Annotated in this window: 58 protein-coding genes; 26 read left to right on the top strand and 32 right to left on the bottom strand. The window is 64.5% G+C overall.

The window, feature by feature from the left end; genetic code table 11:
- The first annotated feature begins 583 nt into the window (after window positions 1–583).
- Entirely contained in the window at window positions 584–1,099 is a 516-nt protein-coding gene (locus tag ACODT0_RS37745; protein WP_261212828.1) for a fasciclin domain-containing protein, read from the top strand.
- Between the two features lie 138 nt (window positions 1,100–1,237).
- Here ACODT0_RS37745 and ACODT0_RS37740 read toward each other — a convergent pair whose 3' ends face one another.
- The 3 genes from ACODT0_RS37740 to ACODT0_RS37730 all read right to left on the bottom strand — a co-directional run bounded on the left by ACODT0_RS37740 (window position 1,238) and on the right by ACODT0_RS37730 (window position 2,642).
- On the bottom strand, window positions 1,238–1,510 hold the full coding sequence (locus ACODT0_RS37740) for a hypothetical protein (protein ID WP_216087378.1): 273 nt from the start codon (window positions 1,508–1,510) through the stop codon (window positions 1,238–1,240).
- 112 nt (window positions 1,511–1,622) lie between these two features.
- The gene (locus tag ACODT0_RS37735) at window positions 1,623–1,901 is read right to left on the bottom strand and encodes a hypothetical protein (protein ID WP_479668664.1); all 279 of its coding nucleotides are present in this window, start codon (window positions 1,899–1,901) and stop codon (window positions 1,623–1,625) included.
- Window positions 1,902–2,018: 117 nt separating this feature from the next.
- Window positions 2,019–2,642 carry a cysteine hydrolase family protein gene (locus ACODT0_RS37730; RefSeq protein WP_479668665.1) on the bottom strand — a complete coding sequence of 208 codons (624 nt, stop codon included), beginning with the start codon at window positions 2,640–2,642 and terminating at the stop codon, window positions 2,019–2,021.
- A gap of 150 nt (window positions 2,643–2,792) precedes the next feature.
- On the opposite strand from ACODT0_RS37730, the gene ACODT0_RS37725 reads away from it, so the two are divergent.
- The 3 genes from ACODT0_RS37725 (at window position 2,793) to ACODT0_RS37715 (ending at window position 4,872) form a co-directional block, all read left to right on the top strand.
- Entirely contained in the window at window positions 2,793–3,350 is a 558-nt protein-coding gene (locus tag ACODT0_RS37725; protein ID WP_479668666.1) for a DUF421 domain-containing protein, read from the top strand.
- Window positions 3,351–3,452: 102 nt separating this feature from the next.
- Window positions 3,453–4,217, top strand: a complete 765-nt coding sequence (gene budC / locus ACODT0_RS37720; protein ID WP_479668667.1) for a meso-2,3-butanediol dehydrogenase — start codon at window positions 3,453–3,455, stop codon at window positions 4,215–4,217.
- 40 nt (window positions 4,218–4,257) lie between these two features.
- The gene (locus tag ACODT0_RS37715) at window positions 4,258–4,872 is read left to right on the top strand and encodes a UdgX family uracil-DNA binding protein (RefSeq protein ID WP_057591441.1); all 615 of its coding nucleotides are present in this window, start codon (window positions 4,258–4,260) and stop codon (window positions 4,870–4,872) included.
- 274 nt (window positions 4,873–5,146) lie between these two features.
- On the opposite strand, the gene ACODT0_RS37710 is transcribed toward ACODT0_RS37715, so the two are convergent.
- The 7 genes from ACODT0_RS37710 to ACODT0_RS37680 all read right to left on the bottom strand — a co-directional run bounded on the left by ACODT0_RS37710 (window position 5,147) and on the right by ACODT0_RS37680 (window position 10,600).
- Window positions 5,147–5,281 (bottom strand): DUF4142 domain-containing protein, encoded by a 135-nt coding sequence (locus ACODT0_RS37710; RefSeq protein WP_172705510.1) that lies wholly within the window; start codon window positions 5,279–5,281, stop codon window positions 5,147–5,149.
- Window positions 5,282–5,368: 87 nt separating this feature from the next.
- The gene (locus tag ACODT0_RS37705) at window positions 5,369–5,533 is read right to left on the bottom strand and encodes a hypothetical protein (RefSeq protein ID WP_479668668.1); all 165 of its coding nucleotides are present in this window, start codon (window positions 5,531–5,533) and stop codon (window positions 5,369–5,371) included.
- Between the two features lie 54 nt (window positions 5,534–5,587).
- Window positions 5,588–6,769, bottom strand: a complete 1,182-nt coding sequence (gene clsB / locus ACODT0_RS37700; protein ID WP_479668669.1) for a cardiolipin synthase ClsB — start codon at window positions 6,767–6,769, stop codon at window positions 5,588–5,590.
- Window positions 6,766–6,918, bottom strand: coding sequence for a hypothetical protein (locus ACODT0_RS37695; protein WP_172705509.1), 153 nt, complete (start codon window positions 6,916–6,918; stop codon window positions 6,766–6,768). The genes clsB and ACODT0_RS37695 overlap by 4 nt, the downstream gene beginning before the upstream one ends.
- A gap of 115 nt (window positions 6,919–7,033) precedes the next feature.
- Window positions 7,034–7,816, bottom strand: a complete 783-nt coding sequence (locus ACODT0_RS37690) for a MauE/DoxX family redox-associated membrane protein (protein ID WP_479668670.1) — start codon at window positions 7,814–7,816, stop codon at window positions 7,034–7,036.
- 15 nt (window positions 7,817–7,831) lie between these two features.
- Window positions 7,832–10,213: a phosphoketolase family protein gene (locus ACODT0_RS37685; RefSeq protein ID WP_479668671.1), complete on the bottom strand. Its 2,382-nt coding sequence runs from the start codon at window positions 10,211–10,213 to the stop codon at window positions 7,832–7,834.
- Window positions 10,214–10,237: 24 nt separating this feature from the next.
- Complete coding sequence (locus ACODT0_RS37680) at window positions 10,238–10,600, bottom strand: PRC-barrel domain-containing protein (RefSeq protein WP_479668672.1); 363 nt, start codon at window positions 10,598–10,600, stop codon at window positions 10,238–10,240.
- A gap of 336 nt (window positions 10,601–10,936) precedes the next feature.
- Between ACODT0_RS37680 and ACODT0_RS37675 the strand changes: the two genes are divergently transcribed.
- Window positions 10,937–11,425 carry a hemerythrin domain-containing protein gene (locus ACODT0_RS37675; protein WP_057591445.1) on the top strand — a complete coding sequence of 163 codons (489 nt, stop codon included), beginning with the start codon at window positions 10,937–10,939 and terminating at the stop codon, window positions 11,423–11,425.
- A 58-nt stretch (window positions 11,426–11,483) separates the two neighbouring features.
- Here ACODT0_RS37675 and ACODT0_RS37670 read toward each other — a convergent pair whose 3' ends face one another.
- From ACODT0_RS37670 to ACODT0_RS37655, 4 genes are all read right to left on the bottom strand, one after another.
- The gene (locus ACODT0_RS37670; RefSeq protein WP_261212662.1) at window positions 11,484–11,696 is read right to left on the bottom strand and encodes a hypothetical protein; all 213 of its coding nucleotides are present in this window, start codon (window positions 11,694–11,696) and stop codon (window positions 11,484–11,486) included.
- A gap of 122 nt (window positions 11,697–11,818) precedes the next feature.
- Window positions 11,819–14,098, bottom strand: a complete 2,280-nt coding sequence (locus ACODT0_RS37665; RefSeq protein WP_489043649.1) for a xanthine dehydrogenase family protein molybdopterin-binding subunit — start codon at window positions 14,096–14,098, stop codon at window positions 11,819–11,821.
- Window positions 14,095–15,135: an FAD binding domain-containing protein gene (locus ACODT0_RS37660; protein ID WP_479668674.1), complete on the bottom strand. Its 1,041-nt coding sequence runs from the start codon at window positions 15,133–15,135 to the stop codon at window positions 14,095–14,097. Before ACODT0_RS37660 ends, ACODT0_RS37665 begins: the two co-directional genes overlap by 4 nt.
- Window positions 15,132–15,656: a (2Fe-2S)-binding protein gene (locus ACODT0_RS37655; RefSeq protein ID WP_479668675.1), complete on the bottom strand. Its 525-nt coding sequence runs from the start codon at window positions 15,654–15,656 to the stop codon at window positions 15,132–15,134. Before ACODT0_RS37655 ends, ACODT0_RS37660 begins: the two co-directional genes overlap by 4 nt.
- Window positions 15,657–15,925: 269 nt before the next feature.
- On the opposite strand from ACODT0_RS37655, the gene ACODT0_RS37650 reads away from it, so the two are divergent.
- From ACODT0_RS37650 to ACODT0_RS37630, 5 genes are all read left to right on the top strand, one after another.
- Window positions 15,926–16,393 carry a PA2169 family four-helix-bundle protein gene (locus tag ACODT0_RS37650; protein ID WP_261212667.1) on the top strand — a complete coding sequence of 156 codons (468 nt, stop codon included), beginning with the start codon at window positions 15,926–15,928 and terminating at the stop codon, window positions 16,391–16,393.
- Between the two features lie 2 nt (window positions 16,394–16,395).
- Window positions 16,396–16,608, top strand: a complete 213-nt coding sequence (locus ACODT0_RS37645) for a hypothetical protein (protein ID WP_479668677.1) — start codon at window positions 16,396–16,398, stop codon at window positions 16,606–16,608.
- A 67-nt stretch (window positions 16,609–16,675) separates the two neighbouring features.
- The gene (locus ACODT0_RS37640; protein ID WP_057591450.1) at window positions 16,676–16,900 is read left to right on the top strand and encodes a hypothetical protein; all 225 of its coding nucleotides are present in this window, start codon (window positions 16,676–16,678) and stop codon (window positions 16,898–16,900) included.
- Window positions 16,901–17,008: 108 nt separating this feature from the next.
- Entirely contained in the window at window positions 17,009–17,266 is a 258-nt protein-coding gene (locus tag ACODT0_RS37635; RefSeq protein WP_057591451.1) for a hypothetical protein, read from the top strand.
- Window positions 17,267–17,271: 5 nt separating this feature from the next.
- Window positions 17,272–19,566 (top strand): FdhF/YdeP family oxidoreductase, encoded by a 2,295-nt coding sequence (locus tag ACODT0_RS37630; RefSeq protein ID WP_479668678.1) that lies wholly within the window; start codon window positions 17,272–17,274, stop codon window positions 19,564–19,566.
- A 16-nt stretch (window positions 19,567–19,582) separates the two neighbouring features.
- Here ACODT0_RS37630 and ACODT0_RS37625 read toward each other — a convergent pair whose 3' ends face one another.
- Window positions 19,583–19,774 (bottom strand): aminoglycoside phosphotransferase, encoded by a 192-nt coding sequence (locus ACODT0_RS37625; protein WP_489043648.1) that lies wholly within the window; start codon window positions 19,772–19,774, stop codon window positions 19,583–19,585.
- Between the two features lie 2 nt (window positions 19,775–19,776).
- Window positions 19,777–20,190 (bottom strand): DUF2934 domain-containing protein, encoded by a 414-nt coding sequence (locus ACODT0_RS37620; protein ID WP_479668680.1) that lies wholly within the window; start codon window positions 20,188–20,190, stop codon window positions 19,777–19,779.
- A 301-nt stretch (window positions 20,191–20,491) separates the two neighbouring features.
- Here ACODT0_RS37620 and ACODT0_RS37615 point away from each other — a divergent pair, with 301 nt between their 5' ends.
- The gene (locus tag ACODT0_RS37615) at window positions 20,492–20,974 is read left to right on the top strand and encodes a low affinity iron permease family protein (RefSeq protein ID WP_479669636.1); all 483 of its coding nucleotides are present in this window, start codon (window positions 20,492–20,494) and stop codon (window positions 20,972–20,974) included.
- A 423-nt stretch (window positions 20,975–21,397) separates the two neighbouring features.
- On the opposite strand, the gene ACODT0_RS37610 is transcribed toward ACODT0_RS37615, so the two are convergent.
- The 6 genes from ACODT0_RS37610 to ACODT0_RS37585 form a co-directional block, all read right to left on the bottom strand.
- Entirely contained in the window at window positions 21,398–21,874 is a 477-nt protein-coding gene (locus ACODT0_RS37610) for a hypothetical protein (protein WP_489043647.1), read from the bottom strand.
- A 29-nt stretch (window positions 21,875–21,903) separates the two neighbouring features.
- Complete coding sequence (locus ACODT0_RS37605) at window positions 21,904–22,281, bottom strand: hypothetical protein (protein ID WP_489043646.1); 378 nt, start codon at window positions 22,279–22,281, stop codon at window positions 21,904–21,906.
- A gap of 144 nt (window positions 22,282–22,425) precedes the next feature.
- On the bottom strand, window positions 22,426–22,635 hold the full coding sequence (locus ACODT0_RS37600) for a DUF3606 domain-containing protein (RefSeq protein ID WP_413764920.1): 210 nt from the start codon (window positions 22,633–22,635) through the stop codon (window positions 22,426–22,428).
- 50 nt (window positions 22,636–22,685) lie between these two features.
- A complete protein-coding gene (locus tag ACODT0_RS37595) occupies window positions 22,686–22,973 on the bottom strand; it encodes a hypothetical protein (protein WP_057591459.1) in 288 nt (95 codons plus the stop codon).
- A gap of 237 nt (window positions 22,974–23,210) precedes the next feature.
- Window positions 23,211–23,657 carry a response regulator gene (locus tag ACODT0_RS37590; protein ID WP_489043645.1) on the bottom strand — a complete coding sequence of 149 codons (447 nt, stop codon included), beginning with the start codon at window positions 23,655–23,657 and terminating at the stop codon, window positions 23,211–23,213.
- A gap of 16 nt (window positions 23,658–23,673) precedes the next feature.
- Complete coding sequence (locus tag ACODT0_RS37585; protein WP_489043644.1) at window positions 23,674–25,050, bottom strand: RAD55 family ATPase; 1,377 nt, start codon at window positions 25,048–25,050, stop codon at window positions 23,674–23,676.
- A gap of 213 nt (window positions 25,051–25,263) precedes the next feature.
- Here ACODT0_RS37585 and ACODT0_RS37580 point away from each other — a divergent pair, with 213 nt between their 5' ends.
- Window positions 25,264–25,593, top strand: coding sequence for a hypothetical protein (locus ACODT0_RS37580; protein WP_413764923.1), 330 nt, complete (start codon window positions 25,264–25,266; stop codon window positions 25,591–25,593).
- 33 nt (window positions 25,594–25,626) lie between these two features.
- On the opposite strand, the gene ACODT0_RS37575 is transcribed toward ACODT0_RS37580, so the two are convergent.
- Genes ACODT0_RS37575 through ACODT0_RS37565 form a run of 3 tightly spaced genes read right to left on the bottom strand, consistent with a single transcriptional unit; the run spans window position 25,627 to window position 26,952 of the window.
- Window positions 25,627–25,980, bottom strand: coding sequence for a hypothetical protein (locus tag ACODT0_RS37575; RefSeq protein ID WP_489043643.1), 354 nt, complete (start codon window positions 25,978–25,980; stop codon window positions 25,627–25,629).
- Between the two features lie 7 nt (window positions 25,981–25,987).
- On the bottom strand, window positions 25,988–26,206 hold the full coding sequence (locus ACODT0_RS37570; RefSeq protein ID WP_261212681.1) for a hypothetical protein: 219 nt from the start codon (window positions 26,204–26,206) through the stop codon (window positions 25,988–25,990).
- Window positions 26,203–26,952 carry a Crp/Fnr family transcriptional regulator gene (locus ACODT0_RS37565; protein ID WP_489043642.1) on the bottom strand — a complete coding sequence of 250 codons (750 nt, stop codon included), beginning with the start codon at window positions 26,950–26,952 and terminating at the stop codon, window positions 26,203–26,205. Before ACODT0_RS37565 ends, ACODT0_RS37570 begins: the two co-directional genes overlap by 4 nt.
- Before the next feature lie 184 nt (window positions 26,953–27,136).
- Between ACODT0_RS37565 and ACODT0_RS37560 the strand changes: the two genes are divergently transcribed.
- From ACODT0_RS37560 to ACODT0_RS37550, 3 genes are all read left to right on the top strand, one after another.
- On the top strand, window positions 27,137–29,560 hold the full coding sequence (locus ACODT0_RS37560) for a catalase (RefSeq protein WP_489043641.1): 2,424 nt from the start codon (window positions 27,137–27,139) through the stop codon (window positions 29,558–29,560).
- A 71-nt stretch (window positions 29,561–29,631) separates the two neighbouring features.
- Entirely contained in the window at window positions 29,632–30,321 is a 690-nt protein-coding gene (locus tag ACODT0_RS37555; RefSeq protein WP_261212683.1) for a glycosyltransferase family 2 protein, read from the top strand.
- 578 nt (window positions 30,322–30,899) lie between these two features.
- Window positions 30,900–31,772 carry an SDR family oxidoreductase gene (locus tag ACODT0_RS37550; protein WP_489043640.1) on the top strand — a complete coding sequence of 291 codons (873 nt, stop codon included), beginning with the start codon at window positions 30,900–30,902 and terminating at the stop codon, window positions 31,770–31,772.
- Window positions 31,773–32,017: 245 nt separating this feature from the next.
- Here the strand turns inward: ACODT0_RS37550 and ACODT0_RS37545 are convergent, their stop codons facing one another.
- The 4 genes from ACODT0_RS37545 to imuA form a co-directional block, all read right to left on the bottom strand.
- A complete protein-coding gene (locus ACODT0_RS37545; RefSeq protein ID WP_261212685.1) occupies window positions 32,018–32,386 on the bottom strand; it encodes an H-NS histone family protein in 369 nt (122 codons plus the stop codon).
- Window positions 32,387–32,908: 522 nt separating this feature from the next.
- Window positions 32,909–36,028, bottom strand: a complete 3,120-nt coding sequence (locus ACODT0_RS37540) for an error-prone DNA polymerase (protein WP_489043639.1) — start codon at window positions 36,026–36,028, stop codon at window positions 32,909–32,911.
- 9 nt (window positions 36,029–36,037) lie between these two features.
- Window positions 36,038–37,405, bottom strand: a complete 1,368-nt coding sequence (locus ACODT0_RS37535; protein WP_479668690.1) for a Y-family DNA polymerase — start codon at window positions 37,403–37,405, stop codon at window positions 36,038–36,040.
- Complete coding sequence (imuA, locus tag ACODT0_RS37530; protein WP_479668691.1) at window positions 37,347–38,189, bottom strand: translesion DNA synthesis-associated protein ImuA; 843 nt, start codon at window positions 38,187–38,189, stop codon at window positions 37,347–37,349. The genes ACODT0_RS37535 and imuA overlap by 59 nt, the downstream gene beginning before the upstream one ends.
- A 463-nt stretch (window positions 38,190–38,652) precedes the next feature.
- On the opposite strand from imuA, the gene ACODT0_RS37525 reads away from it, so the two are divergent.
- Window positions 38,653–39,105: a carboxymuconolactone decarboxylase family protein gene (locus ACODT0_RS37525; protein ID WP_057591514.1), complete on the top strand. Its 453-nt coding sequence runs from the start codon at window positions 38,653–38,655 to the stop codon at window positions 39,103–39,105.
- Between the two features lie 16 nt (window positions 39,106–39,121).
- Here ACODT0_RS37525 and sigJ read toward each other — a convergent pair whose 3' ends face one another.
- Window positions 39,122–40,060, bottom strand: coding sequence for an RNA polymerase sigma factor SigJ (gene sigJ / locus ACODT0_RS37520; RefSeq protein ID WP_489043638.1), 939 nt, complete (start codon window positions 40,058–40,060; stop codon window positions 39,122–39,124).
- 792 nt (window positions 40,061–40,852) lie between these two features.
- The gene (locus tag ACODT0_RS37515; RefSeq protein ID WP_057591516.1) at window positions 40,853–41,092 is read right to left on the bottom strand and encodes a hypothetical protein; all 240 of its coding nucleotides are present in this window, start codon (window positions 41,090–41,092) and stop codon (window positions 40,853–40,855) included.
- Window positions 41,093–41,626: 534 nt separating this feature from the next.
- On the opposite strand from ACODT0_RS37515, the gene ACODT0_RS37510 reads away from it, so the two are divergent.
- Complete coding sequence (locus ACODT0_RS37510) at window positions 41,627–41,911, top strand: hypothetical protein (protein ID WP_057598603.1); 285 nt, start codon at window positions 41,627–41,629, stop codon at window positions 41,909–41,911.
- A gap of 64 nt (window positions 41,912–41,975) precedes the next feature.
- Window positions 41,976–43,019: a relaxase/mobilization nuclease domain-containing protein gene (locus ACODT0_RS37505; protein ID WP_489043637.1), complete on the top strand. Its 1,044-nt coding sequence runs from the start codon at window positions 41,976–41,978 to the stop codon at window positions 43,017–43,019.
- Between the two features lie 102 nt (window positions 43,020–43,121).
- Here ACODT0_RS37505 and ACODT0_RS37500 read toward each other — a convergent pair whose 3' ends face one another.
- Window positions 43,122–43,901, bottom strand: a complete 780-nt coding sequence (locus ACODT0_RS37500; protein WP_489043636.1) for a LuxR C-terminal-related transcriptional regulator — start codon at window positions 43,899–43,901, stop codon at window positions 43,122–43,124.
- 132 nt (window positions 43,902–44,033) lie between these two features.
- Here ACODT0_RS37500 and ACODT0_RS37495 point away from each other — a divergent pair, with 132 nt between their 5' ends.
- From ACODT0_RS37495 to ACODT0_RS37460, 8 genes are all read left to right on the top strand, one after another.
- Complete coding sequence (locus ACODT0_RS37495) at window positions 44,034–45,686, top strand: FAD-dependent oxidoreductase (protein WP_082322099.1); 1,653 nt, start codon at window positions 44,034–44,036, stop codon at window positions 45,684–45,686.
- A 3-nt stretch (window positions 45,687–45,689) separates the two neighbouring features.
- A complete protein-coding gene (locus ACODT0_RS37490; protein ID WP_082322100.1) occupies window positions 45,690–45,896 on the top strand; it encodes a DUF2783 domain-containing protein in 207 nt (68 codons plus the stop codon).
- 19 nt (window positions 45,897–45,915) lie between these two features.
- Window positions 45,916–46,494, top strand: coding sequence for a VOC family protein (locus ACODT0_RS37485; protein WP_261212697.1), 579 nt, complete (start codon window positions 45,916–45,918; stop codon window positions 46,492–46,494).
- A gap of 22 nt (window positions 46,495–46,516) precedes the next feature.
- Window positions 46,517–47,479, top strand: a complete 963-nt coding sequence (locus tag ACODT0_RS37480) for an MBL fold metallo-hydrolase (protein WP_057591474.1) — start codon at window positions 46,517–46,519, stop codon at window positions 47,477–47,479.
- A gap of 15 nt (window positions 47,480–47,494) precedes the next feature.
- Window positions 47,495–48,484, top strand: coding sequence for a fumarylacetoacetate hydrolase family protein (locus ACODT0_RS37475; RefSeq protein WP_489043635.1), 990 nt, complete (start codon window positions 47,495–47,497; stop codon window positions 48,482–48,484).
- Complete coding sequence (gene maiA, locus ACODT0_RS37470; RefSeq protein WP_489043634.1) at window positions 48,481–49,149, top strand: maleylacetoacetate isomerase; 669 nt, start codon at window positions 48,481–48,483, stop codon at window positions 49,147–49,149. Before ACODT0_RS37475 ends, maiA begins: the two co-directional genes overlap by 4 nt.
- A gap of 66 nt (window positions 49,150–49,215) precedes the next feature.
- Window positions 49,216–50,544, top strand: coding sequence for an MFS transporter (locus ACODT0_RS37465; RefSeq protein ID WP_479668695.1), 1,329 nt, complete (start codon window positions 49,216–49,218; stop codon window positions 50,542–50,544).
- Window positions 50,545–50,591: 47 nt separating this feature from the next.
- A partial coding sequence (locus ACODT0_RS37460) for a fumarate hydratase (protein ID WP_489043633.1) occupies window positions 50,592–51,618 on the top strand: 1,027 nt, incomplete at its 3' end.

The following is a 51,618-nucleotide window of genomic DNA, read 5'->3' as shown; positions in this document are numbered from 1 at the left end:
TGAGTACGGGCCGGAAGTTCAACCGGATGCGATTTTTTTACCGAGGGTTTTCACCATGCCCGGGCGCCGTCTATGCACCGGCAAAGCGCCTCGAGAGGCAGGCTACGTCGCGTCAAGTTCAATCCATTCACATCGGCTTCGCCAAGCAAATCCCGGAGGCCAGCAACCGCCGGTCGTTCCTCTTTTCTTCGTGGACACACGCAAGCCGCACAAAGAAAAGCGCCCGGCAGAAGCCGAGCGCAAGCCCGTTAGCTGTCACACTTTTGGGTACGAGAAGCATGGCGCGATGTCATGGGCCACGGGGTCGGAAAAAGAAGAAGCGTACTGTCGGAAAAGTTCGAACCGGCTAGCAGCCAGCTGGGACTAACCGCGGGACTTGACAGTGCCAAGGGCACAGGCTCGCGCTACGCAGTCGCCACGATGCCGGATTCATGCCCATGCGGCGCGCTCACCATCCTCATCCACCTTTTCAGGGCATCCGTAGAAGAGTGACCTGCTGCAGTCTGCTCAGGCCAACACCTTCAAGGAGCTATTCATGCTTTCTTTTACCCTGCCCCGCCTGCTTTCCTCGTGCCTTGTCGCGATGGCGATGCTCGGAACCGCCGCGGTCGCGACTGCACAAGTCATGGTCGGCGGTGCTCCCATGTACGCGGCCAAGGACATCGTGGACAACGCCGTCAACTCGAAGGATCACACCACGCTTGTCGCGGCCGTCAAGGCTGCCGGATTGGTGGACACGCTCAAGAGTCCGGGACCGTTCACTGTCTTTGCACCGACCAACAACGCCTTTGCGGCCCTTCCAGCCGGCACCGTCGATACGCTTCTGAAACCGGAGAACAAAGGTACCCTCACCACGGTTTTGACGTACCACGTAGTTCCCGGCAAGCTCGACGCGGCAGCGCTGATGAACATGATTAAGGACGGCAATGGCTCGGCAACACTCAAGACCGCCGCCGGCGGAAACTTGATCGCCAAGTCAGCAGGTGGCAAGGTCATGATCACCGATGAGAAGGGTGGCACGGCCACGGTGACGATCGCTGATGTCTACCAATCGAATGGTGTGATCCACGTCGTCGACAAAGTGCTACTTCCCAAGTAACGGGACGATCAAAGGCCCGCAACGCATGCCTCTCGTCTTCATGGGAAGAACCAGCGGTAGCGCAGGATCGGCATTGCGCCGCGCCACTACGGGCGAATAAACGCGCGACCCATGAGCGGAGCACCGGCTCACACGGGGCTATTGCGTACCGGTCTGGCTCTGCCCCCCGCCACCGCCATTGCCCGTGACCCCTCCAACGCCTGCAGCACCGCCACCGTTCGGGCTTGCTGGCGCCGACTGTGGCGCGGGCTGGGAAATGCCCTGGCCACCCGCGGGTGCCGCGTCATTGCGGCGGTGGGACATGACGTTGTAGAAGACAACCAGCAAGACCACCACGATCACTGCACCGATACCCCAGCGAAAGACCCGTCGTCCGTCGCGCTCGTCGTTTCTGGCTTGTTCAAGTCTCATGGTCGCTTCCTTTCGAGAATGGCTGGAAGGCATCCAACTTGCGATCTCGCGCAGGAGCTGCCTGTCGGACGTCGACGCGTACCAATGCAGTCACTCGGACGGCGGCAGCGGGCTACTTCGGCAGACCGAATCCAAAGCCGAACATGCCCGAAGCCGCTTTTGCTGCAGGCGCATCCGCCTCTTCCTCGCGCGGTCCGACACTCAAGTCTTCGACCATACCCTGCAACCGAACCAGACCGGCCGCCATCGCGGCACTGTAGCTCTTCACCGCAGAAGCCTGCTCTTCGATGACGCTCCACTGTCCGTCTGGCAAGAGCTCCACCAGTCGCCACCGAAAGGCGTTGGCGCTGGCCTGGAGGACGGTGACGGCAAGGTGGCGAAGCGGAGCCATGGGGCGACGGTGCCGCGAGCAACGGCCGGCGACGGTCAGACAGGAGCGCTATAGGCTGCCCGTCAAAGAACTGCTTCCCGGCAAATCCTTCAGGCAGGCGGCTGCCAGACGGGCAGCTCAGTCTCGCCTGCGTCCTTGCCGACCGCGCGCATTTGGGATCAGCCGCAACCGCGTGCTGGGTGTCGTGGGCAGCTTCTGAAACTCTTCGATTTGCCGTAGCACCAGCGCATTGCGGGCCGTCGATTGGGATGCCACGCAGTCGCGCGGCACCACCACCGCGAGATCGCGCATGCCGGCCTCGGTCGCAGTAACGAGAACGCACTGGTCGCTGGCGACACCGGTCAGGATCAGGCGGCTCGCCTTCAAATGCTGCAGCAGCAGTTCCAGCGGCGTGCCGAAGAATGCCGACTGCTTGGGCTTCAGCACGAAGTAGTCGTCGGCGTCGGGCTTCAGAGCACTCGCGATTTCCGCGCCTGGACCACCTTGGCGCAACGCCTCTTGCGCCAACGCTGGAAAGTCCGATCGCCATCGGCCACGGTTGTCGTTCGCATAGATCACAGGAACACCCGACCGGCGGCATCGCGCCTTCAATGCTGCGATGTACGGGGCGATCGACGCGGCGCAAGGCAGCAACTTCTCAGCATCGGGAAAATCCCAGCAGTTGATCATGTCGATGATCAGAAGTGCTGTCTGACCCGCCGCGCGCTCGGGTGCGAGCAGACCTGAGGATCGTGAAGGCATGGCAAAGGCTCACTGCTTGGTAAGAAAGAGCATCGCTATTCTTCATTGCGAGGCGACTGCCGCGAGCGCACCACATCCCAATTCGCGGCTTCGTCCGACACTGTTGTCGCATCCGGCTCGGTCCCCTCATTAATCCGGCGCACTCGCGTCATGCCGGCCTACACGCAACGTCTGAAACCTCCCCGGAGAGTAAACATCCTCAGCTTCTTCCGCGATGAACTCATGGATTCGCTGTTGGATGTTCTACATCTCGAGACACCGCCATGGCAAATGGTGCTGCGAGGTACCGCCGTTTACTGGTTTCTGCTGATCGTGTTCCGCTTCTTACTGCGGCGCGACGTCGGGTCGTTGGGCGTGGCGGACCTGCTCTTCGTCGTATTGATCGCCGATGCTTCGAGCAATGCCATGCAGGGCGACTACAAGACCATCGGCGATGGGCTCGTGCTCATTTCGACGCTGATCGCGTGGAACTATGCGCTCGACTGGGTCAGCTATCGATCGCCGACCGTCTCGCGCCTTCTTGAGCCACCGGCCGAGCCGCTGGTCAAGCACGGCCGGATCATGCACCGGACGCTGCGCCGCGAACTCATCACCACGGAGGAACTGATGTCCAAGCTTCGCGAAAAAGGCGTCTCCGATCTCTCCGAGGTGCGCATTGCGCGATTGGAGCCCGGCGGAGAACTGAGCGTGCTCAAGTATCAGCATTGAGAGTGCGCAGGCTCGCATCCGACAACGCAATCGCTGCGCGCCGACATCGAGAACCGGTTCAACCGCGCAAGCTGCGGCGCTTCCATGTCCAGGAGCAGCAGCATGCAACGTTTCACCGATCGCGTCGTCATCGTCACGGGCGCCGGTTCCGGCATCGGCGAGGCCACCGCCCGCCGTTTCTCGCAGGAGGGCGCCAGCGTCGTGCTCGCCGGCGACACCAAGGCCAAGCTCGAGCGCGTCGCCGCCGACCTGCCGCCGGAGCGCACGCTGGTGAAGGTGGCCGACGTGTCGAGCTACAAGCAGGTGCAGGCATTGGTCGCGGCCACCGTCAAGCGCTTTGGCGCGCTCCACGTGCTGTTCAACAATGCCGGCATCGCAGTCGAGGGCACAGTGACCGAGGCGCCGTTCGATGGCTGGAGCAAGACCATGGCGACCAACATCGGCGGCGTGTTCCACGGCTGCCGCGCGGCGATGCCGCACCTGATCGAGAGCCGCGGCTGCATCGTCAACACGGGCTCGGTCTCCGGACTCGGCGGCGATTGGGGCATGGGCTTCTACAACGCCTCGAAAGGCGCGATCGTCAACTTCACAAAGGCGCTTGCGCTCGACCATGGCAAGGACGGGGTGCGCGTCAATGCCGTCTGCCCGAGCCTGACCTTCACGCCGATGACCGAGGACATGAAGAGCAATCGAAAGCTGATGGCGAAATTCCGCGAGCGCATTCCCTTGGGGCGCGGCGCCGACCCCTCGGAGATCGCAGCGGTGGTGGCCTTCCTGGCCAGCGACGACGCGAGCTTCGTCTCGGGCGTGGCGCTGCCGGTGGACGGTGGCCTCATGGCTTCAAACGGGCAGCCCGACATGGCGTGACGGGCCTCAGATCGCGACCGATCCCGGGAAACGCATCCCCATGTCTACACGGCTCTCCATCGCGCACGCCCAGAAGGCGCTCGCCGATTTGAAGCACGCCACGGACCGTTGCCGGGAATGCCCGCTTGGCGCCCGAGCCACGCAAGCGGTGTGCGGTGAGGGAAGGCCGCGTCCTGCTGTGATGGTCGTCGGCGAGCAGCCAGGCGACAAGGAAGACCGGGACGGGCACCCCTTCGTGGGTCCGGCAGGCAAGCTTTTCGATCGCGCACTGGAGGAACTGGGCTGGCGAAGAGAACAACTTTACGTCACCAACGCGGTCAAGCACTTCAAGTTCGAGTTACGAGGCAAACGCCGTCTGCACAAAACACCGGCACAGCGCGAAGCGGCAGCCTGCCACCACTGGCTCGAGGACGAGATCGACCTGGTACGTCCGCACTCATTTCTCGCGCTCGGCGCGACTGCCGCGCGCGCGCTTCTGGGCCGCCCGGTGGCAGTGACCCGCGAGCGAGGTCGATGGCAGGAGGATCCCACTGGAAGGCCTGTGCTGGTGACGCTCCATCCCTCGGCCCTGTTGCGCGGCGATCCCGCGCAGCGCGAGGACGCATGGAAAGCTTGGCTGGAGGACCTCCGAATCGCGTTGCCACGCAAGGCCTAGGACGACTACGAGAGAGGCCCGCCTTGCTCAGCTTTCGCAGCTGGCGGGCTCCGCCCGCGACGCTGCTCGGCAAGCTCCCGTGCCGGCGAGGCCTTGCCCATCGCATCATTCAGCTTGCTTTCCAACCGGTCACCACTTCCGTCTCGTCATCCAGCATGGCCTGGAAAGCCCGTGCCAATCCCGTGCACGCTTTGGGATTTTCAACCTCTGCTTGACATGATCAAGCCTCGCGAATCACCCTCTCTTTTTGAGTGCGTGTTGCTTCGCCTCTCTCTCACTTTCCGACAGAGGTGGCCAACTGCCGGGCATATTGGAGATGCCCCTGTACTACAGGAAGTATCTTGCGGGCCAAGTCCTTGAGGTCGGCATCTTTGGCATCCGCTTGCACCTTCTTCAAGAGCTTTTTCAGTTCGCCCTGGGCGGATCGTAAGCGCCTGCATGCGTCTCAGCGCGACGTCTGAACAGCGAAAGTCGCACGTATTCGGCTGCCTGTCCCTCAGGCGCTCGGCTCGGCGCAAGGCTCGAACGGGTTGTCCCGGCCTTCTTGCGCCAGGACGATCGCACCATCGAAGAAGGTGATCAGCTCGTCTGTCGATCTTCGGGCATGGAGTCCGAACTTGTCTCCTGTGAACTCTTCAAGAAATTCAAGGATGAGAAGCATCAGACCCGGTCCGTCTCGAAAGGTCCCACGCACCAATGGCGGCAAGTGGGAGATTCAATGTCCCAGGCGTTGAAGCCGCTGGCTCCATCGCGGCAGCCACTCTCCGATTCGCGACACCCATCGCAGCATATGGAAGACAACGAAGCTGCCCAACGGCGGCCATCGGCTCCAGACAGGTAGCTCGTCACGTGCCACGAGGCGACACTCGCCCTGCAGCTTCGCCATGGCCCCCGCGATCTGCGCATTGAGTTCTTCGCTGAGTACCACCACGTTGGCTTCCATGTTGAGCGCGAGGCTCAGCGGATCGAGGTTGCTCGACCCGACCGTGCTCCACGCGTCGTCCACGATCGCGATCTTGCCGTGCATGGGGCGGGCGCAATACTCGAGTACCTCCACCCCAGCATCCAGCAAATGGGCATACAGGAAGCGGGTCGCGAAACGCACCGATTTCATGTCGGGCATGCCTTGCAAGAACAACTGGACGTGGACGCCGCGCCGAGCCGCCTGGCAGAGATCGCGAAACAGGCGATAGCCCGGAAAGAAGTAGGCATTCGCGATGCACACCCGTGCACGTGCCGAGCGAATTGCCTGCCGATAAATCGCTTCGATACCGTCGGGCGACGCCTTGTCGTCGCGCGGGACGAACAGCACGGCCGCGGACCCTGACCCCGCTTGCGGCGTAGTGGATTCGGCCGCGGGGATGTCGGCGCCCACCGCGCCTCGCATGAAATCTCGCACATCCCGCACGATGGGACCGTGCAACTCCACGGCGTAGTCCTGCTTGGCCAACTCTCCGAAACCCAGCAACTGGTCCGCGCAGAAGTTGATCCCGCCGACGAAGGCCACGGTCTCGTCGACGACCACGAGCTTGCGGTGCATTCGGCGCAGAAGATTGAGCTGCTGGCCGAACAAGGACCGCCCGGGGTCATACATGTTCACCGCGACGCCTGCATCCGAGAGCCGCTTGACGAACGCGCAGGAGAGTCGAGCGGAGCCGAACCCGTCGATCGACAAGACGGTTTGCACGCCTCGCTCCGCGCAACTGCACAAGCAGCCGGCCAGCGCCATGCCCACCTTGTCCTCTTCGAGGATGAAGGTCTCCACGGCAACGAAGCGGCGCGCCTGGCCGATGGCCTCGAAGACACGCGGAAAGAACTCATCGCCGTTCTCGAGCAACCGCCCGGCGTTGCCATGCGTCCAGGCCCAACCCTTCGTTCCAGGATGGCCAATGCTCATCCGCGGCGCTTGAAGTACTGCACCTCCCGCTCGTGCTGCTGTGCCGCTTCGCGGGAGTCGAAGGTACCGAGGTTTCGCCGCTTTCCGGTCTTCGGATCGACTTTTCGGGCATAGAGGCGGTACTGCCCCGAGGCGAGCTTGCGGATCATCGCGCGCTCCTCGTTCGCTCGCCGAGCATCATCCATTCATTGGCTTGAATCACGGGAATCTCCTTCCATGAAAGCAGCCGACCCACCCTCGAGCTGCCGCTGCGTCATCCTTCTGTCAAGGCATCCACTGCGCGCCATGAGCCGCCAACGCCCACACGCTCATCGCCACCATCGCCAGGCTCTCCGTCAATGAGACGAAGCCCAACGGCACATTGCTGCTGCCGCCCACGCACGCGCACTTGAGCTCGCGTCGATCGATATAGACCGCCTTGATGACCGATACCGCACCGATGCTTCCGACGACGAGCGCCAAAGGCACCCAGACCCGCTGCAGCCTGCCGCTCGCCATCAGCACGCCCGCCAGCAATTCGGCGAACGGATAGATGTAGGCATAAACCACCCAACGCCTGGCCAGCAGGTCGTAGTTGAGGAACATGGTGGAGAAGCTCTCGACGTCCTGCAGCTTGAGCAGCGCCAGGATGCACATGCTGAACGCGACGAACGCAGACACCAGTTGCGAGCTGAACACGGGTCGACCCGCCGCCAGCAGGCTGGCACCGGCCATCAGCAGTGCCACCAGAAACACCGCCAGCACTGGCCGGTACGAAGGCGCGTCCGGGTCTCGCACCGCGAGACCGAAGTGACGTCGCAGATCGTCGTAGCCGCCGATCCTGCGGCCGTCGATGAAGATCTGCGGCGTGGTCTGAACATGCTGCTCGGCCTTGAAGGCTTTGGTCTGATCGCGCGTATGCAGCCACCGATCGTCGACGCGGTACCCCTTGCGTCGCAAAAGGAAGCGGGCCTTCAGGCCATAGGGACAGACATGCTCGGGCATCACCATGCGATAGAGCGTGGCGGTCTTTCCGGTGTCGGCGTTCTCGACGGCGTGCACGGACATGGTGGCGAACCTCGTTCAACTCATGCGCGGTGTGGAGCCGCCCGAGCCCCAGCGCCACTGGGCGATCTCGGGCATGTCGATCCCGTGCTCCCGCACATACGCACGGTGATCGAGCAAGCGGTCGCGCAACCGCTGCTGCAAATGACCCGCCTGCTCGCGCAGCCGTTGCACCCGGTCGATCGCATCGGACGCGAGGCTGAAGCGATCGATCCGGTTGAGCACGGTCATGTCGAAAGGCGTGGTCGTCGTCCCTTCTTCCCGATAGCCGTGCACATGGAAGTTGCCGTGATTCGCGCGCTTGTAGATCAGTTGGTGGATCAGCCAGGGATACCCATGAAAGGCGAAGATCACAGGCCGGTCGCTCGTGAACAGGGAGTCGAAGACAGCGTCGGACAGCCCGTGCGGGTGTTCCGTCGGTGACTGGAGCGCCAGCAGGTCCACCACGTTGACCACGCGCACTCGCAGTTGCGGCAAATGCTCGCGCAAGAGCTCGACCGCCGCCAGGGTTTCCAGCGTGGGGACATCGCCGGCACAGGCCAGCACCACGTCCGGGGATTCGCCCTCGTCGCTGCTGGCCCAGCACCAGATGCCCGCGCCGACGCTGCAATGCCGGATGGCTGCCTCCATGTCCAGCCACTGGGGCTGCGGCGGCTTTCCCGCGACGATCACGTTGACGTAGTCACGACTGCGCAAGCAGTGGTCCGTTACCGACAGCAGCGTGTTCGCATCCGGGGGCAGGTAGATGCGGACCACCCGCGACTTCTTGCTCGCCACGTGATCGATGAAACCTGGGTCCTGGTGGCTGAAACCGTTGTGGTCCTGCTGCCAGACGTGGCTGGTCAGCAGGTAATTGAGGGAGGCGATCGGCCGGCGCCAGCCGATCTCGCGCGACACCTTGAGCCACTTGGCGTGCTGGTTGAACATCGAGTCGACGATATGGATAAAGGCCTCGTAACACGAGAAGAATCCATGCCTGCCGGTGAGCAGGTAGCCTTCGAGCCAGCCCTGGCACATGTGCTCGCTCAACACTTCCATGACGCGCCCCTCGGGACTTACGTGGTCGTCACCCGGAAGAATCCGCGCCGTCGACATCCGGTCCGTCACGTCGAAGACGGCACCGAGGCGATTGGAACTCGTTTCATCGGGTCCCATGAGCCGGAAGTTGGCCTGGGCCTGGTTCAGCCGCATGACCTCCCGCAAGAACTCGCCCGTCACACGGGTGGCCTCGGCATCGACGGCGCCGGGCACGGGCACCTCCACGGCATGGTCGCGAAAGTCCGGCATGCGCAGCTCCTTCAGCAGAAGGCCGCCATTCGCATGCGGGCTGGCGCTCATCCGCCTCGTGCCGCGAGGCGCCAGTGCCGCGATCTCGCCACGCAGAGCACCATCGGCGTCGAACAACTCTTGTGGCCGGTAGCTGCGCATCCATGCCTCGAGCTGTTCGATGCGCTCGGGATGCTCTGGGAATCCGGCAAGCGGCACTTGGTGCGCGCGCTGCGTTCCCTCCACGGGGATCCCGTCCACCTCTCTGGGGCCGGTCCATCCCTTGGGAGAACGCAGCACGAGCACGGGCCACGGACGCCGTCGCGCCGCCGCGCCACCGCCGCGCGCCTCGCGCTGGATGTCTGCAATCTCATCGAGCGAGGCATCGAGCGCAGCGATCATCTCGCGGTGCATTGCCGCCGGCTCCGTGCCGGAGACGAAGCGTGGTGCATAACCGCAGCCTCGCAGCAGCGCGGAGAGCTCTTCGTCGCCGATGCGTGCCAGTACCGTCGGCCCCGCGATCTTGTAGCCATTCAGATGCAGGATCGGCAGCACCGCGCCGTCGCGCTTCGGATTGAGAAACTTGCTCGAGTGCCAACTGGCGGCCAGCGCACCCGTTTCGGCCTCCCCGTCCCCGATCACACAACATGCCAGCAGATCGGGGTTGTCGAAGACCGCGCCATAGGCGTGCAGCAGCGAGTAGCCCAGCTCCCCACCTTCGTGGATGGAACCCGGCGTTTCGGCGGCCACATGGCTCGGGATGCCGCCGGGAAAGGAGAACTGCTTGAACAGCCGGCGCATGCCCTGCGCGTCGCGGCCGACGTGCGGATACACCTCGCTGTAGGTCCCCTCGAGGTAGGTGTTCGCGACAACGCCCGGTCCGCCGTGCCCAGGCCCTGCGATGAAGATCGCATCGATCTCTCGCGCCACGATCGCGCGGTTCATGTGCGCGTAGATGAAATTCAGACCGGGGGTCGTGCCCCAATGACCCAGCAGCCGCGGCTTGATGTGCGCAAGGGTCAGAGGCTCGCGCAGCAGTGGGTTGTCCAGCAGGTAGATCTGGCCCACGGACAGGTAGTTGGCCGCGCGCCACCAGGCGTCGATCCCTTCGATGACCTTCGGATCGGACGCCACGGTCGCTTCCTTCGCGCTCGCCGCTCAAAGACCGTAGTACTTGTTGATCGAGCTGCTGTAGACGTCGTCGTAGTCCGGCACGCTATCCGAGGCATAGCGCGGAGCACCTTCGATCGCGGCCTTGTCGATCGGCACGACATAGCCTCCTTGCGAGGTGTCGTACTTCAGGACGGACCACGGAATCGGATAGCGGTCCGTCCCGATGCCCAGGAAACCGCCAAACTCCATGACGGCGTACTGGACCTGCCCGCTGAGCTTGTCGATCATCAAGTCATCGATGGTGCCGAGCTTGTCGCCCGCGGTGTTGTAGACGGCCGTTCCCTCGACGCGCTCCGACGAGATGACGTTGCTGGTGGAGACGGGGGTGCCGGTTGAAGTGAGTGCCATGAGAAATCTCCTGTGAGGAAGGGATGGAAAAAGGCCGCCACAGCGCGCATGAGCTTGATGTCGGCGCACGGATCGACTCCTGTGTCTCTCGGCCAGACATGGCCGCGGATCGGCGATCGCAACCTCACCCTGTAGGAAATGGTGCCGCCCATTTGGCGAGGTCGATCAGGGCCTGCGCTCCTCGAAGCCGACGCCCCGCACCCGCAACACGCGCTAGCTGCGCTAGCCGTCGGATCGTCGGAGCAGTTCCTTCGACGCGATGCGCAACGCGCCTACGAGACATTCACGAGCCTTGGCTGAACTTACGGCTCCCACGAATCAATCAGGAGCTACTCCATGACTACCAAACGCGCCGAACCCGATGCGTGCAGCCTGCTCGACACCGACCACAAGAACGTGAAGAAGATGTTTACGGCCTACGAGGAACTCGCGGGCTCGAAGGCCGCCAGCGCCGCCAGCAAAAAGCGAGACCTTGCCCAGCAGATCTGCGCCGAACTCACCGTGCACACACAGATCGAGGAAGAGATCTTCTACCCCGCGTTGCGCGAGGCCCTGAAAGAGACCGACCTCCTCGACGAGGCCGAGGTCGAGCACGCGAGCGCCAAGGACCTGATCGCCCAGATCCAGGACGCCGCGGAGATCGACGAGATGTTCGACGCCAAGGTCAAGGTCCTGGGCGAGTACATTGACCACCACGTCAAGGAAGAGCGCAACGAGATGTTCCCCAAGGCGCGCGCGGCCAAGGGCCTCGATCTCGTGACCATGCGTGAGTTGCTCGCAACGCGCAAGGAAGAACTGATGGCGGAGCTGACAGCGTCTGCCTGACCCGGTTGACCCGGTTGGCCCGGTGCCCGTGACAGCACCGCCCTGGCGCACTTTTCTACTATCCCGAGCGTTTTGCCTTGGCCAGGGCGGCTCTACCCTCAGCTGTCACACGGTAGATGACCGATGCGCCTTCGGTCAAAGGCACGCCAACCGGTGGAAGCTGTGCCTCGATCAGCCCGGCGGCTTCAAGGACGATCGCGTTGCGGATGTCAGCTTCGTCATGTAGCGCCAGCGGGAACTGGCAATCCTCGATCCGTCTCAAAAAATCCATTGGCATACTCGACCCTCGGCGGGCGCCGATCTTAACGAAAGCCCGCGTCAGGCAACAAGATTTCCCTTGCTGCACGTGCCGGATCGAAGGTCGCTCCTGGCCTAAATCGTCTCTGCAGAGGGTCAGCGCATGACTTTTTCGGGTGTCATGGGTGTGCTGCGAATGCGCTTTCCGGTCGCGTGAAAGATTGCATTGCTGACGGCGGCGGCCACGCCGACGATCCCGATCTCGCCGACGCCCTTGGCGCCCAGTTCGCTGACCACGCGGTCATCCTCCTGCACGAAGATCACGTCGATGTCGTGGATGTCCGCGTTCACCGCCACGTGGTATTCGGCAAAGCTGTGGTTCATGAAGCGGCCCAGCCGGTGATCCGAATGCGTCTCTTCGTGCAGGGCCTGGCTGATGCCCCAGACGACGGCGCCGGTCACCTGGCTGCGCGCGGTCTTCGCGCTCATGATCCGGCCTGCGGCGATCGCGCTGACCACGCGTGTCACCCGCACCGTGCCGAGTTCCTCGTCGACCTTCACCTCGCAGAACACCGCCGAGTGCGTGGCGCGAACGTACTTGCGCTGCTTGAGCATGCTCGGCAGCAACAGATACTTGTCCTCGACCGGACGGGCGCCGTTCGCGGCGAGCACGGCCTCGAACGCCACACTCGTCGACGGCGCATTCACCAGCCGGATCGTGCCATCGGCGAATTCCACCTCGGAGAACTTCGCCCGGGCCAGGGGCGATCCCGCGATACCGCGCGCGAGCCGGAACAGCCGGCGTTTGAGCTTGTCGCAAACGCCCTGCACCGCCGACCCCACCGTGGTCACATGCGAGGAGCCGCCCTCGATGGGCGCCACCGGCAGCGTGGAGTCGCCGAGTTCGAAGCGCACGCGCTCGAGCGGTAGTCCCATTGCCGCCGCCGCGATCATGGCCATGACCGTGTAGGTGCCGGTGCCGATGTCGGTCGCGGCGCTGCTCACCACCAAGTGGCCATCGGGCTTCAGTACCGCCCGGGCGCGCGCGAACATCTGCAGCGCATCCCAGGTGCCGGTCGCCATGCCCCAGCCCACCCACTCGTGGCCCGCGCGCGTGGCGCGCGGCAGCGGTGCACGGCGTTCCCAGCCGAAGCGGCGTGCGCCCTGCTCGTAGCAGGCGCGCAGTTCCTTGGTCGAGTAGGGCATGTCGTCCATCGGGTTGCGCTCGGCGTAGTTGTGCAGCCGCAGCGCCAGCGGATCCATGCGCAACTTGTGCGCCAGCTCGTCCATCGCCACCTCGAGCGCGTGCACGCCATGCGCCGCACCGGGTGCGCGCATGTCGATCGGACTGTACTGGTCGAGCGGCACCACCTTGTAGTCGAGCTGGATGTTGTCGCAGCGGTAGAGCTGTCCCGACCAGTTGACCACAACTTCCACGTAGTCCTCGAAGCGCGAGGTCTCGGCGATCGCGGTATGCCGTATGGCGCGCAGCGTGCCCTCACGCTCGGCAGCGAGTTGGACTCGCTGCAGCGTCTCGGGGCGATGGCCGAAGGTGAACATCTGCTGACGCGTGAGCACGACCCGCACCGAGCGTTTCAGGTGCAGCGCAGCCATCATCGCGAGGAAGAGTTGGTACTGCGGCCGCAGTGCAGAGCCGAAGGCGCCACCGACGTACGGATTGCGCACCGTCAGTTTCTTCTTGGAAAGCCCGAAGACGCGCGACAGATACCAACGGCTGTTCTGCGAACTCTGGGTCTTGTCGTAGACCGTGAAGTGGCCGTCCTCGCCGCGGATCACGGTGGTGGCGAACATCTCCATCGGGTTGTGGTGCTCGACGCCGCTGTAGTAGTCCGATGCGATCTTGACCGGCGCGGCCTCGAATGCGGCCTGCGCATTGCCTTTCTCTTCGGGCGGTGGCGAATATCCGGCTTTCAGGCGGCTCGGCTTGCGGGCGCGATCGGTGTGGTCGAGCAAGCCGGTCTGGTGCGGTTCGACGACGCACTCGACCTCGATCAGCCGGGCCGCATGACGCGCGACCTCGAAGCTCTCGGCCAGCACCAGGGCCACGGGCTGGCCGCTGTAGCGGATCTGCGCGTCGTGCAGCGGCTTGAAGGGCGTGCCCCCCGGCGAGGTCATGTCCTTGTAGAAGATGCCGAGCGAGCGAGCGTGAGGGCGCCGCTCGTGCGTGAGCACGTCCAGCACACCGTCCACCGCGAGTGCCCGGCTCGCATCGATGCGCACGATGCGGCCCTTGGCAATGGTGCTGTTCACGACCATCCCGTGCACCAAGCCTTCGGCCGGGTGTTCCGCCGCGTAGCGCGCCTCGCCTGTGACCTTGGCCCGGCCGTCGATGCGCGAGACCGGCTCGCCGATGCGCACGTCGCCCGTGCCAGGTTCGGCCACCGGCATGCGGCACGCCTGAGGTATGCGCGTCATCGCGGCTCCTTCAGGTCGGGGCGGCCCGGGCCGTCGTTGCGTCCGGCGCGCGGCGTTCCCGCCGTCGCGGTGGAAAGGGCTCTTGTGATCGCGCGTCGTGCCATGGTGATCTTGAATCCGTTCTGTCCTTGCGAGGTCGCGCCTTCGAGCAGCAAGTCGGCGGCCGCCTCGAAGAGAGCGTCGGACGGGCGCTGCCCGACCAGCACCGCCTCGGTGTCGGTTCTCCGCCAGGGCTTGTGGGCCACGCCGCCCAGCGCGACCCGCACCGCGCCGATCGCGCCGGCGGCGTCAAACTCAAGCGCCGCCGCCACGGATACCAGCGCGAAGGCATAAGAAGCGCGGTCGCGCACCTTGATGTAAGCGCTGTGATTCGCGAACCGTTTCGCCGGGGGCAGTTCGATGTGCACGACAAGCTCGCCGTCCTCGAGCGTGGAATCGCGCTGCGGGTCATCGCCCGGCAGCCGATGAAACTCCCCGAAGGGAATCGCCCGTGCGCCCGCGGCCGAACGCACATGCACCACGGCATCGAGCGCGGCGAGCGCCACGCACATATCGGACGGGTGCGTGGCGATGCAACGCTCGCTCGCACCCAGCACCGCATGCTGGCGGCTGAGACCGCCGATGGCTGGACAGCCGGTGCCGGGTTCGCGCTTGTTGCAGGGTGCACCCAGGTCGTAGAAGTAGACGCAGCGGGTGCGTTGCAGCAGGTTGCCACCGTTGGTCGCCATGTTGCGGATCTGCGGCGAGGCGCCGGCGAGAATCGCCGCGCTCAGCAACGGGTAGCCCTCCCGCACCAGCGGGTGCCAGGCGGTGTCGGCGTTGGGCGCCAGCGCGCCGAGGCGCAGACCGCCACCCTCCGTGGTCTCGATGCGGTCCAGCCCCAGCCCGGTGATGTCGATCAGCCTGCCGGGCCGCGCCACGCCTTCCTTCATCAGATCGAGAACATTGGTGCCGCCAGCGATCCATTGGCTGCCGGGCGCGAACTCGTGCAATGCCCGCTCGATGCTCGGGGGAGAGATGAGGGTGAAGGGATTCATCGTTCCTGCACCTGAAGCACCACCTCGGAAACAGCGGCCACGATCTGCGGGTAGGCGCCGCAGCGGCACAGGTTGCCGCTCATCAGTTCCCGCACCTCATCGGCGCTCGAGGCCTGGCCCTCGTTGCGCAGCCCCATCGCGGAACAGATCTGGCCGGGCGTGCAGTAGCCGCACTGGAGCGCGTCGTGGTCGATGAACGCCTGCTGCAGGGGGTGCAGCGTCGAACCTTGCCCCACACCCTCGATCGTCGTGATCTCCGCGCCCTCGCACATGGCGGCGAGCCGCAGGCAGGCATTGATGCGACGCCCATCGACAAGCACGGTACAGGCACCGCACTGCCCATGATCGCAGCCCTTCTTGGTGCCCGTCAGGCCAAGCCGATCGCGCAGCAGGTCCAACAGGCTGACCCAGGCCTCAAGGTCAAGCGTCTCCGTCTGACCATTCACTTTCAGCGAAACGATGTGGCGCGATGGGCCCGTGTTCGCAGGAGTGGGCGGATCCGGGGCATGGCTATGGCTCATCGGGGACCTTTTTGCGTTGTTCGCGATGGCTCGCGGGACCGGTTGTTCGGGTGGTGAGGCACAGTTCGAGGGGTTTAAGCAGGGGCCTGTCCTGGGCACGTCGGACGGCAGCCCGCCACTCTGTGCGTAAGCCAAACGTCCAGCCGAGTGCATCTCATGGCTTCGCCATGACGGGCGCGCGCGGCCCTTGCCTACACGCCTCCAACGACCGACGCGGGATGTTCACGCCTCCTTTTTCCAACCACCAACCGACCAGGAGCAACAGCACCATGACCACCGCCACTCGCACCAACGACGAAGTCGTTTCGATCCTGTCCGACCTGCTCGAAAACTCCCGCGATGGCGAGTACGGTTTCCGTGCCTGCGCGGACGAGGTCGACGACGCACAGATCAAGCAGGTCTTCGCGAGCCGGTCAGCCCAGTGCGCAGAGGCAGCCGCCGAACTGGCGACGCTGATCCGCTCGCTCGGCGGAGAGACCGACACGGGCGGCACCGCCAGCGGGGCGCTGCATCGCGGCTGGGTTCACGTCAAGGGAACGCTGGGCGCGGACAGCGCGCTGTCCATGCTCGAGGAATGCGAGCGTGGCGAGGATGCAGCCGTCGCCCGCTATCGCAAGGCGCTGAAGTCCGAACTGCCGCCTGCGGTGCGCACGCTGGTCGAGCGCCAGGCCGAGGGCGCCCAGCGCAACCACGATCAGATCCGTGATCTGCGCGATCAGTACAAGGCCAAGGGTTGAACATGTCCACACGCAAGTCGATGTCGCCTGTGAACGTCGATCAGAATGGCGAGGCGGGCATCGACACGCCCGCGGACGGCAGTCGCATCGGCCGCGAGGCCAAGAAGCCTTCGGGAGACCCGGGCGAGCGCGGTCATGACCCCGCGCCCGCCGCGAGCGCCGCGAGCGCCGCCAAGCAGTCTGCCCCGCCCGCCGCGGGCAAGGACAACGCTTAGGTGCGCCGGTACCTGGCCAAGAATTTGAAATGACCCGCTTCGACGCATCGCCGTATTCGTCGAGGAGGTGGGCGCGGGAAACTTTCATTGGGTCCTGCACGAGCAAGGCGCCGATGCCTCGGAATGGATCGAGCTGTCCGCCAGCCCGATGGCCTACGACCTGTGGCTCGACGCCTTCGAGGACGGATGCGCCGAACTCGTGCGCATGGTGCCCGACGAACGCTCCGGCCCGCGTACCGGCGGCGAGGACGAGGGCGTGCCGCCTGTCGGCCCCATCGATGACACGGCCTGAGGAGAGCGCAGACGGCAGCGCAACAGTGCCGCGCACAGTGACGGCACCGGTTCCTACAAGCACGCCGCAGCGCGCTGTTTAGTTGAGGTGCTTGAAAAGGAGCATTCCATGACCCAACCCAGCATCGCGGGCAGCGGCGACGGCACGCGGCCCACCACCAGCGGCGGTGCCGACAACATCGGTGGCGGCGAACGCTTCTCGAACCAGCGCACGGCCGCCGGCGAGGACGTGGCCTCGCCCGCCCCGAACGAGCGCATGCGGGACAAGCGCAAAAACGTCGAGAGCACCCGACACGACGATTCGGCCGCCTTCGGTCTGCACGAAGACCTCGCGCAGCAACCTAATCCCGGTCCCGGCCAGCGTTAGACGACGTGAACGACGCGGCGACACCGGAGCCCTACCAACACCCGGCCGGCGGCTGGGGTTCGCTGAAGGCGGTGGGCGGCATCCTGCTGCGCGAGCACATTCCGATCGCGGGAACGCAGGCCCTGCTCAAGCAGAACAAGCCCGGCGGCTTCGCCTGCGTGAGCTGTGCCTGGGCCAAGCCCGGTCATCCGCGCCCGGCCGAGTTCTGCGAAAACGGCGCCAAGGCCACGGCCTGGGAGCTCACGGCCAAGCGTATGCCGCCGGCCTTCTTCGAGCAGCACACGGTCACGCAACTGCTCGGCTGGAGCGACCACGAACTCGAGGCCGGGGGACGTCTCACGCGGCCAATGCGCTGGGACGCGGCAAGCGACCGGTACCTCGAGGTCTCGTGGGATGACGCTTTCGCGGAGATCGGTGCCGAACTGCGCGCGCTGCGCCGCGAGGACCCGGCCTCGGTGGTGTTCTATGCCTCGGGCCGCGCCTCGCTCGAGACCAGCTACCTCTACCAGCTGCTGGCGCGCCTGTACGGCAACAACAACCTGCCCGACAGCTCGAACATGTGCCACGAGACCACCTCGGTGGCGCTGCCGGAGACCATCGGCGTGCCCGTGGGCACGGTGCGGCTCGATGACTTCGAGCATTGCGACGCAATCTTCATCTTCGGCCACAACACCGGCGTGAGCAGCCCGCGCATGCTGCACCAACTGCAGGAGGCCCGCCAGCGCGGTGCGCGGATCGTGACCTTCAACCCGCTGCGCGAGCCGGGGCTGGTGCACTTCGCCAATCCGCAGTCGCCGGTGCAGATGCTCACGCCCGCCGAGACGCAGGTCAGCACCCAGTACCTGCAGGTGCGCAACGGCGGCGACCTGGCGGCGCTGGCGGGCCTGTGCAAGGCGCTGGTGGCGGCCGACGACGCCGCCATTGCGCAAGGGGCGCCGCGCGTGCTCGATGCCGGCTTCCTCTCCGAGCACACCGAGGGCTTCGAAGAATTCGCCGCCTGGCTGCGCGGGGCCTCGTGGGCCTCGATTGCCGAAGAATCGGGTTTGTCGCGCGAGGCGCTGGAACAGGCTGCCGCCACCTTCGCCGAATCGCGCGCCGTGATCGGCATCTATGGCATGGGCCTGACCCAGCATGTCGAGGGTGTGGCGGCCGTGCAGATGGTGTCGAACCTGCTGCTGCTGGGCGGCCACATCGGACGCCGCGGCGCGGGCATCTGCCCGGTGCGCGGCCATTCGAACGTGCAGGGCCAACGCACCGTGGGCATCACCGAGAAGCCCGAACTCGCGCCGCTCGGCGCGATGGCGAAGCTCTACCGTTTCGAGCCGCCGCGCGAGAAGGGTCTGAACACGGTCGAGGCCTGCCGCGGCGTGCTCGACGGCTCGGTGCGCGCCTTCGTCGCGCTCGGCGGCAACTTCACGCGGGCCGTGCCCGACACCGACCGCATCGAACCGGCGTGGAAGAAGCTGCGGCTCACGGTCAACATCGCCACCAAGCTCAACCGCAGCCACCTGGTGCACGGCGAGGTGTCGTACCTGCTGCCCTGCCTGGGCCGCATCGAGATCGACCGTCAGGCGGGCGGCGAGCAGATGGTGTCGGTCGAGGACTCGACCGGCGTGATGCATGCCTCGCGCGGCGTCGCCGAACCGGCCGCGAACACGCTGCGTTCCGAGGTCGCGATCGTCGCGGGCATCGCGCTCGCCACCTTGCCGCCGAACCCGGCCGTGCCGTGGGAGGCCTGGGTCGAGAACTATGCGCGCATCCGCGAGCACATCGCGCAGGTGCTGCCCGAGGTGTTCCATGACTTCAATGCGCGGCTCGAAGATCCGGCGGGCTTTGCGCGGCCGCTGCCCGCGCGCGAACGCGTGTGGAAGACGAAGAACGGCAAAGCCAACTTCAAGGGCCATGGTTTGTTGCGCGAGGGCGCGGCACCATCCTCGCACGCGCTACGACTCATGACCTTGCGCAGCGACGACCAGTTCAACACCTCCATCTACAGCCTCGACGACCGCTTCCGCGGCATCCACGGCACGCGTCGCGTACTGCTGATGAACACCAGTGACATGGCCCGGCTGTTGCTGGCCGACGGCGACATGGTCGACGTGTGCGCCGAAGGCTTCGAGGACGCCGAGCGACAAGTGAGGGGTCTCCGCGTCATGTGCTTCGATCTGCCCGAAGGCAGCGTAGGCGGCTACTACCCCGAGTGCAATCCGCTGATTCCCCTCGAGCACTTCGCGCGCGAAAGCATGGTGCCCGCGGCGAAAGCGATTCCCGTGCGCGTGAGGCGCAGCGCGATCGCCTGAACGACGTTGCCTGGATTTAGCGCAGCGGCTCGAAGGGACTCTCGCGGTCCTGCCGCTGCAGCGCGATCACGCCCTCGGCGAAGGCCACCAGTTCCTCGGTCAACGGCGAGCCGGGGACGAGCACACCGACACGCTCGGCGAGCGCCTGCCATTGCGCGCGCCGCGACTCGGCATTGTTGGGGACGGGGATCTTGGTGTCCTGGGGCATGGTCATTCCTTGCCGGTGGCGTCGGTACGCTCGGCATTCGTGGTGCTGCGCGTACCCTTGAGGTGAAGTTCGATGTCCGAGGCATTCGGGCCAACGGCCCGGATGGCCTCCTCGACCTGCTCGGGTGTGGCATCGAGCTTGCGGGCGAGTTCCGCGACTTTCGAAGAATTCCTCGCATTGACCTCTGCCTCTGCAGCCAGCCAGTCCTGTACGGCATCGCCTTCAGTCTTGCCGCGCCGCTCGTAGGCGGCATAGGCCGCCTCACGTATCACTCGTTCCTGATCAGCTTGATCCGTCTTCTTCGGCGACGCCGCCGCGGTGGCGTCCAGTCCTTCAGTGAGCGGTTCGACGGGTGGATTTGCACCGCCCGCAGGCGCGACCAAAGGTTGGTCGCCGCCGTTGTTTGAACTTGCCATCAGAAGCTCCTACGCTGTTGTGTTGGAAGAACGGTAGGTGCGCCGAGCGGCGGCGGCGTCTCGTGCTGGCGAAGAATCTCGTAGGAGCATGCCCTGCCCACACAGGACACGACGGCAAACGCGCGGGGAGGCGGGGCAGGAAGACTCCTGCAAGAGGATGCGCGCAGAGATGTCGCAGTCAAGCTGCCTTCACGTGCACGCTATACGAGTTCGTAGGAGCACTTTCGCTTTCCACATGTCAGACATCCAGCGCAGCCAACACACATACCCTGAAGAAGACGAGGATGGCCCCGTGGGCGGAATGCCAAACACCGCGACCGTCGCCTACGCCGGCAGGTCGCGCTGGCTGGCGCGCTTCGACCGCTTCGCCAGCCGCGTCACGCGCTGGGCTGGCACGCCGACAGCCTTCTGCGTCGCACTGATGGCGGTGGCGCTGTGGGCGATCTGCGGACCGCTGTTCGGCTTCTCGGAGAACTGGCAGCTGGTGATCAACACCGGCACGACGATCGTGACCTTCCTGATGGTTTTCCTGATCCAGCAGAGCCAGAACAAGGACAGCGTTGCCATGCACCTCAAGCTGGACGAACTGCTGGCGGCCCACAAGCGCGCCAGCAACCGCATGATCGGCATCGAGGATCTCGACGAACAGGAATTGCAGCGCGTGGCCGCCTTCTATGCGCGGCTGGCGGAGCGGGCGAAGACCGGCAGCCTGGCGAACGAGGCCGCGCAGAAAGTGGCGCTGGGCCGGGATATGGCCAAGTGCGCTGATCGGGCGGAGCCGTAACGCGGTAAGGCAAGGCTGGTTGCTTCACAAGCCCCTCCCGTCGGCGTGCTCCACCGGACACGTCAAGAATACAAGCGGCGTCGACTGCAAAAATACTCGGAAGTCTTCGCAGCGACTCAACGGTTGAGAACCAGAACGCCGAGTGCGAACTGTAGGACGAAGCGCCTGAAAAATCTCATTGGGCTTGCGCGGTGGGCTGAGCGGAACATGATGCGTGATGCGCGCCTCCGATTCGGACCTCAAAGCCCGGCTGGTCGCCCAGATGGCCTGGGAGGCTGCGTGCGAGCGCCTTCGCAAGGCGCTACACGCGCCCGCCGGTTATCCGTCCATGTCAGCGGAGGATCTGAACGCGGCTTTCTCAAACGCGGCCGAGCGCTTGCACACACTGCGCGTCCTTTCGACGACGCCTGACGATCGGCCTGATCAACCCTCAAGCCGGTCGAGGGACTGCACGTAAATCGCAGCCTCCGCGGGACTCATGGCATCCTCGAGCTGAGCCAGTTCGAGTTTTTCGCAATCGTGCGAGACCCACTCGAAAAGATGCGACGCGGGCATCCGGTCCATGCTCGAAGCATCGCTCCACGAACCCAGCCGCCGGTGAGCGCTTTCCAGGAGACGCTGCAGATCGAGCGCTCTCAAAACACGCAATGCCGCCATGTCTGCCGCAGCCAAGCCCTCGCGGCATCGAGCCCAACGCCGCTCGCACTCCGTCATTCGCCGAAAGCTCTTCGCGATTTCGGCGCTCGAAGGTGACACGCGACCACAGCGCTCGCACAATCGCTGGAACTCGCAAAGGGTGTGCGCATAGCTCAACTGCTGCAACAGCAGCAAAGCATGGGTCAGGCGACGCGCCATGGACACAAGGAGGATCGAGCAGGGGCCGGCACGACGCAGCAGCACCGCATGCACCTACGTGGCCCGCCCGCCCCTCACCGATTGCGTTCGCGTTCCTTCGATTCCGAGGACGGCACCGGCCGCGCCGACGATCCCTGGGCGCTGCGCCCATTGTCCGAAGGCGCGGTGTCCTGAGGATTGGTGCGCGTCAGCCCGCCGTTCGGACCGCCGCCGGGTGGACGATTCTGGCCGGTGCGCGCCTCGGCGGGGCCGTGCTCGCTGCTCAACGGCGCGGTGCCGCGTCCCGTGTCAACGCGCGGACCCGTGGCCCCCTGGGCCTTGGGCGTGGAGTTTCCCGCAGCAGGAGCGACCGATCCCTTTGGATTTCCGGTGGACGATTGCTGTGCACCTGCAAAGGGTGTTGCAAGAACCAGCGAGAGTGAAAGAAGCGCAAGCGGCTTTCGAATGTGCATGGTGGGCCTCCAGAAAGAGATCGATTCTTGAAGCCCGCGACGGCATGGACGTAGGACAAGCGCGTCCCTGTTCGCGAATAAGGAAGCCGAGGGCGCTTCGACGCAGCGCAGTACATTCAGTCCCCCAGCGCCAGCTCCACAAGATCAGCCCTTGCCAGCCTCGTCCGTTCGCTCGGCATTGGTGGTACTGCGCGATCCCTTGAGATGAAGTTCGATGTCCGAGGCGTTCGTACCCACGGCGCGTATGGATTCTTCGACCTGCTCGTGCGTGGCGTCGAGCTTGCGGGCCAGTTGCTCGATGTCCGAAGCGCTCTTCGCATCGATGGACTGGGATGGCGGATTCGTGGATGGCATGGCGTCTCCTGTGGAAAAAAATGGATGGAAAAGTCCTGCAGAGCAGCCTTCTAGGTCTGCCCCTGTCCGTCGCCCGTGCGGTCATGGACCCACCGCATGGCTTGCTGCTGGCCGTGCCGCAGGGCCTCTTCGGCGGTCGCGTAAGGATCGGCGTCCTGCGGCAGCCGCGTGGCCTGGTCGGGCTGCGTCATCCAGTCCACCGCGACCTGGTATTGCCCGCGCGGGTCGGGCTCGAGCACCAGCCGGAACGCGTGGCCCCTGTAGACAAAAGCATGTTCGTTGGTCATTCGGATCTCCAGGTAGTTGACCGGCGACGGATCGAGCACCACGGTGGACACCAGGTTCGGCCCATCGCCAACGGCAGCTGCGCCACTGCGCTCGCAACATAAAAAGAGCCCGATGAGAGCACCGTGCGGAAGGAAGAAGCTGCGTGCATGAGGAGGCCTCGGAAAGCCCCGGAAGTGATCGCCTCGACAAGCTAGGAGGCGGGCGGGCCCGGCGACGCGCGGGGTTCGCCCGAGCGGGCGTAGGACGCTCAGCCGGTGGTCATCGATCCAACCGGCAAGAAACCATGCTCAGTCGGAAGACCCGGGCAGCTTGATTCCGCGCATCAGCTGCTTCATCGACTCCCCAATCTCTTCGCTGCGCGGCGGCGGCGGACGCCCGTTCGCGACAAGGCGCTCGATCAACAGAAGCAGGGGATCGATTTCGAAGGGCTTGACGAGAAACGCGTCGTAGCCACGAAAGACTTTGCGCACCACCTCTTCGTCCGTGGCGCTCATGATCACGAAGGGTATGCAGCAGAGCGCGGGGTTGCGGCGCACGGCTTCGCCGAGTTCACCGCCGTTCATGATCGGCATCATGAAGTCCGAGAGAATCAAGGCGGGGACCTCGCCCGAGAGAAGCTCCAGCGCTGCCTTGCCATTGGAGGCGGAAGCAACGCGGTAGCCTTCCGATTCCAGCAGGAGCCGGAGAATCTGAGCGTTACCGTATTCGTCCTCGACAACCAGGATGAGTTTCATCGGGACGGACTTTCGATCAGACGCTCGGCTGCCCGCCGGCATCGAGCAGGTTCAGGTTGACATCCAGTGTCGCTGTCGAGGCCTGGCTGCCGCGAACCTTGGAAATCAACAGGATTCGCGCGCCATGCCTGTCGCGCGGGAGAAACTCGAACGCGTTGTCGAACCAGCCGACCACGCCTTCCGCCAGCGGCGAGGCGGCCGCGGCCGAAAGGGCGGCGGGATCCACGGTGAACAGCGATGTCACGCCTCGAGACTTGAGCTCCCCGAGCAGGCGCCCCAGGAAGCGATAGCCCCGTTCGGAGAAAGCCAGGGTGTCGGCCATGCCAGCCAGACCGTCCACGACCAATCGGCGGACCTTCAACTCGTCGACCAGTCGCAGCAGCTTGTGCCCCATCTCATCCATGGATTCGTCTTCGTGACCGAGCGGTTGAACGGTGAGCGCACCGGAATCAGCGGCTTGCGCGACGGCCAGGCCCAACTCCTGCCCCATGCGCTTCAAGTCCCCCACCAATTCCGTGCACGGCAGAAGAAGACCGGGCGCGTCGTCAGTTGCTGCTGCAGCAAACGCGAGCGCCAGAGTGGTCTTGCCGGCACCACTCTGACCGATGACCACCGAAGCGCTGCCGGAAAGAACCCCGCCGGCCCGTAGGACTGCATCGAGCGCCGGTATTCCGGACGAGAGGGTTTCCGGCCCCAGGGTTCCAGGCGATGCCGTGACAGGGAGACTTTCCAGGCGCGGAAAAAATTGAAGGCCGCTCGAAGAAATGCAGAAGGTATGCCGGCCGCGGATGACCTGGCTGCCGCGAAACTTCCGCACCTGCATGCGGCGCTCGGCGCGCCAGTGGAAACCGTAGTCCTCGAAGGAAAAAATGCCATCGACCATCGTCTGCTCGGCACTCAGGGCATTCCCGTTGCCGCTCGTCAGCACGAGGCATGTGCACGACATCGCGCTCACGAGGCTTTGGAGTTCATGCACGAACTGCCTCACCGAGTCGTCCGACATGGAGACCGGCCCGCCCACTACGAGACCGTCGATGACCAGCAAGCCGGCGCGGTGGCGAACCAGCTCGCCTTGCAGCAAGGCAACCACCGATTTCAGGCCGCCTTGCTCGAGCTCTCGATAGCCGCTGACATAGAAGACCTTGGCGTTGACCTCGCGCTGTTCGAAGAAAACTTGCCCTTCCATGTGCTGGAGCATTCTCGAATGCGATTCCGCGAGCATGGTGACGTAGAGCGTGCGGGTCTCGCGGCGAGCCAGGGTGTAGGCGATCTGATTCGCCAGCGTCGTCTTGCCCACGCCCGGTGGCCCCTCGAAGATGTAGACGCCTCCTTCGAACAAGCCGCCGTTGAGGATGCTGTCGAAGCCGTCGACATGGGTGGGCAGTCTTTTCATTCTGGGGACATACGGAGAGTGAGGAGATGGCGCTCGAGTTCACCTCTGCGCCGCCGCATATTGTGCAACGCTTCGCCAGCGAGGCGGCGTCCCGGCCGGAACCGCACGCGCCGGAACTCCCTTGCCGCTGAAAGCGCGGCCCGCCTACGTGCCGCGGCGACGAAAGAACGGAGGGTTCCCGCTTTCTTGTCGAAACCGCCCCAGGAGATACACATGGCCGAGGATGCCCAAGGCACGGGAGACGAACGTTCAGGGATGCGCAATGGGCTCGCCGCGAATCGCTTGCGGCACATTTCCGTGCACGTGATCGAGCCCGCCCCGGGCCGTTACTTCTGGGTGCTGCTCGAGCAGGGCACCGAGGGGGCGGCCTGGGTCGACATGCTCGAGAGCCAGAAGCCATGCAAGCACTGGAATCATGCATTGACCGATGGCATGGCCGCGCTGATCGACCTGGCGGGCGACGTGCGCGAAGGGCCGCGAGCAGTAAATACGCATGAAAATCCTTCCGCCAGCGGGATGGACGTGTCGTTGCGCAACTGGTAGCGCGCAGCAGCACCACGCGCTGTCAGCGTCAGCTCAAGCGGGCCCGGCCTTCTCTTCACCCGCGGCGTCGCCGATCTTCGACAATCGCCTCGCGCGCGGCCGCCGCGGCGACCTGTCATCGAAATGCTCCGGCTGCTGGCGTCGGGCGCGCGCGAGGGCCGAAAAGCCTTCCGCCGTCACCTCCGACACGCATGCGCGCGCGATGTAGACCTCCCCCGAAAGTTCGCGGATCGGAGGGTCGAAGCTTGCCTTGAGCAGCTTGGCCGCGTGCAGCCCGAGCAGCCGCTCGACGTCATCCCTCGAGGTGCACTCAGCGGGGAGTTGCTGCTGTTCGAAGGATGCCAGCAGCTTCATGCTGGCCAGCACGCGCAGCTCGCGTTCGCTCAATGCCTTCCTACGCACTCGGCGGACCTTCGCTTCCCGGCTTCGTGGCAGCCATCTGCTCGCGCGCCAGCAGCGAGGCCGCGTGGAGGCGCTCCGCCGTCAGGGCCGCGGCATCCGCCGTCATCGTCACGGCCACGCCATTGGGTCCATCGAGAATCACCACGCCATCCTCCGCGGTGGCGTGGCCGGCATCTTCGCGCAGCCCGGGCACGGTGCGGCGATCGGTCATGCGGAACTCCCGGTTCGTGCAACCGCGCGTGCCGCGGTCTGCTGGTTCAGGTACAGATATTGGGGGTCGAACCGCGCTCTCTCGACCAGGCTCTTCAAGTCCAGGATCTGCACGCTTGCGCCGCGGACATTGCACAGCCCGGCTTCTCGCAGTTCGCGCAGCACGCGATTCACGTGGACATTCGTGAGGCTACAGACCTCGCCGATATCGGCCTGCGTCATCGGCAGCGAGAAGGCATACCCGTCGGATGCGCCGATCGCCAGCAGGCGGGCGTGCGTCTCGCAAAGGAAGTGCGACACGCGCTGCAGCGCGTTGAGGCTCGACAAGCGGTAGATCCACTGCCGGTGCATCGCCGCGTCCAGCAGCGTGAGGAACCACAGCCGCCTCGCGAGGCCGGGCTCCGCTGCCTGCATCTCTTCCAGCGCGGCATGCCGAAAGACTGCGACGGTAACGTCGGTCAATGCGGCGACATCGTGGTCGAGCTCCTTCAGCGCATAGGCGTGCAGGTCGACGAAGTCTCCCGGCACATGCAGCGCGACGGGATGGCGCCTGCCATCGGGTGCGTCGACATGGCGTGTCATGAATCCCTCGACGAGCAGCGTGCTGATGTCGACTGGCACGCCCTGGCGAACGACCACACTGCCGGCCGCGTAGGTCTGTGTATGGGAGATGGCACCTTCGAGCAGGTTGCGCTCGGCATCTGAGATTTCTGCAGCGCGGTTGCGAAGTACGTCATCGGTCAGCATGGAGGATTCCTTGAGTCGGATGGTGCACCGCATCGCGGCGTGCTGCATTAACCTGGATCAAGTTTGCAGCTGCGCGAGCGCTATGCGAAGAATATGGGTCAAAGAGGGCTTTGTCCTACGCACGGGATCCCCGCCCGTCCTCAGAGTCGCGCTCCTCCCACGACCCATCTCCATGCGAGGCCTCATGTCCAAGAAAAAAGTCACCCCTTCCGTAGCCACCCTGGATGCGGCGCGTGCGGCGGCACGCAACACTGACAGCGGTCCCGCAGCACCGGCACCCGCGGCCGCTGGTAGCAACGACCTTCCGGCGCAGAAGATGATCGATGCGCAGGCCCTGGCCGCCGCCATGCCCGGCAATCCGAACAAGGCGCTCGAGCATGGCATCGCGAACGCGCAGTCAGCGCCCGTGGGCGCGACCGCGACACCGGCATCGCGCCTGCCCACCGGCAGCACGCTCTCGGAGGTCAATGCTTCGGCCAAGACAGGCAGTGCGGCGCCCGAGGGCGTGAACGCGACCATTGATTCGCTGGACCGCGTGCGGGTGGACTCCTCGGGCCAGGCGCTCACCACCAACCAGGGCGTGCCGATCGCCGACAACCAGAATTCCCTGAAGGCCGGCGCACGCGGGCCGGCGCTGCTCGAGGACTTCATCCTGCGCGAGAAGCTCACGCACTTCGACCACGAGCGCATCCCCGAGCGCATCGTGCATGCGCGTGGCTCGGGCGCGCACGGTTTCTTCGAAGCCTACGAGCCGCTGACGAAGTACACCAAGGCCGCGCCCTTCAAGGAGGCCGGAAAGATCACGCCGGTGTTTGTCCGCTTCTCGACCGTCGCGGGCGAACGCGGCTCCAAGGACACGGCGCGCGACGTGCGCGGCTTCGCCGTCAAGTTCTACACCGACGAAGGCAACTGGGACCTGGTCGGCAACAACATGCCGGTGTTCTTCATCCAGGACGCGATCAAGTTCCCCGACCTCGTCCACGCGGTGAAGCCCGAGCCCCATCACCAGATGCCGCAGGCCGCGAGCGCGCACGACACCTTCTGGGACTTCGTCTCGCTGATGCCCGAGTCGACCCACATGCTGATGTGGCAGATGTCGGACCGCGCGATTCCGCGCAGCTACCGGATGATGCAGGGCTTCGGGGTCCACACCTTCCGCCTCGTCAACGACGCGGGCGAGTCCTTCCTCGTCAAGTTCCACTGGCAGCCCAGGCTCGGCACCCACTCGATGGTGTGGGAAGAGGCGGTGAAGATCTCGGGCGCCGATCCCGACTTCCATCGCCGCGACCTGTGGGAGGCGATCGAGGCCGGCGAGTATCCGGAGTGGGAGTTGGGCCTGCAGATCTTCACGGAGGAGCAGGCCGAGCAGTTCAGCTTCGACATCCTCGACGCGACCAAGCTGATCCCCGAGGAGCTGGTGCCGGTGCAGATCGTCGGGCGCATGGTGCTCAACCGCAACCCGGACAACTTCTTCGCCGAGACCGAGCAGGTGGCCTTCTGCACCGCGCACATCGTGCCTGGGCTGGACTTCACCAACGACCCGCTGCTGGCGGGCCGGATCCACTCCTACGTGGACACGCAGATCAGCCGCCTGGGCGGGCCGAACTTCCACGAGCTGCCGATCAACGCCCCGATCGCGCAGGTGCACAACAACCAGCGCGACGGCATGCATCGCCAGGCCATCCACCGCGGCCGTGTCGCCTACGAGCCGAACTCGCTCGCTGGCGGCTGCCCGTTCCAGGCTGGCGCCGCGCAGGGCTTCACCAGCGTCGCCAGGCGCCTCGATGCGAAGGAAAGCGCGGACAAGGTGCGCATCAAGCCCGAGAAGTTCGCCGACCACTACACCCAGGCACGGCTCTTCTTCGAGAGCCAGTCGGAGGTCGAGAAGGCGCACATCGGCAACGCGTTCCGCTTCGAGCTGTCGAAGGTGACGGTGCCCGCGATCCGCGAGCGCGTGGTCGCGAGCCTCGCGAATGCATCGCCCGAACTGGCGGCGCGGCTCGCGCAGGATCTCGGCATGGCACTGCCCGCGGCCCTGCCCAAGGCGCTCGAAAACCCGCCCCGGCCCGAAGTCGAGGTCTCGCCGCCGCTGTCCCTGCTGGCCCGGCCGGGCGATGGCGGCATCCGCACGCGCAAGGTGGCGATCCTGATCGCGCATGGCGTGGAAGGAGCGTCGCTCGCGAAGCTCATCAGTGCGCTGGTCGAGGCTGGCGCGGTGCCACGCCTCGTCGCAGCCAGACTCGGGACCTACAGCGGTGCCGCGGGCGAAAGCTTCGAAGCGGACGCCACGATGGAGAACTCGCCGGGCTTCCTGTTCGACGCGCTTGTCCTGCCCGATGGCGCCGCGGCGGTGGAGGCGCTCGACGCCGATGCCCACACGCTGGAGTTCCTGCGCGCACAGTACTGGCACTGCAAGACGATCCTGGCCTTCGGCGCCTCGGAAGCCCTGCTGGCCGAAGCGCAGATCCCGCTGGCGCTGCCCGATGGCTCGCCGGATGCGGGGCTGGTGCTCGCGGATGCTTCCGATGCCGATGCGGCGATCGCGGCATTCATCGCGGCCATGCCGTTGCGCCATTTCGATCGAGAGAACGATCCGCCGAAGAACTGATGCGCTCCTCTCGCGTCGCGCTGGCGCGCCAGTTCCTTGTTGCCTCCTTCCAGGCCTTTTGAGGCAGAACCATGATCGGAATCGTCATCCCCGCGCACGACGAAGAGTCGGTGATCGAGCCTTGCATGGCGCACGCACTGGCCTGTGCCAGCGATCCGCTGCTCGGAGGAGAGCGCGTGGAGATCATGGTGGTCGCGGATCGCTGCAGCGATGCGACGGCCGCGATCGCCGCGCGTTCGGGCGCGAACGTTCTGGCTATCGACGCGCGCAACGTGGGGTGGGCACGCGCGGCCGGTGCCAACGCGCTGCTCGCGCTCGGCGCACGCTGGCTCGCCTTCACCGATGCCGACACCCTGGTCGCCGAGGACTGGTTGTCGCAGCAGCTCGCGCTCGACGCCGATGCGGTGTGCGGCACGGTCGCGGTGGACGACTGGACGCCTCATGGCGAGAACGCTCTTTTTCTGTCGCGGCACTTCGCCACGAGCTACCGCGATGCCGATGGGCACCGCCATGTGCACGGAGCGAACCTCGGCGTGGCGGCGCATGCCTATCTGCGTGCCGGAGGCTTTCAGGAGCTCGCCTGCAGCGAGGACGTGGCCCTGGTCACCGAACTGGAGCGCACCGGCTCGAAGATCTGCTGGAGCGCGCGGCCGCGCGTTCGCACGAGCGCGAGAAAGGTGGGGCGTGCTCCGGGAGGTTTCGCCGATGCGCTGCTGAACGCGGTGGCCTCGCAATTCCTCGGCAAGCCGGCGGCCGCCTGATGGCCACCGACGCCCAGGAGGTGGGAACATGCCGTTTAAGAGGGCGCGTCCTTCGTCCTTGTGCCTGGCACAGTACTGCGCAACGGCTCAAAGGGCTCTCGCGGGCAGTCTTGCCACTCCAGCGCTATCAGCGCAATCACGCCCTCGGCAAAAGCCACCACGTCTTCGGTCAACAGTGAGCCGGGAACAGGCACGCCCACACGCTTGGCTGGCGCCTTCAATTGAGCGCGCCGCAACTCGGCATTGTTCGGGACAGGATGGCTCGATGCGCTCGCATTGGTGCCGCCCGTAGGCGGCTTCGCGGATTCTCCGCTCCCGATGGGATTGGGCCGTCTTCTTTGCGAGCAATCTCGTAGAAACAGGCGCACCCGCCTGGGCTTCGAACCATCGCTTGCGACCAAGAGCAAGGGCTTGCGCCCGCGCATGCGGAACCTTTGAAGCCAGTGGCGACGCACGCGTGCATGCGCGTTACGCCTACCGTGGCGGGAGCATCGGCGATCACTACTTCGGCAGGCACACCGACTCCGCATGCGGCGGGCGCAACACCGAATCCCTTCCCTTGGCACAGAGGAACAGCAATGACCGATCCACGCGACGCGGGCCCCCGGCCTCCCTTCTCCACCTCCCAGCAACAACCGCCCGGCCTCGAGTCCGAGATGTCGCCGCGCCCCGATTTCGGCGAACACTCGTACGTGGGCGCCGGCAAGCTCCTCGGCAAGGCGGCCCTTATCACGGGCGGCGACAGCGGCATCGGCCGCGCAGTCGCGCTGGCCTTCGCCCGCGAAGGCGCGGACGTGGTGATCTCCTACCTGGCCGAGGAAGAGTCCGATGCCCAGGTCACCCGCGGCCTGGTCGAGGGTGCCGGTCGCCGCTGTGTGCTCGCACCCGGCGACATCCGCGAGGAGGCGCAGTGCCAGGCCCTCGTGGCCAGCACGCTCGAGCACTTCGGCCGCATCGACGTGTTGGTGAACAACGCCGCCTTCCAGATGTCGCACAAGTCGCTCGAGGACATCAGCGCCGGAGAGTTCGATCGCACCTTCCGCACCAACGTTTACGCGAACTTCTATCTCTGCAAGGCCGCGGTTCCCCATATGAAGCCCGGCAGCTCGATCATCAGCACCGCCTCGGTCAACGCCGACAAGCCCAACGCCACCCTCGTGGCCTATGCCGCGACCAAGGGCGCGATCCAGAACCTGTCGGGCGGCATGGCGCAGCTGCTCGCCGACAAGGGCATTCGCGTGAACTGCGTGGCGCCCGGCCCCTTCTGGACACCCCTGATCCCCTCAACCTTGCCGGAAGACAACGTCAAGGAGTTCGGCACGCAGACGCCCATGAAGCGCCCGGGCCAGCCGCGCGAGTTGCAGGCCGTCTATGTGTTGCTGGCCTCCGACGAGGGCAGCTACATCTCGGGCGCGACGATTCCCGTGACCGGTGGCGTGCCGTTCCTTTGAATCGGTCCCAGACGTTTACCTTTTCTCCGGCGCCGCTCGTTCCTGTGCCTTGCGGAAGGCGCTCCGGGCAGGATCGAGAGGTCGCCCTCCACTTAGGGGCCACGCGTGTTTGCGGTCGCATGAGGCTCTTCAGCCACGCGTTGATTGACGGCTGATGGCGCGCTTCATGAGCCTCAAGCGCGAGGGGCAAACCCCAGCGTCCGGTTTTGACAGTTGCCACCTTCTGCAGGCGGCAGTCCCGAGTGCTACTTGGCGAGAAAGTCTTCTGCCGACTTGCCGGCGTCCAAAGCGGCCTTGAACCAAGCCGGGCGCGGACCGCGGCCGCTCCACACATTGCCGTTCGGATCACGATACTTCGGTGCCGAGGCCCCCCCCTTGCCAGAGGACTTGCGACCCGCTTTACCCGATAAGGCCTTCGGTGTGCGACCGCGCTTGGCGCCCCCCGCGACGCCGAGTTCCGCAGCGGTGAAACCGTACACGGCGATGGCTTCTTTGATCCGCGCGAGCACCTCATTGGACTCCTGTTTGCGCAACTGATCGGCTTCTTGCTGAAGCTGTTCGATTTGCTTTTGAATCTCGAGGAAAGTCTTTTTTGCCATTGCTTGGTGGTTCATTTAATTTTGAGGTATCGATTTTTATCATAGATATCGACGCTCTCAAAAAATTGAGGAATGCCATTTTCTTGAAATACATCGAAAGAATCCAAATCTGCACACATCGGGTTGTTTCCGGGAAACGGACTGTCAAGCGATCAAGGAAGAGCCATCGACCTAACCTGATCTCAGCCTGATTGAACTTTTCCCTTGCGCGGTCATCGCCAGATCTGATGATCTTCGAAATTTTCCGACGCAACCAACGTAATCCTCAATTCAAGAGCTTGAAAGAGGTGCTGGCACCAGGGATGAGCCACCGTGATCCAAAAAGACTGACCACGGCTGGCGTTCCGGGTTGTGCACGTTCGCGTGAGAGCAACGCGATGCCACATCAACCGTTGCCTGCCGCGCACAGCGTCACTCGCAAGTCTCACCGGTTTCGTTGCTCATTGATTCCATCGGACTGTTCCTCCAACTCGATGGCATTTTTCTGATCGAGACGGCCTCGGCACACGTGCGCAGGGGGTTCTGGCTGCAGTCCGCCTACCGAAAATCCCGGCTTTCGGTTGCCTTCGCTAGCCTTCCCAACAAAGGCGTCAGGTCCTCCAGCCGAGAGGCGATGAGATTCTTGACCTCTCCTTCGCGCTGCCAGATTCCGTGCACCGCCATCAGTTTGGAGGCCAGGAGTTCGCTTCGCTGCAACTCCCTCAAGCCTTTCCACACGATCACCTGCACGACGCCCGTTTCATCCTCCAAGGAAACAAAGATTGTTCCCTTGGCTGTGTCGGGCTGCTGCCGCAACGTCACGATGCCGCAATGGCTGACCTGCGCTCCGTTGCCCACGGTATCCAGTTCTTCCGCGGTCATCATTCCTCGATGCGCCAAGCGCTCCCGTAGCAAGGACAAAGGATGCCTGCGCAGCGTCAAGCCTATCGACGCATAGTCAAACATGATTTCCTCGCCTTCTGGCGCAGGAGCGAGCTCGAGCAAGTCCTCGTCGATAGGCGCCTCGCGCAGAATTCCGGGCCCCGCTAGCAGCCCGGCCGCGTCCCACACCTGCTGCCGCCGATGTCCCGAAAGACTCATCAACGCATCCGCGGCAGCCAACCGCTTCATTTCATGACGCTCCAGCCCTGCGCGCAGCGCGAGGTCCTCGGCGCTGTCGAAAGGACATTGCGCGCGAGCATCGACAACACGCTGCGCCGAAGCAGTCTGAAAGCCGGTAATCATCCGCAGTCCCAGGCGCACCGCCGGTTCATGCACCAGGTCCTCGAGCGTGCAGTCGATATCGCTGTGCATGACATCGACCGCTCGTACTTCCACGCCATGGCGGCGCGCATCCTGCACGAGTTGCGAAGGGGAGTAGAAGCCCAGTGGCTGCGAGTTGAGCATCGCCGCCAGGAACTCAGCCGGGTGGTGGCACTTGATCCAGCAACTCGTGTAGACCAAGAGGGCGAACGAAGCGGCATGGCTCTCGGGAAAGCCGTATTCGCTGAAACCCTTGATCTGCTCGAAGATGGCGCGCGCGAAGCCCTCGTCGTAGCCACGCGCCTTCATGCCTTCGACGATTCTCGTGTGATAGTGCTCCAGGCCACCCTTGCGGCGCCACGCTGCCATCGCGCGACGCAAACCGTCGGCTTCCCCAGGGGTGAAGCCTGCTGCCAGGATCGAGATCTGCATCACCTGCTCCTGGAACACAGGAACGCCCAGCGTGCGACCCAGTGCTTCGCGCAGCGCCTCGCTCGGGTAGACCACGGGCTCTTTGCCCTGGCGCCGGTTGAGGTACGGATGCACCATGCCTCCTTGAATCGGCCCCGGCCGAACGATGGCCACCTCGATCACCAGATCGTAGAAGCATCGAGGTCTGAGTCTGGGCAGCATGCTCATCTGTGCGCGACTCTCAATCTGGAAAACGCCCACCGTGTCTGCCTTGCAGATCATGTCGTACGTGGCAGGGTCTTCGGCGGGGACGTCCTGCACGCTGAACACGCAGCCCTTGCGCTGCCCGATGAAGTCCAGCGCCTTGCGTATCGCAGTCAGCATGCCCAGCGCCAGACAGTCGACCTTGAGCAGGCCGAGTGCATCCAGGTCATCCTTGTCCCATTCGATCACGGTGCGATCTGGCATCGCGGCGTTCTCGATTGGCACCATGCGGCACAGCGGTCCCTTGGTGAGCACGAAGCCGCCGGTGTGCTGGCTCAGGTGCCGAGGAAAACCAATGAGCTCGCCCGTCAGATGCATCAGTTGCTGAACCTGCAACGAATCCAGCGCGAGGCCGCTTTCCCGCAACCGCTCGGGGTGAACCTGGGCGCCATCCCACCATTGATGCCCCTTGGCCAGCGCGTCCACTGTCTCCAGTGACATCCCCAGCGCCTTGCCGACATCGCGAATGGCGCTCTTGGGACGGTAGCTGATCACCACCCCCGTGAGCGCTGCGCGATCACGTCCATATTTCCGATACAGGTACTGCAGCACCTCCTCCCTGCGCTCGTGCTCGAAATCGACATCGATGTCGGGCGGCTCATTGCGCTCTTTGGAGATGAATCGCTCGAACAGCACGCTCATGCGGCCCGGATCGACTTCCGTGACACCCGTGCAGTAGCAGACCACGCTGTTGGCGGCGCTGCCGCGGCCCTGGCACAAGATGTGCCGCGACCGTGCGAAGGCCACGATGTCGGCCACCGTGAGGAAATAGTGTTCGTAGCCCAGGTCTGCAATCAGCGCAAGCTCGTGCTCGATCTGCGTGTGCATCGCGGCCGGAATGCCGTCCGGCCAGCGGCGGCCCGCCCCTTCATAGGTAATTAGGCGCAGGTAGCTGGCGGGTGTTTCCCCTGCGGGCACCACCTCGTCAGGGTACTGGTAACGCAACTCGTCCAGGCTGAAGCTGCATCGCTGGGCGACCTCGAGCGTGCGCGCGAGCAGCTCTACGCTGTAGGTCTGGGCGAGGCGCAAACGGGTTCGCAAGTGCCGCTCGGCATTGGGCTGCAGGTCGAGCCCGCATTCGGTCAATGGCTTGCCCAGCCGCGTGGCGGTCATCACGTCCTGAAGCGGTTTGCGAGAGCGAACATGAAAATGCACATCGCCGGCAGCCACCAGCGGAATCGCCGTGTCCTGGCCGACGCGCTCCAATCGGTGCAGCCACATCTCGTCGTCCAGCAATCGCAGCTTCTCCACCGCGAACCAGCAACGTCCTGTGAACTCGGCCAGCAGCCAGCGCCCGATCCATTCGAGCTGGACGGCAGTGGCCATGCGCTGTGGCGAAGCCAAGACGACACAGCCGTCCAGCTCGGCCCCCCTGATGTCCTGCAGATCAAGGCGATAGCTTCCCTTCGCGCAAGCACGGCGCAGTTTGGTGATGAACTGCGACAGGTTGCCATAACCGTCCAGATGGCACGCAAGCACGGTGAGCGTGAAGGAAACCGCGTCGGGATGCGCCCCCTCCGTGTCCACTCGGAACTGGCTGCCGATCAGCAGCTTCATATCGTGCTCCTTGGCGGCAACATGGGCGCGAACCACGCCCGCCAGGCTGCACTCGTCCGTGATCGCCAAGGCCGAGTAGCCAAGCTTCTTCGCGCGCTCGACCAGTTCCTCTGGGCGGCTTGCCCCACGAAGAAAGCTGAAGTTGCTCAAGCACTTCAGCTCGGCATAGAGGGGCAGTTGCATTTCGAGCCCTCAAGCGAAGGTGCCATGGAGAAACCAGGCGGTCTCTTCCCGGGCCAGGCGCATCTGAAAAATCCATAGCACACCGGCATGCTCGCTCACGGCCACCCAGTAGTCGCGTGCGACATGGCGAGTGGTCTCCGGCGGCGGAACGGCGGAAAACGCTCCCTCGTTGTTGCCGGCCTCGACACCTGTTGTGCGATCCCACCAGCCGCCCTCCACGCGATGGGGGCCCGCCAGCAGTTGAAGCACACCCTGGTAGATCGGCCGGTTGTCCTGAACGGCCAGACGCAGCGGCTTGGCGAGCATGAAGGTCGGCTGCGGCACGTCGAGCGGCCTGCACCCGATGCGAGGCGCGCGTTCGGGCGCCGGTCGCCAACGACACATCCATTCCATCCGGTGGTCCTCGACGAGGACCGGGCGCAACACGCGGTCCGGCCCCAGGCGTGCGGCGATGCGCTCGAGGACGAGCGCCAGGCTCTCACCCGACTGCTTCGTCTCGGGCAGCATGGAGAAGCTTTTTTCTTCCAACGGCTGCACCTCGTTGGTCACCAGCTCCAGATCGCCCACTGGCGCCAGCAGTTCGACCTTGACCAAGTGCTCAGCCAGAAGCCGCATCAGGTGTTCGGTGTCGCGCGTGGCATGGGCTGTTCGCACGGTCATTTCGCCGCCATCACCTGCCGCCTTCGAGCGCATGGCGTCATGGCACCAGCGCAAGGTGAAGGCAGTCACGCCTGAGCGCCGTGCCAGAAGCCATCCCGCCATCTGCAGCATCAGTCGACGAGCACCGAAAATCATCGCCGGCGCATGCTCCACACGCGCCATCAACTCGAGCTTCGCATGGAAAGTTTCCGACAGCTGGGTCCACGCATGACCGTCAGGGCGCAAGCCATACGCCTGATCCAGGGCTCCAAGCAACTGCGCGTCAAAGCGCCGGCTCAGGCCACCGCGCGGTAGGGCTCGAACCTGTCCCAAGGTCTGGCAACCCAGGCGTGCCAGTGTGGCTTGGTGCACGGCGACCTGCGTGAGTGTCTCCAGCGGCAATGCATCCAACAGTTGCGCCAAGGGCTTCGCAAAGCCATTGGACAGGCCCGCACGCGCGAGTGCGAGCGCGGCCAAGCTTGTGGGCGCCCATGCGAGGTGTCGCACGCCAAGATCGACGCACTCTTCGCGCACCCGCTCCACCAACCGGCGCTTGCCGCCAAACAGTCGCAAACTTTGCTCGAGTTCCATCACGACGCCGGGACACGACAAAAGCGCTTCGAGGACGGCAACGCGCGGGGTGAACTGCAGGCACCAGGTCGCCAGACCGTCGAGCGCTTCAGTGCGCGGCTTCGGATCGTCCGGCAGGTTGCCCGGGAGCAATGCTGCCCACAGCATGAGGGAACTCTCTGGAATGACGCGCCGCGATCAGACGGCTCGGGTGTTGCAGGCGCGGCGTGAGGATGTCCGCCAGACCACCGGGGATCGATGGCAGACGCAGCTCCGTATCGTGCGCGGGCCCCTTGCGCTTGAGCAGTTGCACTCGCAGTTCCCAATCGATGCCGAATCGCGCTTGCAGGCGCAGCGGCGCGGCCGACGCCTCGTGCGCGGCCGCAGCCGGTCGAAAGAGGATGATCGGCGCATCGCAGCTCTGCGCGCCAACCTGCAGGCGACGAATCTGCTCCTGACGAGCCTGCGGCACCCATCCCAGCACCATGCCCGCTGCGTTGGCCCTGAGCAGCTGTTCGATCGCCCACAGCCGCTCCACGGGCTTGTCCGCGTGAATCCAGACCAGATGACGCTCGTCGAGTCCCAGATGAACAAGCCCTGGGATATGCGGAGCCTTGGGAGGCCCCACCACCACGATCTGCTTGCCTTGCAAGACCAGCGCACGCACGGCGGGCGCGAAGAGCCGCCATTCGAGAACCGTCGCCTGCACCTGCAGAACTTCGGTCAGCGAACCGCAAGGCCACCCACCACCGGGCAGTTCTGCGTCCAGGGCCTCGAAGCCACTGCTGACGATGCGGGTCACGGGGCTACCCAGGGCATCCCCCCGCCAGATCGCGGATTCCACCGCGGGCGGAAGGAGCAGCGGACGGCCTTTCGGGTCGCGCGGCGCATGGGAAGCGAAACGGGCAGGGGGCGCTTCGTCGCCACCCACCCACGACAGGGAGGCGGCCATGTGGACTCCAATACTGTATGGAAATACAGTATCCTTGAGCCTCCAGCCGTTTAGCAAGAAGGGTTACAAATTTGGCGGGTTTTTGAGGTGCGAACGCAGCACCCCTGGAGTTTCTGTGCGTTGCATCAGGCCCCAGAGGCGTACTGCCACAACGCAACGCCTAGCGAACATCAGGAGCAAGTCTTCGAGTGACGCGACGGCACGTGGGAGGTACAAGGGGAGCGCGACTGGCGGCCGAACTGGGGCGGAATGTCGCGCCCGCAGCCTTCGTTCAACTTCCAGGCGCCGGACCAAGAAAAGCCTGCTGACACATGACTGGCAACGCGACAACGATCGCAGCCACGACTTCAAGGTGGGAATGCCGGAATGCTCCGGCGGGCATGTCACAACAAGTCGATGTCGGCCGTCTTACAAGCGAAGGCTGGTGATGTTGCCAGTCTTCACACAAAAGGAAAGAAAGATCATGCAACGCGCAAATTGGTTTCAAGTCTCGCCCGAAGGTGCGAAGGCCATTGGGGGCCTTCATCACTTCGTCACCAAGGACACTGACCTTCCGGCTCAGCTCATCGACTTGGTTTTTCTCCGGGTCTCCCAGATCAATGGCTGCGCCCATTGCATCGACATCCACACACGCGATTTGATCAAGTCGGGTATGTCGGTCGACAAGGCTGTGCTGGTCCCGGTGTGGCACGAAGCGGCCTACCTGTTTTCGGATCAAGAGCGCGCAGCCCTCGCGTGGGCCGAAGAAGTGACCCTGGTCAGTGAAACGCATGCGTCCGATGAAGCTTATGCAGCCGCAGCGGCCGTCTTCAGCGAGAAGGAACTGGTCGACCTTACCCTCACGATCGCAACCATGAACGCCATCAACCGCCTCGGCGTCAGTTTCCGTCTAAAACCCCGTGCGAAAGTCGAATAACGGCCAGCCCTTGCCATCACACGACTGCAGGCAAGCGAACCAGAGTGGCGGCAAGACGCGCCAGCTTTTCTGGGTTGCGCTGCACATGGATCTTTTGGATCTGCTGGTCGCCGATCTCAAAGGACTGCGCCGATTCCAATTGCCCGTCGATGTAGCGCAATAGGCCCCATCGACCATTGAGCTTCACCAGTTGGACCTGCATCGCCCCGCCATAACGGCGGTGTGATGCAAAGTACATCAAAGCGATGCGACGTGCGCCCAGAAGAGGCGTACCAAAGCTCGGGACCAAGCCACCGCCGTCACTGAACAGCTTAGCGTGTTCGCCAAGAAGAGCTTGCAGCCCCGCGAAGTCGCCACGTGAAATCGCATGAGCGAAGTCCCGCAGCACCTGGTGTTGGTGCTCGTTGCGTACGGGCAATGCCGGCGGGCGCGGATCTTTTGCGCGAGCTTTCTCCAGTTCGCGCCGTGCACGGTGCACAATCTGTCGCGCTGCCGCTTCTGTTTTCCCTAAGATTTGAGCTACTTGGTCATAGTCAACATCGAAGACCTCGCGCAGAAGAAATGCGGCGCGGGCCTCTGGTGAGAGATGGTCAAGAAGAATCAGAAATGCTACAGAAACGTCGTCGGCCAGCGAGTAGATTTCCTCCGGATTGGTGTGGTCATCCTCAAGCAGCGGTTCGGGCAACCAATAGCCTGGATAGGTCTCGCGCCTTAGCTTCGCCGCGCGCAGCCGGTCGATTGCCATCCGAGTCGTCATCGTCACGAGCCAAGCCTCGGCATTGAGCACCTTGTTTTGGCTCTCCCTGCGGAATTCATGCCATCGCAGCCAGGCGTCTTGAACCAGATCTTCTGCCTCTTGCGCGGAAGCCAACATTCGATACCCGATGGAATAGAGACGATGCCGCACCTGTTCAAAAACGTCGGACAAATCCTGCCTACCAGTCAGAAGGTTCAAGAACTCATCAATCGTATCCCAGACATCTGCGAATGCGCTGCAGCGCTGGCCTACGGATCTGCATCTCGCACCCAGAACTGCTGCCCAATGGCTTGCGACCGCGTTTGGACTGCCTCAGAAAGCGGCCATTGCTGAGCGCTTGGACGCTCACTCACCGAGCATAAGTGAGCCAATCTGAACAGGATGGCAACGGCTGTAGCGCATGGGACGGGATCTCAACCGAGCCCCCAGAACCGCACGCCGTTTGTCGAGTTGATCCAAGAATTACACCCCAACCCCACTGCATGAGCTCGCTGCCAAGGCAGCGCGGCGGTTTTAGGGCACGTGTCTGGCCACACCGGCAATAATTGGACGACTGACCGTCATCCGTCCTGTCTGCAGGTCACGCAAAGGGTAAAAAACTTCTCCAGTGTTTGATTTGCCAAGCACGCCCGCCGTGCTCTCAGTCACGTACACGCCTGGCAGTTCTGTGTTCAGGCTGACACGGACTCGGCAAGACATGTGTGGAATCCAGAGCTGCAGTTGCTAACCGTCTGGGACATACAGAGCATCCGCTTCAACGGAGGGAAAGTTTTCGCCATCCTCGATGTTGACAATGATTTTTGATCCGCTTATGTACTGGAGCTGGCTCGCCGTGATGTACCAGTAGGCTTGACCATTGAAGCGAATTCAACGGTGCCTCTGAGCGGCTTGATGCTGGCAATTCCACATGGAAAACCATCAGAGGCCGCCGCTCCTGACGCAAAGAGGGCGGTGAGCATGCACAGAGTCTGATCCTCATGCCGGCACCTCTCATGCCTCCAGATCGAACTTCAACTGGAGTTCGCGGATGGCACGAGCGATGTCATTGCGATGCGTACCTCGATCGCTCATGACGCGGACGGTCCAGTTCGGGTACCCCTCGCCGGCCTCCATCCAGATCACGCCGCCTCTGTAGACGTCCGTGTCTTCGCCTCGAAGACCTGGGATTCGACTGATTCTCTCCAGTAGCAGCTCTTGCAGCTGCTCAGCAGTTCGGGTGGCTTTCGGCATTCTGGGCATCACGGCGAGCTCGTTCAGGCCGCGAGCTTGGGGTGGGAGCACATTTTGAACCACTACCATTTCCGATAAGTGCCAGAGCGATACGCTATCAACACTTAGCTCGAACCGCGCGGTACCTCGCCCAGCAGCGTCGTTGGCGCGAGCGCTTCCGCGCACGCCTTCGAGGGTTCGACCGCAAAGTCCTTGTCCGTCGACAGAGAATCGATAGAGTTCAACTGAACTATCGAACGTTGTCGTCGCGCAATGACTTCCAACTGTCGCCCCAGCATGATCCGAACCCGCGTGTCATCGGAAACTCGGGCACGCTTTTCCGCGCTGGCAGCACTTCATGGCCTCAGCGAGTCACACCTGCTCGTACGGATGGTGAACGAGGTTCTCAAGAGTTCGAACTCAGACGAACAGGACCACTCCGAAAACGATGCAACGCCTGCACTCGAGGCGGACGATTCAACCCTGCCTCGCGTCGCACTTCGCCTTCGGCCGGGTGACCGCGCCTTGGCAACACTACGTGCCGAAGCATGCAGCATGAAGCTCAGCAGCTATTTGGTCCTGCTGGTGCGCAACCATGTACGCCGCTCGGCGGTGCCACCCCCTTGCGAACTGACACAGCTCAAGGTCCTCTGCGCGCACCTGGCCGCGCTAAGACGACAACTCGAGTCGTTCGGCACGCCGAACACGCCGGTCGGAGTGCCCACGGCAGTGGGCGAGTTGCTTGAGGAGGTCCGAAGCCAGGTGGAAACAGCGCGCGAAGAAGTGGCGGCCGTTGTTCGCAAAAACCTGATTTGCTGGGAAACCGGCGCGCAGGACTGAAATGCCCGCGAGAAACGCGCAAGCCAGTCGGCAAGGCGCCGCACCGTTCGGGACCACCCCCGACATGTCGCTGGACATCGTGAGCTATGGCCGCAAGGGGCCAGGCGACGTCTTGCGCTTCAGTTCCGACGAGATCGCGCAGATCCGACGTACGGTCGATCGTGCACCAGAGGTGATGGTGAAAGTGACCGGCGGCGGACGTGACGCCTCCAGCGTTCAGGTCCATCTGGACTACATCGGCCGGCAGGGGAAACTCCCCCTCGAAGACGACGAAGGACGCACCCATCAAGGAAGAAACGCCGCTCGCGAACTCGCAAGCGACTGGCAGTTGGATCTCTGCAAAGGTCAGTACAAGTCCAAGCCGCGCAAAGGTCAAACGGACAGCCGTCCCAAGGTCGCTCACAACATCGTGCTATCGATGCCGCAAGGGACGCCGTCGGACAAGCTGCTGAGGACCGTGCGCGCATTCGCACGCACGAACTTCGGGCAGCGCCACCGATACGCCATGGCCTTGCATGTCGACCAGGCGCATCCGCACGTCCATCTGGTCGTCAAAAGCGAGCAGGAGTACGAGCCAACGAAGCGGCTGTGCATCTACAAAGCCACGCTCAGGCAGTGGCGGGAGCAGTTCGCGGCACTCCTGCGCGAGGAAGGCGTGACGGCGAACGCGACCGCCAGGCAGGTGCGTGGACAGATGCGCACCCCCTACAGTACGGCAGTCCATCACCGCCTGCAGGCGCTCCAAGCGGCCGCTCGGTTGCCGCCGGCAGAGAAAAGCCAGCATCAGGCGCCAAAGACTTCCACCTTCATGCAAGCCAAGATCGAAAAAGTGCTTCACCTCCTCGGCACCCAGGAGCACGTCATCGATCACGGTCTCGAGGCGATGCAGCGCACGCGACAAGGAGTCCTCCATGATTGGCGCGCCACGGCCCAGCAGCTGCGCCGGCAGGGAGAGGCCGAACTGGCAGTGCAGGTCGATCGCTTTGTCGCGAGCATGCCCGCAGTGCAGACCGACGCCAGATGGCTCGCAGAGCGTTGGAAGGCACAGGCCGAGCGCCGCCCGGACCCGACGGCTCTGGCCCATGACAAAGGACCCCGGACGCGATGAATCCCAACTTCGTCGCTGTGACGCCTCCTTCGGGTTCAACACCATGCACGGGGAGACAGCGATTCTCGAGGCTTGCTAAACCAGCAGGATGCGAAGTCCGGACTAGTGAACTGCGCCGTGAACTCGGCCGGGCGAGCGAAGCAGGAATTCCTTGAGGTTGGCGGCGTTCGTCTTCTCGAAGAGACGGGACTTGTAGGTCAGCACAGTGGTGGGCGAGAGGTTCAGCGCGCGGGCGACCTCCTTGGCCGTGTGGCCGCGCCAAAGAAGTTCGGCGACCTGCCGTTCACGCACGGAGAGTGACGCCATGTCGATGGTCGCCGGGGAAATCGACGACGGCGGTTGCGTGGCGAACTCGTCATGGCGCTGTGCCAGGGCGATCAACGAAGGGCCACAGTAGCGCAGCAACGCCGTGGTTCTGCTCGACACCGCGCGCGAGAAGTACAGGTTGATGTAGCAAGTCCGCTCGCCCCAGGTACCGAACAGCGAGATCTTGCTTGCGAAGCCGGGCTTCTCGAACAACTGCTGACGGTATTCGCGATCTCGAATGCTCTCGGGCGAGACCGATACCAGGTGCACGTCCGAGACGGGATCGCGTATGGACTCGCACACGCGCTGGTAGTTGGGATCGCGCTGGTAGAGCCGATTCACATAGACGTCCGTGGTCCATTCGATCATCGACTGATCGAGCAGGCTCGCGCAACGCGCATAGCCGATGCGGCCCGTGCGGTCGTAGCGCAGGTGGGACATGTGGTCCACACCCACCACCTCATGGAGCCCGCGCAGCAAGGTCGCGTGAAACATCGGCCGCCCCAGGTCGAGGATGGCCTGGGGTGCCCAGACATCCCGCATCGGGGCCAAGGTGGCCAGTTCGTTCGTCTCCATCGTTCTGATTCTCCTGCCGCGGCGACGGGCCTCGTCCCTTGTCGATGTCCTTACTCGACAGGACAGACCGAAAAGGGGCTGGCTCCTAAATTCGTGCCGGTCACCTTGAGCGGCACGAACCGCAGTCCTTGAATGTTAGAACTTCCCGTCTATTCCTACAAACGCCCCGGCGAGCTCGACCGCCCCCAAGACACCCCGCACCCTGTCATCGTGGTCGGCGGCGGACTCAGCGGCCTCAGTGCGGCGCTCGACCTGGTGCGGCGCGGCATCCGCGTCGTGGTCCTGGACGATGACAACACCGTGGGCGTGCGCGGGTTGGCCTCGCGCGGCATGGTCTGGGCCCAGCGCACGCTGGACATCTTCGAGCGCCTGGGCATCGCGCACGAAGTCGTCGCCAAGGGCGTGCGCTGGAACCTCGGCCGGGTCCTGTGCCGCGATGCCGCCGTCACCTCGTTCAGCCTGCAGGCGCAACCCGACATGCGCCACAACGGATTTGCGAATCTGCAGCAGTACTACGTCGAGAAGTTTCTCGTCGAAGCCCTGCAACGCGAGCCGCTGGCCGAGTTGCGCTGGTTGAACGAGGTCGTCGCCGTCCGTCCGACCGAGGACCACGTCGAGCTCGACGTGACGACGCCCGAGGGGGCCTACACCACCCGTGCCCAATGGATTCTGGCCTGCGATGGCGCCAACAGCCGGGTGCGCACAGCCCTGGGGATCGCGCCTCGGCTTCATGACCGCACCGAAGACCGCTGGATCATCATCGATGTCATCCTGCGCACGGGTGAATGGCCCGAGGAGCGCTGGACCTGGCTGGATGCGAGCGCCAACGATGGACGCGCCGTCTGGCGGCACAAGATGGCGGACGATACCTGGCGCCTCGACTTCCAGTTGGCACCGGATGAAGACACGGCGATCGCGACAACGGAGTCAGCGATGCGCGAGCGGGTCGCCAAGCTCGTGGGACCGGACGTTGCGTTCGACATCGCCTGGTCAGGCGCGTGGGGCTATCGCCATGAGTGCCTGGACGATCTGCGCAAGGGACGGGTCCTCTTCGTGGGCGACGCCGCCCACCTGGTGGCGCCTTTCGGCGCACGTGGCGGCAATGGCGGCATCCAGGATGCCGACAACCTCGGCTGGAAACTGGCGCTGCATCTGCAAGGGCTCGCTGGCGAGGCCGTGCTGGACAGCTACGGCCACGAGCGCAAGCACGCGGCGCTGGAGAACATTCGCCAGGCACGCCGGTCTTCGCGCTTCGTCTACCCGGGGGCACACAGCTCGGCCGCGCTGTGGCGCGACGCCATCATCGCGCTGGCGCCGGACCACGATTGGGCCGCTCGCATGATCAACACCGGGCGCCTTTGCACCCCCGCCATCTACCCCCCGTCGGCGCTCGCAGCCGGCATGCATGCACAGACCGGCGCGGCGCTTCCGAATGTGGTGCTCTGCAGCGAAGACGTTGTCGCGTCTCGCCCCCACACGACGCTGCATCAGATCCTCGGCCCTTGGTTCACCGCACTGGTGCTCTCGGACGAACTGCCCTCGCATCGCACAACGCATCCGCTGTTGAACTGGGTCGCCGTCGGACGGTATTGCGACGGGCCCGGCCGCGCGGCGCTGGCCCGTCAGTTGGGCCTGAGCGCCGCAACCGGTGCGGTGTGGCTCATTCGCCCCGATCAGCACGTCATGTCGGTGCTGGCGATCGACGAGACCGATGCCATGGAGCGACTTTCCGCTGTGCTGCAGGCAGCGCTGGATTCAACCCCCATCGTCTGTGAGGAGGCTTGAGACGTGCCCGCAACGCAACAACAACTGGACGATGTCCTGGAACACCTGGTCGCATTGACCGACCTGCCCGACGTCACCGCGCAACGCGATCGCCTTGCATGCCTGGTGCTGCTGCTGGCGGAGTCTCTCGATGACCCGCAGGCCGTGCATGCAGCCATCGAAGAAGTCCTGCGTCATGACACACAAGGCTTCGCGCTCGCCATCCCCTGATCCATTTCGAGGACCCGCCATGACACCCGCCATCCAGGCCCGCGGCCTGCATCACTTCGCCTGGCGTTGCCGAGACGCTGAAGAAACCCGGCATTTCTATGAAGACATCCTCGGCCTGCCGCTGGTGCATGTCGTCAAGGAGGAAATCGTGCCGTCCACGGGAGAGCATTGCCCCTTCGTGCACTTGTTCTTCGAATTCGCCGACCACTCCCACATCGCCTTTTTCGACCTGGGCGACAACGCCGTCACCCGGCAGGACCCGCACACACCGGGCTGGGTCAATCACTTCGCGATGGAGCTGGCCAGCGAGGCGGAGGTGGCGCAGATGCGCGAGAGGCTGCTCGCGCACGGCGTGGAGGTGGTGGGCGTCACCGACCACCATTTCATCCGCTCCATCTACTTCTTCGACCCCAACGGTCTGCGCCTGGAGCTGACCGTGCGCCTGGATGCGGCACCCATCGCCGATTACGTCGAGCAAAAGCGCCGCATCGCGCACGAAGAACTCGCCGCGTGGACCCGCGACAAGGCCCGAGGCCTGCGCCCGGGACAAAGCGGCACCAGCAGCCAGGCCCGGCACGACAAACCCACTTCTCATTGACGACGAATTCCACCCCAGCACCATGAACAACAAAGCCTTCGCCTCGCACGCCGACCTCGCCAAGAAAACGATCTCCTTCGAGCGCCTGTCCGACAACGCCTATGCCTACACCGCCGAGGGAGATCCGAACTCGGGCGTGATCATTGGCGACGACAGCGTCATGGTGATCGACGCCACCGCCACGCCCGCCATGGCGCAAGGCCTGATCCAGGCCATCCGCAGCGTCACCGACAAGCCCATCCGCCATGTGGTGCTCACCCACTATCACGCGGTGCGCGTGCTGGGCGCTTCGGCCTACGCGGCGCACGGTGCGGTCAACGTCTTCGCCAGCCGCGGCACCCTCGAACTGATCGCCGAACGTGGCCAGGCCGACATGGATTCGGAGATCGGGCGCTTCCCCCGTCTTTTCCAGTCGGCCGAGGACATTCCGGGGCTGACCTGGCCGACGATCGTCTTCGAGCGCGAGCTGACGCTGCACCTGGGCAGTCTCGAAGTGAAGCTGATGCACCTGGGCGCCGGGCATACGAAGGGCGATGCGGTGGCCTGGATCCCTTCGCAAGGCATCTGCTTCTCAGGCGATCTGGTCGAGTACAACGCCGGCGTCTATACGGGCGACGCCCATCTGGCGCAATGGCCCGCCACCCTGGACGCGCTCGAAGCGCTGCAACCCCGCCAGCTGGTGCCGGGCCGCGGCCCCGCATTGAAGACGCCCGAGGACAGCCGCGCCGGCATCGCGTACACGCGCCGCTGGGTGCAAACGCTCTACGGCTGCGCCCAGCAGGGCGTGCGCGAGGGGAAATCGCTGCGCGAGGTCTATGCAGCGACACGCCAGGCGATGGACCCGGAATTCGGCCACGTCTTCATCTACGAGCATTGCATTCCTTTCGACGTGTCGCGCGCCTACGACGAAGCGAGCGGCATCGAGGTGCCGCGCGTATGGACCGCGCAACGCGATCGGGACATGTGGAGCGCCCTCAACGACTGAACGCAGACGCCCATCATGAAACTTGCCACCCTCAAGAACGGCACACGCGACGGACAGTTGGTCATCGTGAGCCGCGATCTGCAACGCATGACCGCGGCGCCCGCATCGGTGAACACCATGCAGCAAGCGCTGGACCGCTGGCCTGAAGTTCGGGCCGACCTCCAGGCGCGTTACGAAGCGCTCAACGCGCGCATCGACGCGGGAGAGGCCTTCGACGCATCCCGCTGCGCCGCCGCGCTGCCACGCGCCTATCAGTGGCTGGACGCCTCCGCCTACCTCAACCATGTCGAAATGACGCGCCGCGCGCGCGGCGGCGAAATGCCGCCGTCCTTCCTCACCGATCCCGTGATGTACCAGGGCGCCTCGGACGACTTCATCGGCCCGCGCGATGACATCGTGGCGGCCAGCGAGGAACTGGGGGTCGACCTCGAGGCGGAGGTGATCGTGGTGACCGGTGACGTTCCGCTGGGCGTCAACGAACAAGACGCCTTGGGACATATCCGGCTGCTGGGCCTGGTCAACGACGTCACGCTGCGCTCGCTGGTGGTGCCCGAACTGGCCAAGGGCTTCGGCTTCGTCCAGTCCAAGCCGGCCTCCGCGCTGTCTCCGGTGCTTGTCACGCCAGACGAGCTGGGCAACCATTGGCGCGGCGGCAAGCTGCACCGGGTGATGGAAGTTTGGCTCAACGACAGGCAGCTCGGGCGTCCGCAGGCCGGCGAGGAGATGCAGTTCCATTTCGGCGAACTGATCGCCCATGCAGCGCGCACGCGACGACTGATCGCCGGAACCGTCCTGGGCAGCGGCACCGTCTCCAACCGCAGCGACGAGGCGGGTGTGTGCTGTCTGGTCGAGGCACGCGTACGCGAACAACTGCGAGAAGGCCGGATGCACACCCCGTTCCTCAAGCACGGGGACCGTGTCCGCATCGAGATGCGCGATGACGGGGACGCCAGCATCTTCGGCGCGATCGATCAGGTCGTGCGTATTGAAGGGGCATCGCCGTGAGTTCCGCGTCCACCGTGCGCCTGCACAGCTACTGGCGCAGCTCAGCCGCCTATCGCGTGCGGATCGCGCTGGGGCTCAAAGGCATCGTTTTTGAATCCGTCTGCTGGCACATGGCGAATGGCGAGCACCTGCAGCAGCGCTACCGCGATCTTGCGTCCTTCGGCCTGGTGCCCATGCTGGAGATCGATGGGCTGCGGCTACAGCAGTCGCTCGCCATCATCGAGTACCTGGAGGAGCGCAATCCTGACCCCCCGCTTCTTCCAAGCGAGCGGTCTCAACGCGCGCGGGCACGGGCATTGGCCCAGCTCGTGGCGTGCGAAATCCATCCCCTCAACAACCTGCGCGTCCTCAAGCGCCTGCGCGGTTCGCTGCGCGCGGACGATGCCCAGGTTGCCGACTGGTACCGGCATTGGTGCAACGAAGGCTTCCAGGCCCTCGAGTCCGCGCTGGCGCCTTTCGAGGCCGGACCGTTCGCGCTGGGCGCGCAACCCTCGATCGTCGAGTGCTGCCTGATACCGCAGATCTACAACGCGAGGCGCTACGAGGTGCCGATGGCCGCCTACCCGCGCATCCTGGCGATCGCCGCAGCCTGCGAGAGCCTCGCGGCCTTCGATGCGGCGCGCCCCGAGCGCCAGCCCGACGCGCCGACCTCGTCGCCTTCCTGACTCGAACCCTCATAACGACAACCGGACGTCGCCCTGAAGGACGTTCACATTCCCTCGGAGACAACCGTGCCCCCTACCGCCTCTCTCCCGATCTCACAGGACCCGCCCGCGACGCGCGAGGACAAGAAAGTCCTGACCGCCACCCTCGTCGGCACCGCCATCGAGTGGTACGACTATTTCATCTACGCCCAGGCGGCGGGCCTGGTGCTCGGGCCGTTGTTCTTCGCACCCTTCGCACAGAACAATCCGGGTCTGTCGCTGTTGCTGGCGTTCGCCACCATCGGTGTGGCTTTCCTGTTTCGGCCGCTGGGCGCCATCATCTGCGGCCACCTGGGCGACCGCTTCGGACGCAAGGCCGTGCTGGCCGCCACGCTGATTCTCATGGGCGCGGCAACCACCCTGATCGGCGTGCTCCCCGGTTACGCCCAGATCGGCGTCTGGGCACCCGTGCTGCTGATCCTGCTGCGCATCCTGCAGGGCTTTTCGGCCGGTGGCGAATGGGGCGGTGCCGCATTGATGTCGGTCGAACACGCGCCGGCCGACAAGCGTTCGTTCTTCGGTGCCTTCCCCCAGATCGGGGTGCCGATCGGCATGATCGTCGCCACGGGTGTGCTCTGGGCCGTCACCTCGGTGCTTGGCAAGGAGCGGTTTCTCGACTGGGGATGGCGCCTTCCGTTTCTGTTCTCGATCGCGCTCGTGGTGGTCGGCGGACTGATCCGCCGTTCGGTGGAGGAGTCGCCCGTCTTCTTGCGCATGCACGAGCGGCGCCGCGAATCCGCTGCGCCGCTGGGGCAGCTCTTTCGCCATCACCGCAGGCAGGTATGGCAGACGGCGTTGATCTTCGTGGGCAACAATGCCGCGGGCTACCTGCTCGTCGCCTTCTTTCTGAGCTACGGTCAGCGCGTGCTTCAGTTGCCGTCGCAGCAACTGTTGGCCGCCTGTACGGTGGCAGCTGTGGGATGGTTGGTCTCGACGTTGATCGGCGGGGTGCTCGGTGACCGGATCGGGCGCGTGCGAACCTTCCAGATCGGCTATGTGATGCTCGCCGTGTGGGCGATCCCCATGTGGTTCCTGATCGACACGGCGCAAATTGGCCTGTTCCTGGTGGCCTTGTTGGTCCTGTCCATCCCGCTCGGACTGACCTATGGACCACAGGCTGCGCTTTACGCGGAGATGTTCCCGGCCAAGGTCCGCTATTCGGGTGTGTCCGTGGGCTACGCGCTGGGCTCCATCCTGGGTGGTGCATTCGCGGCCACGATCGCTCAGTGGATCATCTCCACGTGGGGCCAGTCCTGGCTGGTCGGCGTCTACATCGCCTTGATGGCTGCCGTGTCCTTCGTCGCGGTGTCGAGCGTGCACGATCGTCCTGGCCTCGACCTCGATGACCAAGGCTGACCACGTCCGGCGCGAGATCGCGTCGCCGCTTTGAACGCTTCCTCACCATGACCACCACGATCCAGCAGGCCGACCTGATCGAATCGATCAGCGCCGCGCTGCAGTACATCAGCTGTTACCACCCTGCCGACTACATCGCCCACCTGGCCAAGGCCTACGAGCGCGAGCGCAGTCCCGCCGCCAAGGACGCGATGGCGCAGATCCTCACCAACAGCAAGATGAGCGCGACCGGCCAGCGCCCGATCTGCCAGGACACCGGCATCGTCAACGTGTTCCTCAAGGTGGGCATGGACGTGCGCTGGGGCGGCTTCACCGGCAGCCTCGACGACGCCATCAACGAAGGCGTGCGCCGCGGCTACAGCCACCCCGACAACACGCTGCGCGCCTCGGTCGTCGCCGACGCACAGTTCGATCGCCGCAACACCCGCGACAACACGCCCGCGGTGATCTCGGTGGAGATCGTGCCGGGAAGCACGGTCGAAGTCACCGTGGCCGCCAAGGGCGGCGGCAGCGAGAACAAGAGCAAATTCGCCATCCTCAATCCCGCGGACAGCGTGGTGGACTGGGTGCTGAAGACCGTGCCGACCATGGGCGCCGGCTGGTGCCCGCCGGGCATGCTGGGCATCGGCATCGGCGGCACCGCCGAGAAGGCAATGCTCATGGCCAAGCAAAGCCTGATGGATCCCTTGGACATGCACCAGCTTCAAGCCAAGGCCGGATCGGCAAGAGCGGGTGCGCTGACGGAGTTGGAGGCATTGCGAATCGAGATCCACGACAAGGTCAATGCATTGGGCATCGGCGCGCAGGGCCTGGGCGGCTTGACCTGCGTCCTGGACGTGAAGATCAGGAGCTACGCCACCCACGCGGCCAGCAAGCCGGTGGCGATGATCCCGAACTGCGCCGCCACGCGCCATGCGCACTTCGTGATGGACGGCAGCGGTCCGGTCTACCTCGAGGCGCCCTCGCTCGACCTGTGGCCGAAGATCGACTGGGCACCCGACGAGAAGAAGAGCAAGCGTGTCGACCTCGACAAGCTCACGCCGGCCGAAGTCGCGAGCTGGAAGCCCGGCGACA

It is taken from the genome of Variovorax sp. FG153 (assembly GCF_057809595.1).
This window is presented reverse-complemented; position numbering and strand designations above follow the sequence as displayed.

Excerpts from the sequence above, each read along its gene's own strand:
- ACODT0_RS37745 (WP_261212828.1), top strand. The coding sequence starts at position 584 with ATGGCGATGCTCGGAACCGCCGCGGTCGCGACTGCACAAGTCATGGTC.
- ACODT0_RS37740 (WP_216087378.1), bottom strand. The coding sequence starts at position 1,510 with ATGAGACTTGAACAAGCCAGAAACGACGAGCGCGACGGACGACGGGTC.
- ACODT0_RS37735 (WP_479668664.1), bottom strand. The coding sequence starts at position 1,901 with ATGGCTCCGCTTCGCCACCTTGCCGTCACCGTCCTCCAGGCCAGCGCC.
- ACODT0_RS37730 (WP_479668665.1), bottom strand. The coding sequence starts at position 2,642 with ATGCCTTCACGATCCTCAGGTCTGCTCGCACCCGAGCGCGCGGCGGGT.
- ACODT0_RS37725 (WP_479668666.1), top strand. The coding sequence starts at position 2,793 with ATGCCGGCCTACACGCAACGTCTGAAACCTCCCCGGAGAGTAAACATC.
- budC (WP_479668667.1), top strand. The coding sequence starts at position 3,453 with ATGCAACGTTTCACCGATCGCGTCGTCATCGTCACGGGCGCCGGTTCC.
- ACODT0_RS37715 (WP_057591441.1), top strand. The coding sequence starts at position 4,258 with ATGTCTACACGGCTCTCCATCGCGCACGCCCAGAAGGCGCTCGCCGAT.
- ACODT0_RS37705 (WP_479668668.1), bottom strand. The coding sequence starts at position 5,533 with ATGCTTCTCATCCTTGAATTTCTTGAAGAGTTCACAGGAGACAAGTTC.
- clsB (WP_479668669.1), bottom strand. The coding sequence starts at position 6,769 with ATGAGCATTGGCCATCCTGGAACGAAGGGTTGGGCCTGGACGCATGGC.
- ACODT0_RS37695 (WP_172705509.1), bottom strand. The coding sequence starts at position 6,918 with ATGATCCGCAAGCTCGCCTCGGGGCAGTACCGCCTCTATGCCCGAAAA.
- ACODT0_RS37690 (WP_479668670.1), bottom strand. The coding sequence starts at position 7,816 with ATGTCCGTGCACGCCGTCGAGAACGCCGACACCGGAAAGACCGCCACG.
- ACODT0_RS37680 (WP_479668672.1), bottom strand. The coding sequence starts at position 10,600 with ATGGCACTCACTTCAACCGGCACCCCCGTCTCCACCAGCAACGTCATC.
- ACODT0_RS37675 (WP_057591445.1), top strand. The coding sequence starts at position 10,937 with ATGACTACCAAACGCGCCGAACCCGATGCGTGCAGCCTGCTCGACACC.
- ACODT0_RS37670 (WP_261212662.1), bottom strand. The coding sequence starts at position 11,696 with ATGGATTTTTTGAGACGGATCGAGGATTGCCAGTTCCCGCTGGCGCTA.
- ACODT0_RS37665 (WP_489043649.1), bottom strand. The coding sequence starts at position 14,098 with ATGACGCGCATACCTCAGGCGTGCCGCATGCCGGTGGCCGAACCTGGC.
- ACODT0_RS37660 (WP_479668674.1), bottom strand. The coding sequence starts at position 15,135 with ATGAATCCCTTCACCCTCATCTCTCCCCCGAGCATCGAGCGGGCATTG.
- ACODT0_RS37655 (WP_479668675.1), bottom strand. The coding sequence starts at position 15,656 with ATGAGCCATAGCCATGCCCCGGATCCGCCCACTCCTGCGAACACGGGC.
- ACODT0_RS37650 (WP_261212667.1), top strand. The coding sequence starts at position 15,926 with ATGACCACCGCCACTCGCACCAACGACGAAGTCGTTTCGATCCTGTCC.
- ACODT0_RS37645 (WP_479668677.1), top strand. The coding sequence starts at position 16,396 with ATGTCCACACGCAAGTCGATGTCGCCTGTGAACGTCGATCAGAATGGC.
- ACODT0_RS37635 (WP_057591451.1), top strand. The coding sequence starts at position 17,009 with ATGACCCAACCCAGCATCGCGGGCAGCGGCGACGGCACGCGGCCCACC.
- ACODT0_RS37625 (WP_489043648.1), bottom strand. The coding sequence starts at position 19,774 with ATGCCCCAGGACACCAAGATCCCCGTCCCCAACAATGCCGAGTCGCGG.
- ACODT0_RS37620 (WP_479668680.1), bottom strand. The coding sequence starts at position 20,190 with ATGGCAAGTTCAAACAACGGCGGCGACCAACCTTTGGTCGCGCCTGCG.
- ACODT0_RS37615 (WP_479669636.1), top strand. The coding sequence starts at position 20,492 with ATGCCAAACACCGCGACCGTCGCCTACGCCGGCAGGTCGCGCTGGCTG.
- ACODT0_RS37605 (WP_489043646.1), bottom strand. The coding sequence starts at position 22,281 with ATGCACATTCGAAAGCCGCTTGCGCTTCTTTCACTCTCGCTGGTTCTT.
- ACODT0_RS37600 (WP_413764920.1), bottom strand. The coding sequence starts at position 22,635 with ATGCCATCCACGAATCCGCCATCCCAGTCCATCGATGCGAAGAGCGCT.
- ACODT0_RS37590 (WP_489043645.1), bottom strand. The coding sequence starts at position 23,657 with ATGAAACTCATCCTGGTTGTCGAGGACGAATACGGTAACGCTCAGATT.
- ACODT0_RS37585 (WP_489043644.1), bottom strand. The coding sequence starts at position 25,050 with ATGAAAAGACTGCCCACCCATGTCGACGGCTTCGACAGCATCCTCAAC.
- ACODT0_RS37580 (WP_413764923.1), top strand. The coding sequence starts at position 25,264 with ATGGCCGAGGATGCCCAAGGCACGGGAGACGAACGTTCAGGGATGCGC.
- ACODT0_RS37570 (WP_261212681.1), bottom strand. The coding sequence starts at position 26,206 with ATGACCGATCGCCGCACCGTGCCCGGGCTGCGCGAAGATGCCGGCCAC.
- ACODT0_RS37565 (WP_489043642.1), bottom strand. The coding sequence starts at position 26,952 with ATGCTGACCGATGACGTACTTCGCAACCGCGCTGCAGAAATCTCAGAT.
- ACODT0_RS37560 (WP_489043641.1), top strand. The coding sequence starts at position 27,137 with ATGTCCAAGAAAAAAGTCACCCCTTCCGTAGCCACCCTGGATGCGGCG.
- ACODT0_RS37555 (WP_261212683.1), top strand. The coding sequence starts at position 29,632 with ATGATCGGAATCGTCATCCCCGCGCACGACGAAGAGTCGGTGATCGAG.
- ACODT0_RS37550 (WP_489043640.1), top strand. The coding sequence starts at position 30,900 with ATGACCGATCCACGCGACGCGGGCCCCCGGCCTCCCTTCTCCACCTCC.
- ACODT0_RS37545 (WP_261212685.1), bottom strand. The coding sequence starts at position 32,386 with ATGAACCACCAAGCAATGGCAAAAAAGACTTTCCTCGAGATTCAAAAG.
- ACODT0_RS37540 (WP_489043639.1), bottom strand. The coding sequence starts at position 36,028 with ATGCAACTGCCCCTCTATGCCGAGCTGAAGTGCTTGAGCAACTTCAGC.
- ACODT0_RS37535 (WP_479668690.1), bottom strand. The coding sequence starts at position 37,405 with ATGCTGTGGGCAGCATTGCTCCCGGGCAACCTGCCGGACGATCCGAAG.
- imuA (WP_479668691.1), bottom strand. The coding sequence starts at position 38,189 with ATGGCCGCCTCCCTGTCGTGGGTGGGTGGCGACGAAGCGCCCCCTGCC.
- ACODT0_RS37525 (WP_057591514.1), top strand. The coding sequence starts at position 38,653 with ATGCAACGCGCAAATTGGTTTCAAGTCTCGCCCGAAGGTGCGAAGGCC.
- ACODT0_RS37515 (WP_057591516.1), bottom strand. The coding sequence starts at position 41,092 with ATGCCGAAAGCCACCCGAACTGCTGAGCAGCTGCAAGAGCTGCTACTG.
- ACODT0_RS37510 (WP_057598603.1), top strand. The coding sequence starts at position 41,627 with ATGAAGCTCAGCAGCTATTTGGTCCTGCTGGTGCGCAACCATGTACGC.
- ACODT0_RS37505 (WP_489043637.1), top strand. The coding sequence starts at position 41,976 with ATGTCGCTGGACATCGTGAGCTATGGCCGCAAGGGGCCAGGCGACGTC.
- ACODT0_RS37500 (WP_489043636.1), bottom strand. The coding sequence starts at position 43,901 with ATGGAGACGAACGAACTGGCCACCTTGGCCCCGATGCGGGATGTCTGG.
- ACODT0_RS37495 (WP_082322099.1), top strand. The coding sequence starts at position 44,034 with ATGTTAGAACTTCCCGTCTATTCCTACAAACGCCCCGGCGAGCTCGAC.
- ACODT0_RS37485 (WP_261212697.1), top strand. The coding sequence starts at position 45,916 with ATGACACCCGCCATCCAGGCCCGCGGCCTGCATCACTTCGCCTGGCGT.
- ACODT0_RS37480 (WP_057591474.1), top strand. The coding sequence starts at position 46,517 with ATGAACAACAAAGCCTTCGCCTCGCACGCCGACCTCGCCAAGAAAACG.
- ACODT0_RS37475 (WP_489043635.1), top strand. The coding sequence starts at position 47,495 with ATGAAACTTGCCACCCTCAAGAACGGCACACGCGACGGACAGTTGGTC.